Source organism: Streptomyces sp. ATexAB-D23, assembly GCF_000373645.1.
Taxonomy (GTDB): Bacteria; Actinomycetota; Actinomycetes; order Streptomycetales; family Streptomycetaceae; genus Streptomyces; species Streptomyces castrisilvae.
Window position 1 is genome coordinate 1 of the sequence record NZ_KB892027.1, and the last position, 57,671, is coordinate 57,671.

General features: G+C 73.7%; 42 protein-coding genes (1 of these 42 running past the window's edge). 19 read left to right on the top strand and 23 right to left on the bottom strand.

Annotated elements, in window-relative coordinates; genetic code table 11:
- Nucleotides 1–24: 24 nt before the first annotated feature.
- The gene (locus tag B082_RS0123695; RefSeq protein ID WP_158688896.1) at nucleotides 25–8,688 is read left to right on the top strand and encodes a type I polyketide synthase; all 8,664 of its coding nucleotides are present in this window, start codon (nucleotides 25–27) and stop codon (nucleotides 8,686–8,688) included.
- Nucleotides 8,689–8,766: 78 nt separating this feature from the next.
- Here the strand turns inward: B082_RS0123695 and B082_RS0123700 are convergent, their stop codons facing one another.
- From B082_RS0123700 to B082_RS0123715, 4 genes are all read right to left on the bottom strand, one after another.
- Nucleotides 8,767–10,098: an activator-dependent family glycosyltransferase gene (locus B082_RS0123700; RefSeq protein WP_018554289.1), complete on the bottom strand. Its 1,332-nt coding sequence runs from the start codon at nucleotides 10,096–10,098 to the stop codon at nucleotides 8,767–8,769.
- 125 nt (nucleotides 10,099–10,223) lie between these two features.
- Nucleotides 10,224–11,213, bottom strand: a complete 990-nt coding sequence (locus B082_RS0123705) for a UDP-glucuronic acid decarboxylase family protein (RefSeq protein WP_051094668.1) — start codon at nucleotides 11,211–11,213, stop codon at nucleotides 10,224–10,226.
- An 84-nt stretch (nucleotides 11,214–11,297) separates the two neighbouring features.
- A complete protein-coding gene (locus B082_RS0123710; protein ID WP_106435529.1) occupies nucleotides 11,298–12,476 on the bottom strand; it encodes a macrolide family glycosyltransferase in 1,179 nt (392 codons plus the stop codon).
- A 193-nt stretch (nucleotides 12,477–12,669) separates the two neighbouring features.
- Nucleotides 12,670–13,887 (bottom strand): alpha/beta hydrolase, encoded by a 1,218-nt coding sequence (locus tag B082_RS0123715; protein WP_106435531.1) that lies wholly within the window; start codon nucleotides 13,885–13,887, stop codon nucleotides 12,670–12,672.
- Between the two features lie 83 nt (nucleotides 13,888–13,970).
- Between B082_RS0123715 and B082_RS0123720 the strand changes: the two genes are divergently transcribed.
- Nucleotides 13,971–14,933: an ACP S-malonyltransferase gene (locus tag B082_RS0123720; RefSeq protein ID WP_037710758.1), complete on the top strand. Its 963-nt coding sequence runs from the start codon at nucleotides 13,971–13,973 to the stop codon at nucleotides 14,931–14,933.
- A gap of 84 nt (nucleotides 14,934–15,017) precedes the next feature.
- On the opposite strand, the gene B082_RS0123725 is transcribed toward B082_RS0123720, so the two are convergent.
- Nucleotides 15,018–15,716 (bottom strand): hypothetical protein, encoded by a 699-nt coding sequence (locus B082_RS0123725; RefSeq protein ID WP_018554294.1) that lies wholly within the window; start codon nucleotides 15,714–15,716, stop codon nucleotides 15,018–15,020.
- 218 nt (nucleotides 15,717–15,934) lie between these two features.
- Nucleotides 15,935–16,093, bottom strand: coding sequence for an Arc family DNA-binding protein (locus tag B082_RS38205; protein ID WP_018554295.1), 159 nt, complete (start codon nucleotides 16,091–16,093; stop codon nucleotides 15,935–15,937).
- A 50-nt stretch (nucleotides 16,094–16,143) separates the two neighbouring features.
- Here B082_RS38205 and B082_RS0123735 point away from each other — a divergent pair, with 50 nt between their 5' ends.
- Both B082_RS0123735 and B082_RS0123740 read left to right on the top strand, forming a co-directional pair.
- Nucleotides 16,144–17,388, top strand: a complete 1,245-nt coding sequence (locus tag B082_RS0123735; RefSeq protein ID WP_026250127.1) for an RNA-guided endonuclease InsQ/TnpB family protein — start codon at nucleotides 16,144–16,146, stop codon at nucleotides 17,386–17,388.
- Between the two features lie 374 nt (nucleotides 17,389–17,762).
- Nucleotides 17,763–18,899 carry a hypothetical protein gene (locus B082_RS0123740; RefSeq protein WP_018554297.1) on the top strand — a complete coding sequence of 379 codons (1,137 nt, stop codon included), beginning with the start codon at nucleotides 17,763–17,765 and terminating at the stop codon, nucleotides 18,897–18,899.
- Nucleotides 18,900–18,949: 50 nt separating this feature from the next.
- On the opposite strand, the gene B082_RS0123745 is transcribed toward B082_RS0123740, so the two are convergent.
- Entirely contained in the window at nucleotides 18,950–26,968 is an 8,019-nt protein-coding gene (locus B082_RS0123745) for a type I polyketide synthase (RefSeq protein ID WP_234018215.1), read from the bottom strand.
- A gap of 14 nt (nucleotides 26,969–26,982) precedes the next feature.
- Nucleotides 26,983–28,068, bottom strand: coding sequence for an arylcarboxylate reductase (locus tag B082_RS0123750; RefSeq protein WP_199783843.1), 1,086 nt, complete (start codon nucleotides 28,066–28,068; stop codon nucleotides 26,983–26,985).
- A gap of 130 nt (nucleotides 28,069–28,198) precedes the next feature.
- Here B082_RS0123750 and B082_RS0123755 point away from each other — a divergent pair, with 130 nt between their 5' ends.
- The 3 genes from B082_RS0123755 to B082_RS36470 all read left to right on the top strand — a co-directional run bounded on the left by B082_RS0123755 (nucleotide 28,199) and on the right by B082_RS36470 (nucleotide 32,486).
- Entirely contained in the window at nucleotides 28,199–29,749 is a 1,551-nt protein-coding gene (locus B082_RS0123755) for an FAD-dependent monooxygenase (protein ID WP_026250129.1), read from the top strand.
- 105 nt (nucleotides 29,750–29,854) lie between these two features.
- Nucleotides 29,855–30,796 (top strand): hypothetical protein, encoded by a 942-nt coding sequence (locus B082_RS0123760; protein ID WP_018554301.1) that lies wholly within the window; start codon nucleotides 29,855–29,857, stop codon nucleotides 30,794–30,796.
- 121 nt (nucleotides 30,797–30,917) lie between these two features.
- Nucleotides 30,918–32,486 (top strand): bifunctional 3-(3-hydroxy-phenyl)propionate/3-hydroxycinnamic acid hydroxylase, encoded by a 1,569-nt coding sequence (locus tag B082_RS36470; RefSeq protein ID WP_037710752.1) that lies wholly within the window; start codon nucleotides 30,918–30,920, stop codon nucleotides 32,484–32,486.
- A 6-nt stretch (nucleotides 32,487–32,492) separates the two neighbouring features.
- Here B082_RS36470 and trpS read toward each other — a convergent pair whose 3' ends face one another.
- The 3 genes from trpS to B082_RS0123780 form a co-directional block, all read right to left on the bottom strand.
- Nucleotides 32,493–33,605 carry a tryptophan--tRNA ligase gene (trpS, locus tag B082_RS0123770; protein ID WP_018554303.1) on the bottom strand — a complete coding sequence of 371 codons (1,113 nt, stop codon included), beginning with the start codon at nucleotides 33,603–33,605 and terminating at the stop codon, nucleotides 32,493–32,495.
- A 200-nt stretch (nucleotides 33,606–33,805) separates the two neighbouring features.
- Nucleotides 33,806–34,426, bottom strand: a complete 621-nt coding sequence (locus tag B082_RS0123775) for a LysE family translocator (protein ID WP_018554304.1) — start codon at nucleotides 34,424–34,426, stop codon at nucleotides 33,806–33,808.
- 31 nt (nucleotides 34,427–34,457) lie between these two features.
- Nucleotides 34,458–35,201: a metallophosphoesterase gene (locus B082_RS0123780; protein ID WP_018554305.1), complete on the bottom strand. Its 744-nt coding sequence runs from the start codon at nucleotides 35,199–35,201 to the stop codon at nucleotides 34,458–34,460.
- 170 nt (nucleotides 35,202–35,371) lie between these two features.
- Here B082_RS0123780 and B082_RS0123785 point away from each other — a divergent pair, with 170 nt between their 5' ends.
- From B082_RS0123785 to B082_RS0123795, 3 genes are all read left to right on the top strand, one after another.
- The gene (locus B082_RS0123785; RefSeq protein ID WP_018554306.1) at nucleotides 35,372–35,989 is read left to right on the top strand and encodes a CGNR zinc finger domain-containing protein; all 618 of its coding nucleotides are present in this window, start codon (nucleotides 35,372–35,374) and stop codon (nucleotides 35,987–35,989) included.
- Between the two features lie 63 nt (nucleotides 35,990–36,052).
- Nucleotides 36,053–37,111 (top strand): phosphotransferase family protein, encoded by a 1,059-nt coding sequence (locus tag B082_RS0123790; RefSeq protein WP_018554307.1) that lies wholly within the window; start codon nucleotides 36,053–36,055, stop codon nucleotides 37,109–37,111.
- 33 nt (nucleotides 37,112–37,144) lie between these two features.
- On the top strand, nucleotides 37,145–37,567 hold the full coding sequence (locus tag B082_RS0123795; RefSeq protein WP_051094674.1) for a GNAT family N-acetyltransferase: 423 nt from the start codon (nucleotides 37,145–37,147) through the stop codon (nucleotides 37,565–37,567).
- 43 nt (nucleotides 37,568–37,610) lie between these two features.
- On the opposite strand, the gene B082_RS40005 is transcribed toward B082_RS0123795, so the two are convergent.
- Nucleotides 37,611–38,060 (bottom strand): hypothetical protein, encoded by a 450-nt coding sequence (locus B082_RS40005; protein ID WP_026250131.1) that lies wholly within the window; start codon nucleotides 38,058–38,060, stop codon nucleotides 37,611–37,613.
- A gap of 28 nt (nucleotides 38,061–38,088) precedes the next feature.
- Nucleotides 38,089–39,054, bottom strand: coding sequence for an alpha/beta hydrolase (locus B082_RS0123805; RefSeq protein WP_018554310.1), 966 nt, complete (start codon nucleotides 39,052–39,054; stop codon nucleotides 38,089–38,091).
- 166 nt (nucleotides 39,055–39,220) lie between these two features.
- Between B082_RS0123805 and B082_RS0123810 the strand changes: the two genes are divergently transcribed.
- Entirely contained in the window at nucleotides 39,221–39,874 is a 654-nt protein-coding gene (locus B082_RS0123810) for a TetR/AcrR family transcriptional regulator (protein ID WP_018554311.1), read from the top strand.
- 70 nt (nucleotides 39,875–39,944) lie between these two features.
- Here the strand turns inward: B082_RS0123810 and B082_RS0123815 are convergent, their stop codons facing one another.
- On the bottom strand, nucleotides 39,945–41,192 hold the full coding sequence (locus B082_RS0123815) for an MFS transporter (protein WP_026250132.1): 1,248 nt from the start codon (nucleotides 41,190–41,192) through the stop codon (nucleotides 39,945–39,947).
- 119 nt (nucleotides 41,193–41,311) lie between these two features.
- On the opposite strand from B082_RS0123815, the gene B082_RS0123820 reads away from it, so the two are divergent.
- Together B082_RS0123820 and B082_RS0123825 are read left to right on the top strand one after the other, a co-directional pair.
- Nucleotides 41,312–42,247 carry a LysR family transcriptional regulator gene (locus tag B082_RS0123820; protein WP_018554313.1) on the top strand — a complete coding sequence of 312 codons (936 nt, stop codon included), beginning with the start codon at nucleotides 41,312–41,314 and terminating at the stop codon, nucleotides 42,245–42,247.
- Nucleotides 42,248–42,402: 155 nt separating this feature from the next.
- Nucleotides 42,403–42,975 (top strand): GNAT family N-acetyltransferase, encoded by a 573-nt coding sequence (locus B082_RS0123825; RefSeq protein ID WP_018554314.1) that lies wholly within the window; start codon nucleotides 42,403–42,405, stop codon nucleotides 42,973–42,975.
- Between the two features lie 36 nt (nucleotides 42,976–43,011).
- Here B082_RS0123825 and B082_RS0123830 read toward each other — a convergent pair whose 3' ends face one another.
- Nucleotides 43,012–43,464, bottom strand: a complete 453-nt coding sequence (locus B082_RS0123830) for a MarR family winged helix-turn-helix transcriptional regulator (RefSeq protein WP_026250133.1) — start codon at nucleotides 43,462–43,464, stop codon at nucleotides 43,012–43,014.
- 90 nt (nucleotides 43,465–43,554) lie between these two features.
- Here B082_RS0123830 and B082_RS0123835 point away from each other — a divergent pair, with 90 nt between their 5' ends.
- A complete protein-coding gene (locus tag B082_RS0123835; RefSeq protein ID WP_018554316.1) occupies nucleotides 43,555–44,484 on the top strand; it encodes a quinone oxidoreductase family protein in 930 nt (309 codons plus the stop codon).
- A gap of 5 nt (nucleotides 44,485–44,489) precedes the next feature.
- Here B082_RS0123835 and B082_RS0123840 read toward each other — a convergent pair whose 3' ends face one another.
- The 4 genes from B082_RS0123840 to B082_RS0123855 form a co-directional block, all read right to left on the bottom strand.
- On the bottom strand, nucleotides 44,490–45,329 hold the full coding sequence (locus B082_RS0123840; RefSeq protein WP_018554317.1) for a class I SAM-dependent methyltransferase: 840 nt from the start codon (nucleotides 45,327–45,329) through the stop codon (nucleotides 44,490–44,492).
- A 160-nt stretch (nucleotides 45,330–45,489) separates the two neighbouring features.
- Nucleotides 45,490–46,083, bottom strand: coding sequence for a GNAT family N-acetyltransferase (locus tag B082_RS0123845; RefSeq protein ID WP_026250134.1), 594 nt, complete (start codon nucleotides 46,081–46,083; stop codon nucleotides 45,490–45,492).
- A 119-nt stretch (nucleotides 46,084–46,202) separates the two neighbouring features.
- Complete coding sequence (locus B082_RS0123850; RefSeq protein WP_020573036.1) at nucleotides 46,203–49,610, bottom strand: AMP-binding protein; 3,408 nt, start codon at nucleotides 49,608–49,610, stop codon at nucleotides 46,203–46,205.
- A 411-nt stretch (nucleotides 49,611–50,021) separates the two neighbouring features.
- Entirely contained in the window at nucleotides 50,022–50,849 is an 828-nt protein-coding gene (locus B082_RS0123855; protein ID WP_026250135.1) for an alpha/beta fold hydrolase, read from the bottom strand.
- Between the two features lie 87 nt (nucleotides 50,850–50,936).
- On the opposite strand from B082_RS0123855, the gene B082_RS0123860 reads away from it, so the two are divergent.
- Nucleotides 50,937–51,776, top strand: a complete 840-nt coding sequence (locus tag B082_RS0123860) for an AraC family transcriptional regulator (protein ID WP_018554320.1) — start codon at nucleotides 50,937–50,939, stop codon at nucleotides 51,774–51,776.
- Nucleotides 51,777–51,858: 82 nt separating this feature from the next.
- On the top strand, nucleotides 51,859–52,515 hold the full coding sequence (locus tag B082_RS0123865; protein ID WP_018554321.1) for a maleylpyruvate isomerase N-terminal domain-containing protein: 657 nt from the start codon (nucleotides 51,859–51,861) through the stop codon (nucleotides 52,513–52,515).
- Nucleotides 52,516–52,529: 14 nt separating this feature from the next.
- Here the strand turns inward: B082_RS0123865 and B082_RS0123870 are convergent, their stop codons facing one another.
- Nucleotides 52,530–53,126 (bottom strand): TetR/AcrR family transcriptional regulator, encoded by a 597-nt coding sequence (locus B082_RS0123870; RefSeq protein ID WP_018554322.1) that lies wholly within the window; start codon nucleotides 53,124–53,126, stop codon nucleotides 52,530–52,532.
- Between the two features lie 150 nt (nucleotides 53,127–53,276).
- Here B082_RS0123870 and B082_RS0123875 point away from each other — a divergent pair, with 150 nt between their 5' ends.
- Nucleotides 53,277–53,858 (top strand): hypothetical protein, encoded by a 582-nt coding sequence (locus B082_RS0123875; RefSeq protein WP_018554323.1) that lies wholly within the window; start codon nucleotides 53,277–53,279, stop codon nucleotides 53,856–53,858.
- Between the two features lie 25 nt (nucleotides 53,859–53,883).
- On the opposite strand, the gene B082_RS0123880 is transcribed toward B082_RS0123875, so the two are convergent.
- Nucleotides 53,884–55,101 carry a protein kinase domain-containing protein gene (locus tag B082_RS0123880; RefSeq protein ID WP_037710771.1) on the bottom strand — a complete coding sequence of 406 codons (1,218 nt, stop codon included), beginning with the start codon at nucleotides 55,099–55,101 and terminating at the stop codon, nucleotides 53,884–53,886.
- Nucleotides 55,102–55,304: 203 nt separating this feature from the next.
- On the opposite strand from B082_RS0123880, the gene B082_RS36485 reads away from it, so the two are divergent.
- Nucleotides 55,305–55,988, top strand: coding sequence for an alpha/beta fold hydrolase (locus tag B082_RS36485; protein ID WP_037710754.1), 684 nt, complete (start codon nucleotides 55,305–55,307; stop codon nucleotides 55,986–55,988).
- A gap of 61 nt (nucleotides 55,989–56,049) precedes the next feature.
- Here the strand turns inward: B082_RS36485 and B082_RS0123890 are convergent, their stop codons facing one another.
- Together B082_RS0123890 and B082_RS39535 are read right to left on the bottom strand one after the other, a co-directional pair.
- A complete protein-coding gene (locus B082_RS0123890; RefSeq protein WP_018554325.1) occupies nucleotides 56,050–57,063 on the bottom strand; it encodes an aldo/keto reductase in 1,014 nt (337 codons plus the stop codon).
- 49 nt (nucleotides 57,064–57,112) lie between these two features.
- Nucleotides 57,113–57,586, bottom strand: a complete 474-nt coding sequence (locus tag B082_RS39535; RefSeq protein WP_199783844.1) for a TetR/AcrR family transcriptional regulator — start codon at nucleotides 57,584–57,586, stop codon at nucleotides 57,113–57,115.
- On the opposite strand from B082_RS39535, the gene B082_RS0123900 reads away from it, so the two are divergent.
- Nucleotides 57,548–57,671, top strand: the 5' end (the start) of a protein-coding gene (locus tag B082_RS0123900; RefSeq protein ID WP_018554327.1) for an MFS transporter. It continues 1,256 nt past the right edge of the window; the window shows 124 of its 1,380 coding nt (coding positions 1–124); the start codon lies at nucleotides 57,548–57,550; its stop codon lies off the right edge, out of view. The genes B082_RS39535 and B082_RS0123900 overlap by 39 nt on opposite strands.

A 57,671-nucleotide genomic window follows, 5' to 3' on the forward strand; every position in this document is an offset into this window, starting at 1 on the left:
GATCCGGTGTCGGTGGGGTGGTCGTTGGCGACGACGCGTGCGCGGTTCGAGCACCGGGCCGTGGTGCTGGGTTCGTACGCGGCCGGGCTCGGCGCGCTGGCGGCGGACCAGCCGTCGGCCGGTGTGGTGTCCGGGGTGACCGGGCCCGTGGGCCGGCCGGTGTTCGTGTTCCCCGGCCAGGGGGCGCAGTGGGTGTCGATGGGCGCCCGGATGCTGGAGGAGTCCCCGGTGTTCGCGGGCGTGGTCGCCGAGTGCGAGACCGCGATGGCGGGGCTCGTCGACTGGTCGGTCACCGAGGTCCTGCGCGGCGGCGCGGACGCGCCGTCCCTGGAACGCGTCGACGTCGTCCAGCCCGCTTCGTTCGTCGTGATGGTGGGCCTGGCGGCCGTGTGGCGGTCGTTCGGCGTGGTGCCGTCCGCCGTGGTGGGGCACTCGCAGGGCGAGATCGCCGCCGCCCACGTGGCGGGCGTGCTGTCCCTCAAGGACGCGCTGCGCGTCGCCTGCCTGCGCAGCCGCGCGATCGCGGAACTGGCCAGCGGTGCGGGCACGATGGCCTCCGTCGGAGCCGGTGTGGCCCGGGTCGAGGAGATCCTCGCCCCGTGGGGCGACCGGGTGTCGGTCGCGGCGGTCAACGGCCCCTCGCAGGTGGTCGTCTCCGGTGAGGTCGACGGGGTGGAGGAAGTGGTCGCGGCCTGCCGTGAGCTGGGGCTGCGGGCGCGGCGGATCGCGGTGGACTACGCCTCCCACTCGGCGTCCATGGATGTGCTGCGGTCCGAACTGGCCGATGCCCTCGCGGGCATCGCCCCCCGGACCGGTGAGATCCCGTTGCTGTCGACGGTGACCGGTGAGTTCATCGACGGCCCGGTCATGGACGGCGGTTACTGGTTCACGAACCTGCGTTCCCGGGTGCGGTTCGCCGAAGCGGTCGAGAAGTTGGCGGCCGAGGGGTACGGGGTGTTCGTGGAGGTCTCCTCGCACCCGGTGCTGTCCGCCGCGGTCGAGGAACTGGCCGACGAGAGCGTGGTCACCGGTTCGCTGCGACGCGACGACGGCGGCCTGGACCGGTTCCTGGCCAGTGCGGCCGAGCTGTGGGTCCGTGGGGTGGACGTCGACTGGACGGCCGCCTTCCCCGACTCGCCCCCGGCGCCGGTCGACCTGCCGACGTACGCGTTCCAGGGCGACCACTACTGGTTGCAGGACCTGGAGCGGACCGGCCCCGGCGAGAGCGCGCAGGACCCGGCCGACGCCGAGTTCTGGGCGGCCGTCGAGAACGAGGACCCGCACGCCGTCGCCGGAACACTCGGAGTCGAGGACCCCGCCGCGCTGGAACAGGTGCTCCCCGCCCTCGCCGGCTGGCGCCGCCGGCGCCGCCAGGACTCCGCACTCGACACCTGGCGCTACGACGTCGAGTGGCAGCCCCTGGCCCAAGGCGTGACGCCGAGGATCGACGGCTCCCGCTGGCTGCTGCTCACCCCGTCCGGCGGCCACGCCTGGCAGGAGCGGGCCCGGCAGGCGCTCACCGCGCACGGCGCCGACGTCACCGTGCTCGACATCGCCGAGGGCGACGACCGGGCCGCACTGGCCGCGCGGCTGCGTGGGAACGCGGCGGAGGCCACCGGCATCCTGTCCCTGCTCGCCCTACGCGACCGCACGGACCACGAGGACGCGGGCCACGGACAGCACGACCTGGACCGGGCGGTGCTGCTCGTCCAGGCACTCGGCGACGCCGGAATCGCGGCGCCGCTGTGGATCGCCACCCGGGGCGCGGTCGGCGTCGGGCGCTCCGACCGGGCGCCCGTACCGGAGCAGGCCCTGCTGTGGGGCCTGGGCCGGATCGCGGCCCTGGAGTACCCGCAGCGGTTCGGCGGGCTGATCGACCTGCCGGCCGACGCGGACGAGCGGGCCGGCGAACGGCTGGTGCGCGGTCTCGGCGCCCCCGACGGCGAGGACCAGCTCGCGATACGGACCGGCGGGCTCTACGTGCGCCGGCTCGCGCGCAAGAAGCTGGCCGGCCACACCCCCGTACGCGACTGGCGCCCCTCCGGAACCGTCCTGGTCACCGGCGGCACCGGCGGCATCGGCGCCGAGGTCGCGGCCTGGCTCGCGGCGAACGGCGCCCAGCACCTGCTGCTGACCAGCAGGCGCGGCGAACAGGCCCCCGGAGCCGCCGAGCTGACGCGGCGCCTGACCGGGCTCGGCGCCCGCGTCACCGTAGCGGCCTGCGACGTCACCGACCGTACGGCGCTGCGGGAACTGCTCGACGGCATCGCCCCCGAACACCCGCTGACCGCCGTCGTCCACGCGGCGGCCGTCCTCGACGACTGCCTGCTCGACGCGCTCGACCCGGAGCGGGCCGCAGCGGTGCTGCGCCCCAAGACGGTGGCCGCACACCACCTGCACGAACTGACCAAGGGCCTCGGCCTCGACGCGTTCGTCCTGTTCTCCTCGCTGGCCGGAACGCTCGGCCTGCCCGGACAGGGCAGCTACGCCGCGGCCAACGCCTACCTGGACGCACTGGCATCGGCCCGCCGCGCCGAAGGGCTCCCGGCCACATCGGTGGCCTGGGGCGCCTGGGACCGGGTCGGGCTCGCCTCCGGCGACATCGGCGCCTCGCTGCGCCGCGACGGAGTGACCGGGATGGCGCCGGAGACGGCGATCTCCGGACTGCAACAGGCACTCGACCACGACCTCGGCTACCTCGCCGTCGCCGACGTCGACTGGCGGGTGTTCGGGCCGTCGTGCACGGCGGGCCGCACCGGACGGATACTCGAACAGTTCCCGGAGGCCCGCCGGGCAGCGCCGTCGCGGCCCGACGAGTCCCAGGACGACACCGGCCTCCTGGCAGGACTCGCCGGACTCTCCCCGGCCGAGCGCGAGCAGGCGCTCCTGGACCTGGTGCGCGCCCACGCGGCAGCGGTACTCGGCCTGCCGGACGCGGACGGCGTCGATGCCGACCGGGCCCTGCGCGACATGGGCTTCGACTCACTGACCGCCGTCGAGCTGCGCAACCGGCTCAACAAGGTCACCGGTCTGCGGCTGCCGGTCACCGTCGTCTTCGACCACAACACCGCCCACCAGCTGTCCCGGCACCTGCTCTCCGAACTGTTCGGCACGGACGGCGAGACCTCCGCGTCCCCGCAGCAGCCCGCGCCCGCCGTGGCCGCCGGGCGGGGCGGGGAGGTGGACGACGACCCGGTGGCGATCGTCTCGATGAGCTGCCGCTTCCCGGGCGGTGTGAGCACGCCGGAGGAGTTCTGGCAGCTGCTGTCCGAGGGGCGTGACGCGGTCACCGGTCTGCCCGACGACCGCGGCTGGGACTTGGAGGGCAGCTACCACCCGGACCCGGACCACCCCGGCACGCACTACACGCGCGGCGGCGGATTCCTCGACGACATCGGCGCGTTCGACCCCATGTTCTTCGGGATCTCACCGCGCCAGACCCCGGCCATCGACCCGCAGCACCGGCTGCTCCTGGAAACCTCCTGGGAGGCGTTCGAGCGGGCCGGGATCGACCCGGCGACGCTGAAGGGCAGCCCGGTCGCGGTGTTCGTCGGGGCGAACCAGACGGACTACGGGCCCCGGGCCGCCGCGTCGGCGGGCGAGTTCGAGGGACAGCTCGCCACCGGCAGCGCGGCCAGCGTGGCATCGGGCCGGGTCGCCTACACCTTCGGGCTCGAAGGCCCCGCCGTCACCGTGGACACCGCCTGCTCGTCCTCGCTGGTCGCCCTGCACCTGGCCGCCCGGTCCGTGCGCTCCGGCGAGAGCACGATGGCGCTCGCCGGCGGCGTGACCCTGCTCTCGACGCTGTACACCTTCATCGAGTTCAGCCGGCAGGGCGCCCTCTCCGAGGACGGCCGGTGCAAGGCGTTCTCCGCGGAGGCCGACGGCGCGGGCTGGGCCGAGGGCGTCGGCATGGTCCTCGTGGAACGGCTCTCCGAGGCCCGCCGCAACGGCCACCGCGTGCTCGCCGTCGTCCGCGGCAGCGCCATGAACCAGGACGGGGCGTCCAACGGACTCACCGCGCCCAACGGCCTCGCCCAGCAGCGGGTCATCCGCCAGGCACTGGCCGACGCGGGGCTCGAAGCCGCCGATGTCGACCTGGCGGAGGCGCACGGCACCGGCACAGCGCTCGGCGACCCCATCGAGGCGGAGGCGCTGCTCGCCACCTACGGACAGGACCGGCCCGCCGACCGGCCGCTGTGGCTGGGCTCGGTGAAGTCGAACATCGGCCATACCCAGGCCGCCTCCGGAATCGCCGGGGTCATCAAGGCCGTACTCGCCATGCGGCACGGCGCGATGCCGCGCACCCTGCACGTCGACCGGCCCACCCCGCACATCGACTGGTCCGCCGGAACCGTACGGCTCCTGACCGACGAACGGGCCTGGCCGGACGACCACGGGCCGCGCCGCGCCGCCGTCTCCTCGTTCGGGATCAGCGGCACGAACGTGCACGTCATCGTGGAGGAGGGCCCGCAGACCGCACCCGCACTCCCGGCGGTGGCCGACGGGGCCGCCCCGCGTCCCCTGCCGTGGGCCCTGTCCGCCCGCACCCCCGCCGCGCTCACCGACCAGGTCCGCAACCTGCTCGGCGCCCTCGACACGGAGCCCGGCCACGACGCGGCGGCGATCGGCCGCGGCCTCGCGGCCCGCTCCCGCTTCGAACACCGCCTGGTGTGCTGGGGCACCGACCGCGACGCCCTCCGCGACCGGCTCGGGGACTGGCTGGACGGCCGGACCGACGCACCCTCGGCCGCCGGCACCGCGAGCGGCGGCCGCACCGCGTTCCTGTTCTCCGGGCAGGGCGCCCAGCGCCCCGGCATGGGCCGCGAGCTGTACGAGACGTACCCGGTGTACGCCGACGCCTTCGACGAGGTCTGCGCCCAGGTGGACCTGCACCTGCCCAGGCCGCTGCGCGACCTCGTGTTCGCCGCGCCGGGCAGCCCGGAGGCGGAGCTGCTGGACAGCACCGAATACACCCAGCCCGCCCTGTTCGCTGTCGAGGTCGCGCTGTTCCGCCTCTACGCCTCCTGGGGCGTGGTGCCCGACCACCTGATCGGGCACTCCATCGGCGAACTGACCGCCGCCCACCTCGCCGGTGTCTTCACCCTGGCCGACGCGTGCCGCCTGGTCGTGGCCCGCGGCCGGCTGATGGGACAGGTGCCGGCCGGTGGCGCGATGGCCGCCCTGGCGGTCACCGAGGACGAGGTGCGCCCGCTGCTCGCCGACCGTACGGACCGGATCGCCGTGGCGGCGGTCAACGGGCCGCGCGCGACCGTCGTCTCCGGGGACACCGCCGAAGTCGACCGGGTGGTCGCGCACTTCAAGGGCCTCGGCCACAAGACCACGCGCCTGCGGGTCAGCCACGCGTTCCACTCGCCCCACATGGACGGGATGCTGGAGGAGTTCGCCGCGGTCCTCCGGGACATCCCGATGGCGCCGCCGGCCATTCCCCTGGTGTCCGACGTCACGGGTGTCATGGCCACGGCCGAGCAGCTGTGCACCGCCGAGTACTGGGTGACGCAGCTGCGCGAGGCCGTCCGGTTCGCCGACGGAATCCGCACCCTTGAGGCGGCGGGCGTGACCCGGTTCCTCGAAATCGGGCCGGACGCCGTGCTCGCCGCGATGGCCGCCGACAGCCGCATGGGCGACACCCCCGGCGTGGTGGCGGCGGCCCTGCGGCGCGACCGCGACGAAACCGCGACCGCCCTCGGCGCGCTCACCGAACTCCATGTGCACGGCGCCGCCTGCGACTGGACGGCCCTGCTGCCGGACGGCGACGCGCTTGTCGACCTGCCCACCTACCCCTTCCAGCGGCAGACCTACTGGCTCGACGCCCCGGCCCCCGCTGCGGACGTACGCGCGGCCGGTCTGGACGCCCCCGGGCACCCGATGCTCGGCGGAGCCGTCCAGCTCGCCGACGGCGGCGGCGCGGTCCTGACCGCGCTGCTCTCCACACGTCGGCTGCCCTGGCTGGCCGACCACGTCATCGACGGCACGGTGGTGCTGCCCGGCACCGCGTACCTCGAACTCGCCGTCCGGGCGGGCGACCAGGTCGGCTGCGGCCGGGTCGGCGAACTCACCCTGCACGCACCGCTCGCGCTGCCCGAGGACGCGGCGGCCCAGGTGCAGATACGGGTCGGAGCCGCCGACACCGCCGGAGCCCGCACCCTCGACGTGTACGCACGGCCGGACAGCGCCGACGACGCGGCCGAGTGGCACAAGCACGCGACGGGCACCCTGCTCCCCGACACCGCGCCCCCCGCGGACGCCCCCGCCGTCTGGCCGCCCGAGGGCGCCGAACCGATCGGCCTCGACGGCCTCTACCCGCGCCTCTCGGCGAACGGCAGCGACTACGGCCCGGTGTTCCAGGGCCTCACCGCCGCCTGGCGGCGCGGCCCCGAGGTCTACGCCGAGGTGACGCTGCCCGACACCGCCGACACCGCCGGCTTCGGACTGCATCCGGCACTGCTCGACGCGGCGCTCCAGGCGGTGTCCGTGGGCACGATCGGCGACGCGGGCGTGATGCCGTTCTCCTGGCAGAACGTCGTCCTGCACACCGCGGGCGCCCGTCAGCTGCGCGTCAGGCTCGAAGACCTGGCCGAGCACACGGTCTCCGTACAGGTCTGGGACCCGGCCGGCACCCCGGTCGCGCACGCCGAGTCGCTGGCGTTCCGCCCGAGGACCGCGGCCCAGGCACCCCGCCCGCGCACCGAGTCGCTGATGCGCACCGAGTGGACGCCCGTCCCGGCCGGAACGGCACCCCGCAACGCCACCTGGGCGACGGTCGGCGCCGAAGCCGCACCCGGGACACCCGCCGCGCTCCTGGATGCCGTCACCCTCCACGACCACCCGACCCTGCACGCCCTGGCCGAATCCGGGGCGCCCGTCCCCGAGCGCGTCCTCGCCTTCGCACCCGCCTTCGCGGGAGAACCGGCCGAGGCCGCGAGGGCCGCCGCCCACTGGGCCCTCGCCCTGGTCCAGGGCTGGCTCGCCGACGAGCGGTTCGCCGGATCGCGGCTGGTCCTGGTGACCCGGGGCGCGGTGGCGGCCGACACCCACGAGGGACCGGCCGACCTGCCCGCCGCCACCGTCCACGGACTGGTCAGGGCAGCCATCACCGAGAACCCGGGACGGTTCGCGCTCCTGGACCTCGACCCCGGGAACGGAACCGGCGCGCACGACCCGGCGACGGGCGGCGCACTGGCCGCGGCGCTCGCCGGGGACGAACCCCAGCTGGTGCTGCGCGGCGGCGGGGTGCGCCTCGCCCGGCTCGCCCGCGTACCCGCCGGGGGCACGCCCGCGGGCTGGGACCCGGCCGGCACCACACTCATCACCGGAGGCACCGGCACACTCGGCCGGCTCCTCGCCCGGCACCTGGTCACCGAGCACGGCGTACGGCACCTGCTGCTGATCAGCCGCAGCGGACCGGACGCCGCGGGGGCCGACGAGCTGCGCGCCGAACTCATCGCCCTGGGCGCCGAGGTGACGATCGAGGCCTGCGACGCCGCGGACCGCGCCGCCCTTCAGAAGCTGCTCGACAGCATCCCCGCCGGGCACCCGCTCACCGGGGTCGCGCACGTCGCGGGCGTCGTCGACGACGGGGTGGTCACCGCGCTCACCCCGCACCAGGTCGACCGGGTGCTCGCACCCAAGGTCGACGCCGCGCTGAACCTGCACGAACTGACGGCGGACGCCGGGCTCTCCGGCTTCGTCCTGTTCTCCTCACTGGCCTCGACACTCGGCGGGGCCGGCCAGGCCGCCTACGCGGCGGGGAACGCCTTCCTCGACGCCCTCGCGGCGCACCGCAGGGCCCGGGGACTGCCCGGGGTCTCGCTGTGCTGGGGGCCGTGGGCCGAACTGAGCACCATGACCGGCAAGCTGAGCGACGCCGACTTCGCGCGGTTCGCCCGCAGCGGCCTCGTACCGATGTCCACCGCCGAGGCGCTCGCCCTGTTCGACGCGGCCCGGGGCCACGCCGACGCGGTGCTCGTACCGGCCAGGACGGCCCTCGGCGTCTTCGAGGACGGGCAGCCGGACCAGGTGCCCGCGATGCTGCGCGGCCTGGTGCGCGGCCGGGTCCGCCCGACCGTCGCCGCCGCCCCCGGGGCACCGGGAGCCGGGCCGGGCGCCGGGTCCGGGGCGGCGGAAGCCGCGCCGGGAGACCGGTTCGGCGCGCTGACGGGCCCCGCGCGCAAGCGGGCCCTGCTCGACCTGGTGCGCCGGGAGGCGGCCGTGGTGCTGGCCTACCCGGACGCCGAACTGGTCGACGTGGAGGCGGGCTTCCTCGGCATGGGCTTCGACTCGCTCAGCGCCGTAGAACTGCGCAACCGGCTCAGCGAGGAGACCGGTCTGCGGCTGCCGGCGACCGTGCTCTTCGACTACCCGGCCCCGGTCTCGCTCGCCGCGCACCTCGACGAGATCCTGCCGTCCGACGCGGAACGCACCCTCGCCCCGCTCCTGAGCGGGCTCGAACAGCTGGCCGAGACCCTTCCCGGCCTGGCGGGCGACGACCCGCTGCGCGAGCGGCTGGAGACCCGGCTGCGGGCGGCGCTGGGCCGGCTGACCGGAACGGTCATCCCCCCGGCCCAGGCGCCCGCCGCGCCCAAGGAGGACGACGCCGCCATCGCCGACTTCGACGGGGCGAGCGACGACGAGATCTTCCGGTTCCTGGACGACCTGGACGCCTGACCGGGCCAGTGGGGCGCCCGTCGCGGCGCCCCCCTGGACCCGTTAGGGCCTGTCCCGCGAAGATCCGCCGGACAGGCCCTAGCCCCGGGGCTCCACCACGAGCGCGGTGAACATGTCGTCCAGCCGCGAGACGGCCGTGCCCTCGAACTGCCAGGGTTCCTGGCGCCGTTCACGGGTGAGCCTTTCGAGTACGGGCACCACCTCGGCCGGCGAGGGCAGGGCCTCGGCCTCCTCGCGCAGCCGGGTGGCGTTCCGCTGGAAGGAGGCGTCCGCCAGGATGCGCGCGGCCCGCTCGTACACCGCATCGGGCGTCGCCCGGTCCGTGCCGAGCAGCAGCCCCGCCCCCTGCTCCTCGATTCCGGCGCCCCGGTAGAGCTGATCGGCCAGCGGGGTGGTGACGGTGAGCTGCGGGACGCCGTACATGAGCGCGTTGGCGTAGCTGCCGAAGCCTCCGTGGTGGATCAGCAGGGAGCAGCTGGGCAGCAGGGCGTGCAGCGGTACGGAGGAGACGGCGCGCACATTGTCCGGCAGCGTGCCCAGCTCCTGGATCTGCGACGGCAGCAGCGCGGCCACCACCTCGGCGTCCAGCTCGGCGAGCTGCCCGAGGATGTCGCCCTTGGACACGTAGTCACCGCCGTGGCGCTCGGTGTTGGAGGCGCCGAGCGTCATACAGACCCGGGTCCGCTCGGGCGGGGTGGTCAGCCAGTCGGGCACGACCGCCGGGCCGTTGTACGGCACGAACCGGATGGGGGTGCGCGGGGCGCCGGTGTCGATGCCCAGGCTGCCGGGCAGCGGGTCCAGGGTGAGCTGCCCGGTCGTCAGCTCCTCGCCGAAGGCGCCCCCGAACTCCTCGGCGCGGTCGCCCAGCCACTCGGCGAGCGGGTCCTTCCGCTCGTCGGCCGGCACCCCGAGGGCCAGCTCCCGCAGGATCTCGCGCTTCTTCACCCACACGTCCGCGAAGCAGAGCGAGCGCACATGCGCGGCGCCGACGACGCCCGCGACGATGGGACCGGCGTACGTCAGCGAGTCCCACACCACGAGGTCGGGCCGCCAGACCCGGGCGAACTCCACCATGTCGGGGATCATCGTCTCGTTGAACATGGCGCACGCGTACGCGACCACCTGGGCGCGGTAGGCCTCGGCCTCGTAGGTCAGCTTCGCCGGATCCAGCTCGTTCCAGCTGATCAGCTCCGCCATCTCCTGCGCGTCGCGGTTGGCGTGCATCGACGCGTTGATGCCGTCGTTGGTGCCGGTCGCCACGGCCGTCATTCCGGTGGCGGCGACGACGTCGGCCAGCTCCTTGCAGCTGGCGACCCGGACCTCGTGGCCGGCGGCGCGCATGGCCCACGCCAGTGGCGTCATGCAGAACAGATGGGATTTCTCGGGGATGGTTGCGAACAGCACGCGCACGGTGAACTCCTGGGAGAGTCAAAGGATCCGGAGTTCGTCCAGGTTCGGCCCGCGCCGGGGACCGGGGACGGCCGCCCCCCGAGCATCGGGGGAAACTCCCAGAGTTTCGCGGGTCCGCGTGCGGGTCACACGGCCGACAGGTCACCGGCCGGGGTGAACGAGGCGATGGTCTCCTTCAGCCCGTCGAACAGCCGCACCTCGGGCTCCCAGCCCAGCACCCGGCGCGCCCTGCCGATGTCGGGCCGCCTGCGCTGCGGGTCGTCCGGGTGCGCCTCGACGTAGCGGACGGGGGAGGCGCTGCCGGTCAGCGTGATCACGTACTCGGCCAGCTCCCGCATGGTGATCTCGTGCGGATTGCCGATGTTGACCGGCGAGGTCTCGTAGCTGCCGGCCAGGGCGAGGATGGCGCGCACGGTGTCGGTGACGTAGCACAGCGACCGGGTCTGCGAACCGTCGCCCATGACGGTCAGCGGCTTGCCGGCCAGGGCCTGCTTGATGAACGTGGGCACGACCCGGCCGTCGCCGTCGCGCATGTCGGGGCCGTAGGAGTTGAAGAGCCGGGCGATCCCGGTATCGACGCCGTACTCGTCGCGGAAGGCCACCGTCAGCGCCTCCGAGAACCGCTTCGACTCGTCGTAACAGGCCCGCGGCCCCACCGGGTTGACGTTGCCCCAGTAGTCCTCGCGCTGCGGATGGACGAGTGGATCGCCGTACACCTCGGACGTGGAGGTCACGACGAACCTCGCGCCCTTGTCGCGCGCCAGGGACAGCGCGTTGTACGTCCCGTGCCCGCCGGCCCGCAGCGTTGCCACCGGCATCCGGAAGTAGTCCACGGGCGAGGCCGGGCACGCCAGGTGCAGGACGAGATCGACCCGGCCGGATATCGCGAACGGCTCGACGACGTCCGCGTCGAGGAACGTGAAGCGGGGGTTGTCCAGCAGGTCGCCGATGTTCCGCAGCCGCCCGGTGCTCAGGTTGTCGAGGCAGACGACGCTGTCCCCGGCGGCGAGGAGCGCACGGCACAGATGGGAGCCGACGAAACCGGCGCCGCCGGTCACCACCGTCCGCCTCCCCGTGTGCTCCGGCAGACCCTGGGTTCGAGCGGTGTGGCTCATGTCCAACTCCTCACAGTGATGCGGTGACAGGTAAGGGGAACGCGTCCGGTCCGGCGGCCGGGCCCCGGTGGCGGGAGTCGGGTCTCACTCCAGCATCGCCTCGATGATGTCGGCGGCCCGCGCCGCACCGCCCTCGGACCGCACCTCGGCGCGCAGCGCCGCCAGCCGGCCCCTCACCAGCGGGTCGCCCACCAGCGAGGTCACGGCCTCGCGCAACGCCTCGGGAGTGGCGTCCTCGGTGTCGATACGCCGGGCCACTCCCCGCTCGACCAGCAGTTCGGCGGTGCTGATCTGGTCGGAGCCCTGCGGCACCACCACCATGGGCAGTCCGTGGAACAGGGCCTCCCCGCAGCTCCCCGCGCCGCCGTGCGTCAGGAACGCGTCCGCCTGCGCCAGCACCGACAGCTGCGGCGCCCAGGCGTGTACTTCGACGTTCTCCGGCACGGTACCGAGCTCGGCGGGGTCCACGTCCGGGCCGATGCCGAGAACGACGTGCCAGCCCGGCAGGCCGCCGAACGCCGCGAGACACCGCCGGTAGAACTCCGGCTGCCGCGTGAACGACGATCCCAGCGAGATCAGCAGCACCCGCTCGGCCCGCTCCGGACGCTTCCAGCCGCCTTCCTGGCTCTCACGCCTGAGGAAACACGGGCCGGTGAACGTGACCTCGTCCGGGTCCAGCCGCTCGGCGTGCGGCTGGAGCACCTTCGAGATCAGCGCGAGGGTCCGGCGCCGCCCGGTGAACTCGTCCACGTCCGTCGTCGCGGCCCCGCTCCGCACGAGCCAGTCGGTGAAGCGCGCCTCGTAGGCCTCGGCCCCGGGCAGCTCGGCGGTCTCCGCCTCCGTCGTCACCTCGTTGTCCAGATTCAGGGCGACCACGCACGGCGTCACCAGCGCACTGGGCCGCCCCTGCGCCTCGGCCAGCGCCCGGCCGACGTAGGCGCCCGTGTCGTACAGGTACAGGTCGGCGGGGTCCTCGTCGTACACGTCGCACAGTTGCGGCAACGTCTGCATGTTGCAGTCCAGGAGCACGTTCAGCGTGGAGACCGGGTCCTGTACCCATGCCCCGCCGTCGTCCGGAAAGCGCCGTACGACCGGGACGAACTCGGCACCGGTCCCGCTCAGCCGCCCCGCCACGGCCTCCTCGTTGGCGGCGGTCACCCGGTGCCCGCGCGCCACCAGTTCGGCCAGCACCTCGGAGGACGGGATCACATGACCGAGGAACGGCGTACCGATCATCGCGATGTGGGCGCGGCGAGGCGTCAAGGCGGGATCACCAATCGGGACATCGGGGCGGTGGTGGCCGCCCTCTCCTGTTACGGGCGCAGATCAGCATGTACGCCCCGACGCGCGGAGTGATCCCACGGGCCGGCCTTCTGAGTGAACGCCTAGTAGCAGCCTCGCTCGACCGGTGGAGGGAGGGTTCGGCGTTTCGGCTGTGGGGGTGTGAACGGAGGGATTACGACGACAGGCCCTCATGCGCGGGCGGTGCCTCGGGTTCCTGACGGGGCGCCGGATCGGCAGCGTCGTGCGACGTGGCCAGCACCCAGGAGGTGAACCCTTCGACACCGTCCACGACGGCCTCGGTGCGCGCCGAGTGGAACAGGTCGAACGAGTGCTGTGCGCCGGGCAGTTCCGCGTACACCACCGGGCTGCTGGTGACGTCGCGCAGCCGGCCGACGAAGTACCGGGCGCCCTCGACGGACGCCAGGGCGTCCTTGGTTCCGTGCGTGATGAAGAACGGCGGCGCCGCGGGGCCGAGGTAGGCGTACGGCTGGTTCGCGGAGGGCGGTACGTCGGGTTCCGTGCCGAAGAAGTGGCCGTAGTAGCCGTAGAGGCAGATCGCCGCGGTGACCGAGGTGTCGGCCGACTCGAATCCGGGCTGGTACTCCGGGTCGTTCGGCGTGAGCGCGCACATGGCCGCCATGTTGGAGCCGGCGGAGCTGCCCGCCAGGAACAGCTTCGAAGCGTCGGCGCCGTACTCGCAGGCGTGCTCGCGGGCCCAGGCGATGGCCTTCTTCGCGTCGATCTGGTGGCCGGGGAAGTCGGTCTCGGGCCGCAGCCGGTAGTTGGCGCTGATGCACACCCAGCCCTGCTGGGCCAGGCGGTAGAGCAGGGGCCGCGCCTCACGGCTCTTGCCCCCGCTGGTGAACCCGCCGCCGTGGAAGTAGATCAGGACCGGCCCGTTCGGCGGGGTGTCGCGGCGGTGGTAGACGTCCAGCAGATTGCGGCGGCCCGCGTCCCCGTAGCTGAGGTTGGCGACCCGCTTCACGTCGAGGTGCCGCGTCCAGCGGCGCAGCAGCAGAAGGCGCGGCCAGGGGCGGCGCTGCGGTGCGGACACGTGGCTTCGCCAGCCGGCCCCCAGCCCCTCGTCGACGGCGCGCATGACCACCCCGCCCGCCCGCAGGCCACGCCAGGCGGCCACCGCCATGAACGGGATGGTGGCGAGGGCGATCACGGCCGTCACCCTGCTGCCCGTGGAGTCCAGATCGCCCTGGGCCCCGGCCAGCGCCGTGGAGGCCAGCACGGCGAGAATGCCGATGACGGGCACCTCGTTGAGGACCATGCCGAACCAGAAGCTCAGGGTGGCCAGCAACCGGGGCCGCCGCGGCGCCACAACGGCGAAGAAGGTGCACCAGGTCAAGAGTGCGGTGGACGCCACGTATCCCATAGGCATGCCCGCGATCATATCCGCCTCAACTCTGGAAAGAATCCTGGTACTTCCTCCCCTAGCGTTGCCACGTCATGGAGGTGACACACGTGGCTCTGGCATCCATTTTCGGTACGAATCAGTTCCGCTACGAACCCGGCGGGGTCATCGAGTTCTACGACCGGTACGCGGCAGTGCGCGAGTCCTTCGCCCAGGCCGCGGCGTGGACCGGGCTCGATGTCGAGGGCCTGGTGCGGCAGAACGGGGAGTACGACGACGAGATCCGGCGGATCGCGGTGCCCGTCGGGCTGGCCGCCGCCCAGCTCGGCATCCAGGACGTGCTCGTCGAGAAGGGGCTGCGCCCGCACCTGGCCGGCGGCATGAGCCTGGGCGGGATGACCGCCTCCTGCGTCGCCGGAGCCTGCGACCGCCGCGAACTCATGGGCCTGCTGATGCGTGGCGAGCTCCGGCCGGGGACGGAGACGGCGTCGCCGGAGCCGCAGCGGGAGGAGGCCCTCGCCTCCGCCTACCTGGGCCCGGACGACGACCCGGCGCACCTGTGCGAGGGCCGTGAGGGCGTCTATCTGAGCTGCGACTTCGGCTGGGACAAGGACCGCAGGGTGCGGGTCGCCATGCTCAGCGGCTACCGGGACGCGCTGGAGAAGCTCAGCGCCGACACCGGCGGCCTGGTCAGCGTCACCGAGGGCACCGACGTGGCGGAGCACAGCCCGCTGCGCGAGCGGTCCCAGGAGGCCACCCGCGAGCACATCGCGACGATGCCCTTCACCGACCCCGAACTGCCGCTCTGCTCGGCGCTGGAGGAGAAGGTCCTCACCCGCGCCGAGGAGGTGCGCGAGATGTTCACCGAGAACGCCGTCTCGCCCATCAGCCTGGTGCACCTGACCCAGGAGATGAAGCGTCAGGGCGCCCGGCTGGGACTGATCATGGGACCCTCGCCCAGCCTGGACGCGATGTACTTCCCCTTCCCCGTGGTCTGCGTCGACCACCCGGACGCGGTCCCGAGGGCGGTCGCCGCGGTCTTCGAGCACGGCGTGCCCCTGCGCCGCCGGTAGAGCGGGGGGCGCTTGGCGAGGGCTGTCCCTGTCACGAACCGTGCGCTCACGAGGGCCGCCGGCCGGGGCATCCACATCACCTCGTCAGCCGCCCCTCACTCTTGCGCCTGGCTTTCCGGCGGAGCTCTCTGCGGATCGATCGCGGCGGGCGTCGCAAACCGAAGAGAGGAAGAATCCCAAGGGACTTGCCCCGACGCTGACGGCGACGGCAATCGCGGGGTGGAGCCCGGGGAGAAAGTCGGCGAGCACTCTCTGACCGGCAAGCGAGCCGAAGATCAGATCACACAGCAGGAACGGGGTGAGCATGACCCCGGCGCACCCGATGACGAAGCAAAAGCCCGAGAGGATGTTCCAGATGCGCGCACGGACCGCTCCCGGGCCCTTGTACCGGATGGGCTTCAGTGCTTCCTGGACTTCCAGCGGCCATCGCGTCACGAAGATGTCATTGCTGTAGTCCGGGTCGTAGGTGGTGTGGCGGAACTCGATGCTGTTTCCGACGAGTTTGTGGCCGCTGCCGGCCCCCAGCGGGCGGGGGACATGCCGGTGGATGAAGCCGTGACCCTGGATGTCGGCGCTGATGACGAGGGTCTCGGGGCCGGGTGCGTCGTGACCGGGGTCCTCGGTGGCGGCATAGATGATTCCGACCGCGTGGTGCCCCTCGGCGAACTCCTTCTCACTGGGAGTCGGGCGCGGTTCCGGCGGCGGAGTGAACTCGTTGAGGGCCTTCCGGATACGTCGGAGCAGAGAAGGTTTCACCTGCCCGGTGGTCTCCTCAGCGCTCATGTCTCGAACCTCCACTTCGAGTCTCGGGGTGGGGCGCATCGCGGAAACGGTCGAGGCGGGGCGGCGTCATCGACGAAGGTACGCAGCGTCCCTTCTGCCTGGCGCATTCTCCCATGCCCTGTGATCCCGATCACCAGGAACCTCCGAGGATGCCCCGGCCTTCGGGCCGGGGAGGAATCGGACCCCTGCGGAGCAGGGCGGGAATAGCCGAATCGCCGTCAGGGTGATTCGGCGTCTGCCACGGCGGCGTCGCGCTCGACCTCCAGCCGGTAGACGATCTCGGAGTTGAGGGATCTGCGGGCGGACTTGGCCTGAGTGACCAGCCACGAGTGCAGGTCTGCGGGCAGACGGAGGGTGATGCGCTTCTCTTCATCCATGACCCCAGGGTAATGGTCATCGAGTGGCTGGGTAGTAGTAGAGTGACACCATGACGACACGACGTGAGAGTTCGGAGGGTGCCGGGAACGCCCGGTACACCTACCGGCTTCGGGTGTCGTCGACCGCCTGCGCGGGCCTGATGGCCGAGTGGGCGCGCTGCCGGTGGGTGTGGAACGAGTGCGTGGCCATGTCCCGGAAGGTCCATGCCGCGAACCGCGACGCCGCCGAGAAGACGACGTGTGGTCCGGCGCAGCTCGACAAGATGCTGACCGAGGCCCGCACTGCCATGTCGTGGCTGCGCGAGGGTGCCTCGGTGCCGCAGCAGCAGACCATCCGCGACTTCGCCAAGTCCCGCGCCAAGGCGCTCAGGGACATCAAGGCCGAACTGCCGCTCCGGCAGCGCGCCGGGATGCCCCGCGTCAAGCGGAAGCGGAACGCGCTGCCCACGCTGAACTACACCCAGCGCGGGTTCCGGCTGAAGGACAGCCGCCTCCACGTCGCGGGCGGGATCGTCCTGACAGTCGTCTGGTCCCGCGACCTTCCTGCCGCGCCCACCTCGGTGCGGGTCTACCAGGACAGCGTGGGCCACTGGTACGCGTCGTTCGTCGTCGCCACCGAGGCCCGGCCTCTCCCGATGACGGGCGCCCTGCTCGGCGTGGACTGGGGCGTCAAGGAAACCGCCACCACCACATCCGACGCCCACGACCTCCCCCACGCCCAGCGCGGCAAGCGCGCGGCGCGGCGGCTGGCCCGCTACCAGCGGATGATGGCCCGCCGCCGCCCCGCGCGGGGCCAGGCCGCATCCAAGGGCTACCGCAACGCCCAGCGGCAGGCCGCGAAGGTACACAAGAAGGTCGCCCGGCAACGCCAGGACAGCGCCCGCAAGTGGGCCAAGTCCGTAGTCCGAGACCACGACGTGATCGCCGTCGAGGACTTCCGGCCCAAGTTCCTCGCCAGGACAACCATGGCCCGCAAAGCCGCTGACGCGGCGATCGGCGCCACCAAGACGGCCCTGATCGAGATGGGCCGCAAGCACGGGCGGGACATCCGCCTCGTCAATCCCGCGCACACCACCATGGACTGCGCGTCGTGCGGAGCGAGAACCAAGCACGCACTACCTCTTTCGGAACGTACCTACACCTGCACCGCGTGCGGAGCCGTGTCCCCCAGGGACAAGAACTCCGCCCGCGTGATGCTGGTCCGGGCAGGTCTCAACCCGGCTGGTGCTGATCGTGTAAGAGCTGGCGGACCGCTGGTCCCCAGCCAACGTGAGCCAGGAATCCCCGTCCTTTAGGGCGGGGAGGATGTCAAAGAGCTGATACCGATCTGACGGCGGTGTCCGCCAGTTGGGCGTCTCCGCGACCTGATCACGCTCCGAACCTGGAACACGCCGCCCCGGCCGACGCTCGGGCTTCGACATTCGAGATTCGAGCTTCGAGATTCGAGCTGTGTTTTTTTATCCGGGCCCTTCATGCGGGGTGGATATAGAGAAATTTACCCCCCACCCCCCCTTCCCCACCCTAGCGACCAGCAAATATGACTAATAGTGAGTAAGTTGCAGCGGAGAGTCATGACTGCCTACGGTGCACAACGAAACGACCCCGACGCGGCGTTGAAGCACCGGCCGGGGCCTGACCCAAGATCGACACCCAAAGAAAGACCGATCTCATGGCTGCCAAGCACTCTAGCCCCGCCCCCTCCTCGCCCGCAGCCCACCGCCCGTTCCGCACGGCCCACTCCGGCTACGGCAAGCGGTCCCTCCCCGGCCGGGAGCCCGCCCGCCCCGACGCCTTCGACTGCCTGCCCGAGCGTGAGCGGTACGTCGCGGCTTACGTCGACCGCCTGCCCGACGGTGCCGCCATGGACATCAAGTCGCTGGCCAAGGACCTGCCCCTGTACGGCCAGATGGCCATCGGCACCGCCCTGCGCGCGCTCGCCGTGGCCGGGCATCTGCGCCGCGTACGGTGCCGGGTCGAAGCAGAAGGCACGTGCCGCTGGGTGACGTACACCTACTGGTCCCGCACCGCCCACGACAACGAGTGGTGGACCGCCGCACTCAGGGGTGAGGCCACCGCCGCCCCGGCACCGGTACCCGCCCCGGCACCGGTACCCGCCCCGGCACCGGTACCCGCCCCCGCCCCCTCCGCCGAGCCGGCCGACGTACCCCCACAGCGCACCGCGCGGCGATCCGCCCCGAAGCCGCCCGCGCTCCCGGAACCGCCCGCGCCCCCGGAACCGCCCGCGCCCCCGAAGCCGCCCGCGCCCCCGAAGCCGGGACACCGGCCGGACGCGGGCGCCGCCCCCGTCCCCGAGCCCGAGCCCGAGCCCGTCCCGACGTACTCCGCCGCCTACCTCGCACTCGCCGAACTCGGCCGCCGCGAACCCCGCCTGGCGCTCTCCGCCGCCGACTGCGCCGCCCTGGAACCGCTCGCCGCCGCCTGGCTCGCACGAGGTGTCGGTGCCGACCACCTGACATCGGCGCTCACCTCCGGGCTTCCCGAGCGCGTCGCCTTTCCCCTGGGCCTGGCGCGCCGCCGCCTCATCGACAAGATGCCGCCCCGCCTGCCCGACGCCCCGGCACACCACGGCACGTCCGTACGCGGCCTCCAGGTCGAGTGCGCCGAGTGCGGCCACCCCGGCCCAGCCGAAGCCCTCCCGGACGGCCTCTGCCGCCCCTGCCGCACCGCGCACCAGCCACCGGAATCCGCAGCGCCCGTGACTCCGGACGGGGCCGACGGCGTCCCGGCCCGCGTCGCCGGTCTCCGCACGCTACTGCGCACCCCGCGCACCCCGCGCACGCCCTGAGCCGCCGACGCCCCGACGTGTGGAGGACGTCCCCGCGTCCGCCCGCCGCCCTACCCCGCCACCGCCTCCAGCCATTCCCGTACCGCACCGGCCGTGCTCTCCGCGTGGTTCTCCATCAGGGTGAAGTGGCTGCCCGCCACGTCCAGGGTGGTGTGCGCCGTCTTCCACACCGTCCGCCAGTCCTCCCCTTCGAGCGAGGGGGCGAGCGGCTCCGACGCCCGTACCAGCAGCACCGGGACACCCAGCGGCTCCGCGCTCCACCCCGCGAACAGCTCCCCGTACCAGCTCATCGCCGTCAGCCGGGTGAAGTCGAGCCGCGCGAACGGGCTCTGCCGCTCGTGGAGCCCCCCGACCAGCGCGTCGCGGAACGCGTCCGCCGCGGGCGAGGAGTTCAGGGCGGCGGGAGCGTAGCTGTCCAGCAGGACGACCGCGGCCGGGGGAGTGCCGGCCGCCTCCAGCAGACCGGCCACCGCGTGGGCGATCACCCCGCCGGACGAGGACCCGGCCAGGACGAACGGCTTCCCGTCCGCGCACTTCAGTACGTGCTCCGCCTGGGCCTCGATCAGCGCCTGCCTGGTCGGCGGCAGCGGAGCGGACGGGTCGAATCCGGGGTTGGGCACGGCCCATACGGGGTGCTGCCCACGGAACGACGCGGCGATGCGGGCGTATTCGTGCGCACCGCCCAGCGCCACATGGGAGCTCATGCACACCAGCGCGGGCCCGGAACCTCCCGAGCCGAGCCGCACCGGCTCGACCGGGGCGATGCCCCGGGGCCGGAGCAGGGCGGCGCCGTGGAGGAAGGCGAAGGCCTCGTCGCCGCGGCCGTCCGCGCAGGCCTGCTGGAACAGCGCACCGAAGACGTCCGGCCCGGTGTCCGCCCCGTCCGTGGCGGCCCCGCCGTCGCCGCCGTCCGCGATCCGCCCGGCCAGGTGGGCGGCGAGTGCGGTGGCCGTGGGGTGGTCGAAGACCAGGGTGGTGGGCAGCCGCAGCGCGGTGGCCTCACCCAGCCGGTTGCGCAGCTCCACGGCGGTCAGGGAGTCGAATCCGGCCTCGGCCAGCGACTGGGAGGGGGTGACCGATCCGGGTCCGGCGAACCCCAGCACGGAGGCGACCTCCTGGCGCACCAACTCCACCAGGACCTCGTGCTGTTCGGCCGGCGGCCGGCCCGCCAGGCGCCGCCGCAGCGACGCCCGGTCCGTCCCGGCCGAGGCGGCGCGCCGCGCGGGACCGCGCGCCAGCCCCCGCAGCAGCGTGGCCGGGGTGTCGCGCAGGCGGCCCCGGTCGAAGCGCGCGGCCACGAGCACGGCGTCGTCGTGCGCCCCGGCCAGGCCGAGAGCCGCGTCGAACAACGCCGCGCCCTGCTCCGGGGAGAGCGGGCGCACGGCGCCCGCGGCGAGCCTGCGGCGGTCGGCCGTGGCCAGACCGGCCGCGAGCCCCTGGCCGGCGTCCGGCTGCTCCCACAGCCCCCAGGCCACCGAGACCCCCGGCAGGCCCTGGCCGCGCCGCTGCTGCATCAGGGCGTCCAGGAAGGCGTTGGCCGCCGCGTAGTTGCCCTGCCCGGAGCCGCCGAGGACCCCGGCCAGGGAGGAGAACGTGACGAACGCGGCAAGCTCGTCGCCCCGTTCGCGGACCAGGTCGGCCAGGTGCGCCACGGCGTCGGCCTTGGGCCGCAGCGTCGCCGCGAGCCGTTCGGGAGTGAGCGACGTGATCACGCCGTCGTCCAGGACGCCGGCGGCGTGGATCACCGCGGTCAGGGGACGGTCCAGCTCCTTCAGCAGCGTGGCCAGGGACGCGCGGTCGGCCACGTCACAGGCGACGGCCCGTACCTCGGCGCCCCGGGCGGCGAGTTCCTCCGGCAGGCCGCCCGCGTCACCGCGGCGGCCGGCCAGCACCACGTGCCGGACGCCGTGTTCGGTGACCAGATGCCGGGCGACGACCCGGCCGATCATCCCGGTGCCGCCGGTGATCAGGACCACGCCGTCCGGGTCGAGCGGGGGCGGCGGCGGGACGGGGGCCCCGGCAGCCGCCCGGACCAGGCGGGGCGTCAGCACGGCGCCCGCGCGCAGCGCGAACTGCTCCTCACCGGGCGCCGACGCCATGGCCGCCGCCAGCATCCGCCAGTCCTCCTGCGAGGAGGCGAGGTCGAAGTCGGCGAGCACGATCCGCCCCGGGTGCTCCGACTGGGCCGAACGGGCGAGACCCCACACGGCGGCGTGCACCGGGTCGGTCACCTTCCCGACCCCGGTACCGACCACCGCGCCCCGGGTGGCGAGCACCAGCCGCGACGAGGACAGGCTCTCCTCGGCCAGCCACTCCTGGATCAGCCGCAGCGCCTCGCCGGTCGCCCTGCGCACCGCCTCGGCCGGCGGGAGGCGCGGGGCCTGCGTGCACGGCGCCAGGACGTAGTCCGGCATGGCGTCGCCCCCGGCCACCGCGGCGGCCAGCGCCGCCACGTCCGGGTAGGTCCCGGCGGACACCCCGCGCCCCACCACGGCCCAGCGGCGGCCGTCCGCGTTCCGGTCCGGGGCGGGCAGACGGTTCCACTCGACCCGCAGCAGGGCGTCGCGCGCGATGCCGGACTGCGCGATCCGGGGCTGCGCCGGCCGGGTCCTGAGCGCTCCGACCGTCACCACGGGGGTGCCGGACTCGTCGGTCGCGGTGAGGGTCACGTCGCCGTCGGCGCCCCGGCGCAGCCGCACCCGCAGGACGGTGGCCCCGGCCAGGTGCAGCCGTACCCCGGTCCAGGCGAACGGGAGCCGCAGCTGCCCGCCGCTCGCGGCGATGACGTCCGGGTGCAGACTGGCGTCCAGCAGCGCCGGGTGGATTCCGAAGCCCTTGTCGCGGCCCGCCTCGGCCGGCAGCGCGATCTCGGCGTACACCTCGTCCTCGCGCCGCCACATGGCGCGCAGCCCCTGGAACGCGGGGCCGTAACCGAGGCCGTCGTCCGTCAGCCGCTCGTAGATTCCGTCCAGTTCGACGCGTTCGGCGCCGGCGGGCGGCCAGGCCGGCTCGTCCTCGTGGCCTGCGGTCGCGGTGTCGCCCGCCGGGCCCGTGGTGAGGAAGCCGGTGGCGTGCCTGGTCCACAACGGGTCGTCGCCGTCGTCCGCGTCGCCGGCCCCGGCCACGCAGGCGTGGACACCGAGCGGCCGGCGCCCGGTCCCGTCCGGTTCCCCGACGCGTACCTGGACCCGCACCTCGCCGTTCTCGGACTCCGGCAGCACGAGCGGCGCCTCGATGACGAGGTCGTCCAGGACGTCCATGCCGACCTCGTCGCCCGCGCGCAGCGCCAGCTCCACGAACCCGGTGCCCGGGAAGAGGACGGACCCGCCCACCACGTGGTCGGCGAGCCAGGTCTGTGACCGGGGCGAGAGCACACCGGTCAGGACGACACCGTCGCCGTCCGCGAGAGGCACGACGGCCCCGAGCAGGGGGTGGGCGGCCGAACGCTGGCCCCACGCGGCGGGATCGCCGGACGAGGCAGGGGCCTGGAGCCAGTGCCGTTGCCGCTGGAAGGGATACGTCGGCAGGTCGACGGTCCGGGGGCGCAGGCCGTCGAAGGCGGCCGTCCACTTCACGCCCACGCCCCGCACCCACGCTTCGCCGACGCTCGTCAGGAAGCGGTCCCACCCACCGTCGTCCCGCCGCAGCGAACCCGTCACCACGGCCGCGTCCTCGGCCACGTCGGCGACAGCGGCCGTCAGCACCGGGTGCGAGGAGACCTCGACGAACGCGGTGTGCCCCTGCCCGGCCAGGGTCCGCGCGGCGTCGGCGAACCGCACCGGCCGGCACAGGTTCCGCAGCCAGTAACCGGCGTCCATCGTCAGCGGCTCGGCCGGTTCCCCGGTCACCGTGGACACCATCGGTATCCGGCCCGCCCGTGGCTCGATGCCGGCGAGGTCGGCCGTCAGCCGCTCGGCCAGTACCTCCATCGCGGGGGAGTGCGAGGCGTAGTCGACGGCGATCCGCCGGGCCCGTACGCCCTCCTGGTCGCACCGCGCCAGCAGCGCCTGAACGGCGGGCACCTCGCCCGAGACCACCACCTGCGAGGGGCCGTTGACCGCCGCCACCGACACGCCCCCGGTCAGCAGTCCCGTCACCCGCTCCACCGGCGCCGTCACCAGCGCCATGGCTCCGGGCCCGGCCAGCTCCGCTATCGCCTTGCTGCGCAGGCACACCACCCGGGCGGCGTCCCGCAAGGACAGCACCCCGGCGACGCAGGCGGCGGCGATCTCCCCCTGGGAGTGGCCCACCACCGCGGCCGGCTCCACCCCGAAGGAGCCCCAGAGCCCGGCCAGCGACACCATCACGGCGAACGAGGCGGGCTGCACGACGTCGACCCGCTCCAGCGGCGGCGCACCGTCCGCCCCGCGCAGCACATCGGCCAGCGACCAGTCCACGAACTCCGACAGCGCGCTCTCGCACTCGGCCAGCCGCGCCGCGAACACCGGGGACGCGTCGGCCAGCGCCGTGCCCATGCCCGCCCACTGCGCGCCCTGCCCGGGGAAGACGAACACCGGCCTGCCGCCGCCCGCCGTGTCCGCCACCGCGGCGGTGACCACGTGGTCCGCCCGTTCGCCCGCGGCCAGCGCCTCAAGTCCCGCGGCGAAGTCCCCGACCACCACGGCCCGGTGCTCGAACCGCGCCCGGCCGGCCGTCAGCGACCAGCCCACATCCACCGCGTCGGCCCCGCCGGCACCGGCTCGCGCCGCGAGGGCGGCCGCCTGCGCGCGCAGTGCCGGTTCGGTCCGCGCCGACAGCACCCACGGGACCACGCCCGGACCGGCCACCCGGCCGGCCGGATCGTCCTCAAGGGGCTCCTCGGGCGCCTGTTCCAGGATCAGGTGCGCGTTGGTGCCGCTCGCGCCGAACGCCGACACACCGGCCCGCCGGGGCCGTTCGTCCGTCGCGGGCCACGGCCGGGCCTCCGTCAGCAGCTCGACCGTACCCGCCGACCAGTCCACGAGCGGCGAGGCCTCGTCCACGTGCAGCGTCCTCGGCAGTACCCGGTGGCGCATGGCCATCACCATCTTGATGACGCCCGCGACCCCGGCCGCGGCCTGGGCGTGCCCGATGTTCGACTTGACCGTGCCCAGCCACAGGGGCTCGTGCCCCGGGCGTTCCTCCCCGTACGTGGCGATGATCGCCTGCGCCTCGATCGGGTCGCCGAGCGTGGTGCCCGTACCGTGCGCCTCGACCACGTCGACATCCGCCGCCGAGAGCCGGGCGTCGGCCAGTGCCTGGCGGATCACCCGCTGCTGCGCCGGACCGCTCGGCGCGGTCAGCCCGTTGGAGGCGCCGTCCTGGTTCACGGCGGAGCCCCTCAGCACGGCCCAGACCCGGTGGCCGCCCCGCCGCGCGTCCGACAGCCGTTCCAGCAGCAGCAGCCCCACGCCCTCGCCGAACGTCGTCCCGTCGGCGTCGGCCGAGAACGGGTGGCACCGGCCGCTGACCGACAGCGCCTGCTGGCGGCCGAACTCGATGAACGGCGAGGGGGTGGACATCACCGTCACCCCGCCGGCCAGGGCCATCGAGCACTCGCCCGCCCGCAGCGAACGCGCGGCGAGATGGAGCGCGACCAGCGACGACGAGCACGCCGTGTCCACCGTCATCGCGGGCCCTTCGAGCCCCAGCGTGTACGCGAGCCGGCCCGACGCGACGCTGCCCGCGCTGCCGTTGCCGAGATAGCCCTCCAGGCCCTCGGGGGCGGGGCGGCCCAGCAGCCGCGCCCCGTATTCGCCGGCCATCGCCCCGGCGAAGACGCCGGTGCGGGTGCCCTTCAGCGAGGTCGGGGCGATGCCCGCGCGTTCGCACGCCTCCCAGGCGCACTCCAGCAGCAGCCGCTGCTGCGGGTCCATGGCCAGGGCCTCGCGGGGGCTGATGCCGAAGAAGGCGGGGTCGAAGCGGTCGGCGCCGTCCAGGAACCCCCCGGTGCGGGCGTAGCCGGGGCCGCTGTCCGTGTCCCCTTCGAGGGGGCGGGTCAGGTCCCAGCCCCGGTCGCCGGGGTAGGGACCGACGGCGTCCCCCTCCTCGGCCACCAGCCGCCACAGCTCCTCCGGCGAGGTGACCCCGCCCGGGAAGCGGCAGGCGATCCCGACGACGGCGATCGCGGTGTCCGCCGGGTCCCCGCCCGTGGCCGCCGTGTCCCGCGCGTCCGACGGGCCGGTGCCGCCGGCGAGCCTCGCACCGAGATGGGCGGCGACGGCCGCCGGTGTCGGGTAGTCGTAGACCAGCGTCGCCGGGAGGCGCAGACCGCAGGCGGCGGCCAGCCGGTCGCGCAGCCGCACGGCCAGCACCGAGTCGACCCCCAGCTCCCGGAAGGCGACATCCGCCGAAGCGGCCGCCGTCCGCCCGAGCACGGCGCCGGCCTCGTCCCGGACCAGACCGAGCAGCACCTCGTCGCGCCGGTCCTCCGGCGTCTCCGTGAGCCGGCGCACCCACCGGCCGGCCTCTCCTCCCGCCTCCCGCGGACCGCTCTCCTCCTCCGGGCGCGCCAGCACCAGCCGCCCCGGCGCCTTGGCCAGGGCGGGCCGCATGACCTTGCCCAGCGCGGTGCGCGGGAGCCGGTCCACCTCCCACACCTCGTGCGGGACCTTGTAGTAGGACAGCTGCGCACGGCAGGCGTCGATGAGCTCCTCGGCGTCGAAACCCCCGGGACCCGCCACCACGTACGCGGCCGGGACCTCGCCCAGCAGCGGGTGCGGCCTGCCCGCCACGGCCACCTCGGCGACCCCGGGCAGCGGGGAGATGGCCGCCTCCACCTCGCCCGGGTGGATGTTCTCCCCGCCGCGGATGATCAGTTCCTTGACCCGGCCGGTGATGGTCAGGAAGCCCTCCCCGTCGATGCGGGCCAGGTCGCCGGTGCGGTACCGGCCGTCGCGCAGCACCTCGGCGGTGGCCTCGGGGTGGCCGTGGTAGCCGAGCATCACGGCCGGGCTCTCGACCCACACCTCGCCCTCGGCGCCGGGCGCCACCACCCGGCCGGTGGTCGGTTCGAGCAGATGGAGGGTGAGGCCGGGGACGGGCAGCCCGCAGGAGCCGGGGACCCGGGGCCCGGCGGGGGAGTTGGACGCGATGGGGCCGCCCGTCTCGGTGCTGCCGTAACTGTCCAGGAGCCGTATCCCGAAGGCCTCTTCGAACTCCTCGTGCAGCCCGGCCGGGCAGGCGGCGCCGGCGACCATGCCCACGCGCAGCTGCGAAACGCCCAGGCCGGTCCCCCGGGCCGCGCCCAGCAACTGCTGGTAGACCGTGGGTACGGCACAGAAGAAGGTCGTCCGGTCCTCGCGCAGAGCGGTGACGATGTCGTCGGCCGCCAGACCGTCCACGATGTGCGCGGTGGCGCCGACGGCGAGCACCCCGAGCACGCACAGATTGTGGGCCACCGTGTGCGCCAGCGGCAGCGGCCACAGGACCCGGTCCGCCTCCTCCAGGCCGAGCACGGGCGCGTAGCAGGCGGCCACGCCCCACAGGGCCATCCGATGGGTGGAGAGCACCCCCTTGGGCTTGCCGGTGGTGCCGGAGGTGTACAGCATCCAGGCGACGTCGTCCAGGCCGGCGTCGTCCCGGGCCGGGACCGGCGGTTCGCCGCCGGCCAGGGCGTCGAACCGCTCGACGCCCGGCGGCGCCGCCCCGTCCCCGGTCACCACGATCCGCAGCCGCGGATACCCGTCCCGCAGCCGCAGCACCTGCTCCAGGTGCGTGGGGTCGGTGATCAGCAGCACGGCCCCGCTGTCGCTCAGCAGATGCCCGAGCTCGTCGTCGGTGGCGTGCGGGTTGAACGGCGCGCCCACGGCGGCGGCCCGTGCGACGGCGAGGTAACTCTCCACCATCTCCAGGCAGTTGCCGAGCAGGAGCGCGACGGTCTGCCCACGGCCCAGACCCAGGTGGGCCAGATGGCCGGCGAGACGGCGGGTGCGCAGGTCGAGTTCCGCGTAGCTGACGTCCCGCCGCGCGTCACGGAACGCGACCTTGGAGCCGAGGCGTTCGGCGTGGGCCGCCAGCAGCTCGTGGACGGGCTTGATGAGCTCGGCGCGCAGCATCTGCTGGTCAGCCTCTCCGGGTCGCTGTTCCATGGTCGGACGGCTGCTCAGTACAGGCCCTCGGGCGTCTGGGAGCTGATCTGGAGCGGCTGTACGTTGGCCACGCCGTCGCACGGCCACTCCCCGGAGGTCCGGAAGCGGACCGCCTGGTCCCGTTCGAGGATGTTGGGCAGGAACAGGTCCTCGTGCAGCACGGTCAGCCGCACCCGGCCCACCTCGCCGTACTCCACGACCCGGCCCGGCTCCGTCTTGTCGACCACGGCCATGGTGATCTGCGGGAAGTTCGGCACGTACGGGAGGGTGGCGCCCCCGTCCGGCGACTCGACGCCGTTGGCGCAGCCCAGGGTGTTGCCGTACGTGGTGGCGATGATGCCGCCGGGCATGGCCTCGGCGAACCTGCGGTAGGCGTCGGCGGTGAACTGGGTGCCGCCGAGATAGACCCCCGAGAGGCCGGACATCAGGTCCGGGCGGCGGTTGATCAGGGCGTGCACGGTCGCCGGGGTGGAGCGCAGGTAGTCGACGTGGGTGCTTTCGAGGATGTCCGTGATCTGCTCGACGACGTGATCGACGTACTCCTCCATCTCGATCAGCCGCCCGTTGCGGATGAGGTGCTTGATCCACCGGGTGTCGAGGTCGATGGAGTACACCGTGGCCGCGCACATGTCGGCGAGGTAGTCCGCCTCCTCACCGACGATGTGCGGCCCGGAGGGGCAGGCGTCGATCCAGGTGGCGCCGGTACGGAACCCCGCCGTCCGTGAGCCGTGGAGACGCCAGGCGGCCCAGTGCGCCTCCATGGCGTCGGTGTACAGGATCCGCGAGGGCCTGCCGGTGGTGCCGCCGGACTCCCAGACCCGGCCCGCCAGTGGACGGGCCACGGCACCGGGGACGAGGTCGGCCGGGTCCAGGTCCCGCAGGACGGCGAGTTCGAAGTGGCCGAACGCGGCCAGGTCGTCGTAGCCGGTGAGCGCGAGCGGATCGAAGTCCAGCTCCGCACGGCGTTTGAGCCAGTAGGGGGAGCCGTGTTCGGGGTCGAAATGGCGCCGCAGCACGCGCCGCGTCCACTCGTCCAGATCCTGGGCCAACCAGCCATCGGTCAGCGACCGCGACTCTTCCGTACTCATTGTCACCGACATGACGGCAGTATCGGCGGGGACCTGATAGGGGATTCCCTAGTGCGGCCGCGCAGCGTGACCAGGCCTTCGGCGGGGTGCCTAGTGTGCCCTTGTGCGTGCCCCTGGAGCACCCCCTTCGAGGAGAGCGATGATGGCTGCCGAGACCGAGACCGCCGATGTCGTCATCGTCGGCGGCGGCCCCGTGGGACTGCTGCTGGCGTGTGAGCTGGGCATGGCGGGGGTGCGGCCCGTCGTCCTGGAGCGGCTGCCCGAACCCAGCCCGGAGATCAAAGCCAACGGCCTGATCGGCCAGGTGGTCCGGTTCCTCGACCACCGCGGCCTGTACGAGCGGTTCGACGGCGTCGCCGACGCGCCCCAGCCGGTCCCGGGCTACCTCTTCGGGGCCATCCCGCTGAACCTGGCCGCGCTGGAGACCAACCCGATGACGGTCCTGCCGGCGACCCAGCAGCGCATCGAGCAGGTCCTGCGCGCACGCGCCCACGAACTCGGCGTGGAGATCCGGGCCGGCCACGAACTCACCGACCTGCGGCAGGACGAGGAGCGGGTGACCGCCCAGGTCCGCCACGCGGACGGCACCTACGAGCTGCACGCCCGCCATCTCGTCGGCTGCGACGGCGGCCGGAGCACCGTCCGCAAACGGTCCGGCATCGACTTCGTCGGCGAGATCGGCCACGACCTGGTCTCCCGCGCCGCGTACGCCACCCTGCCCGCGTCGATGCTGGACCCGGAGACCGGCGAGCTGGAGGTGCCGGGACACGGCCGGCTGAGCCCGGTGTTCACCTTCAACCGCACCCCGCACGGCATCTTCGCCTTCGCCGCCCTCCCGGACGGCAACCACCGCCTGCTCACCCTCGAATGGGGCGCCCCGCCGGAGGGCGACGAACAGCCGCTGACGATCGAGGACATGCGGGACAGCGTGCGCCGCGTCCTCGGCACCGACGTGCCCCTGACCGCGCCGTCCGGGTCCGGCCCGCACATGCTGCGCCGCCTCGTCGGCCGCAACACCCGGCTGGCGGAGCGCTACCGCAGTGGCCGGGTGTTCGTCGCCGGGGACGCCGCGCACGTCCACTCCGCCGTCGGCGGCCCCGGGCTGAACCTCGGCCTCCAGGACGCCGCCAACCTCGGCTGGAAGCTGGCCGCACACCTCCAGGGCTGGGCGCCGCCCGGCCTGCTCGACAGCTACCACACCGAGCGGCACGCGGCCGGCCTCCGCGTCTTCATGCACACCCAGGCACAGACGGCGCTCATGACCCCGGGGCCCGAAGTCACCGCGCTTCGCGACCTGTTCGGCGAACTCCTGTACTCCACGGACAACATCCGGCGCATCGCCGACCTGCTGTCCGGCGACGACCTCCGCTACCCGACGACCTCGGCGCACCCGCTCGCGGGCCACTTCGCCCCGGACCTCGCCCTGGAGACCGGTGGCGGCCCCGCACGCCTCGCCGAACTCATGCGGACCGGCCGGCCGGTCCTGCTCGACCTCGGCGGCGAACCGTACCCGGCCCAGGCGGCGGACTGGAAGGACCGGGTCGACATCGTCGCCGCCACCTGCCCCGAGCCGCCCGCGACCGCGCTGCTCGTCCGCCCCGACGGCTACGTCGCCTGGGCGGCCGACCCCGACGAGACCTCCGACGAGGCCCGGGACGGCCTGCGCCGCGCGCTGGCGGGCTGGTTCGGCTGAGCCGGTCCGCCCCCGGCAGGCGCTCACCCCGGCGCACCACCCCCGACGTGCCGGACCATGGGCCCGTACGTGTGACGGGACCATGGACCGACGAGGGGCAGTGACGTGCGCGCACGCGGCATCAACTACGACACCGGGTTCCTTCCCGGAGAGCAGTTCACCCGGAAGACCTTCCACCCGGAGGCGGTCCGGCGCGAGATGGCGGTGATCGCCGGCGAACTGCACTGCGACGTCGTACGCGTCTCGGGCCGCGAACCCGGACGGCTGAGCACGGCCGCCCGGTACGCCGCCGAGGCCGGCCTGGAGGTCTGGTTCGCGCCCTTCCCGGTCGACCTGCCCGCCGAGCGGCTGCTGCCGTACTTCGCGGACTGCGCCCGCCGCGCCGAAGCCGTACGGCGCGGCGGTGCCGAGGTGGTGTTCGTGACCGGGTGCGAGATCAGCGTCTTCTGCGGCGGCTTCTTCCCCGGCGACACCTTCGGCCACCGCATCCACACCCTGGGCACCGACCCGGGCTGGTGGTCCACGCTCGACCGGGTCTCGGCGCGTCTCAACGAACTCCTCGCCGAAGCCGTCGCCACCGTCCGCGCCCACTTCGGCGGCCCGGTCACCTACGCCTCCGGCCCCTGGGAGTCGGTCGACTGGACCCCCTTCGACCTCGTCGCCACCGACGCCTACCGCGCCGCCGACAACGCGGACACCTTCCGCGCCCGTCTGCGCGAGTCCTTCCGCCACGGCAAGCCCGTCGCCGTCACCGAGTACGGCACCTGCGCCTACCGGGGCGCGGGCGACCTCGGGGGCATGGCCTGGGCCCCGCCGCCGGGCGGTCTCGTACCGGACGAGGACGAGCAGGTCCGCTACCTCACCGAGCTGCTGACGGTCTTCGAGGAGGAGGGGGTGGACACCGCGCTGTGGTTCTCGTTCGCCGGCTACGACAAGCCCGGGGAGCTGGACATCACCTCCTACGGCGTGGTCCGCATGCTCGACGACGTCCGCTGGGAACCCAAGAAGGTCTTCCACACGATGGCCGGCCGCTACCAACGACCCTGACGCCCCGGCACCGGGAGCACCCGCCCCGCTCCCGTCAACCCGCAGCCGCGCATTCTGGTGCTTGCCCCTGTCCCGGGCGGAGCCCCGCCTGCCGCGCCCCGCGCCGGCTTACGGTCGGGCCGTGACTGAAGATGCAGCGGACTCGGATGTCCTTGTAGTCGGATACGGCCCCGTGGGGCAGGTCCTGTCGATCCTGCTGGCCCAGCACGGCTGGCGGGTCACCGTCGTGGAGAAGTACCTGGAGCCCTACAACCTGCCCCGGGCGGTCTCCTTCGACCGTCACGCCGGCCGCATACTCGGCACGATCGGCGTGGCCGACGCGCTCTTCCCGGTCAGCGAGCCGACCAAGGACTACGTCGTGGTCAACGGCGAGGGCCAGACGCTGATGCACTTCGAGCTGAACCAGGACGAGCGCTACCGCTGGCCGGAGGCGACCTCGTTCTACCAGCCGGGCCTGGAGTCCGCCCTTGTCGGGCGCGGCGACCAGCTGAGCGACCTGCGCGTGCTGCGCGGCTACGAGGCCGTCGACCTGACCGAGAAGGACGACTCCGTCCACCTGACGGTCCGGGGGGAGGCCGGTGAGCAGGTCCTGACCGCCCGCTGGCTGGTCGGCTGCGACGGCGCCAACAGCTTCGTACGCAACCACCTGGGCGTCCCGGTCTCGGCCTCCGACTACGCGGCCGACTGGATGGCCTGCGACGTCATGCCGCACGACCCCGAGGAATTCCCCTCGCAGAACATCCAGGTCGCCGACCCGGCGCAGCCCCGCGTCGACCTCTCGGCCGGACCCTCGCACAGCCGCTGGGAGTTCATCCGGCTGCCCGGCCAGTCCTTCGAGGACTTCGACACGGTCGAGAACGCCTGGCGCCTGCTGACCCACTTCGGGGTCAGCCGGGACAACGCGACGCTGCAACGCTATGTCGCCTACACCTGCCTGGCCCGCAACGCCGACCAGTGGCGCTCCGGGGGACCCGGCCGGGTCTTCCTCGCGGGCGACGCCGCCCATGTGATGCCCCCGCACGCCGGCCAGGGCATGTGCACCGGCATCCGGGACGTGGCGAACCTGGCGTGGAAGCTCCACCTGGTCCTCGCCGGTTCGGCCGGTGAGACCCTGCTCGACTCGTACGAGGCGGAGCGCCGCCCCGACGCCCAGCGGACCATCGACATGTCGGTGAACCTCGCTCAGCTGATCGGCATGGTCGACCCCTCCGTCGCCGGCTACCGCGACAGCGCCCTGCTCGCCGTGCGCGGCTCGGACGACGCCCCGTCCCGCGACCCGGAGGCGTTCGCCCGCCCCGGGGACGACGCGCTGAAGAACGGCCTGTTCCACGCGGGCGCGGACGGCCTCTTCACCGGAGCGGACAGCCGGATCGTCCCCCAGGCCCGCACCAACCGTCCGCAGGCCGGCGAACTGTGCGGCGACACCCTCGTGCTGCTCAGCACCGAGGACCCGGGGACCCTGGTGGACCCGGCGCTGGCGGACCGTCTGACCGCACTGGGCGGCTCGATCGTCCACCTGACCCCCGAGGTCGACATCGACGGCACGTACACCGCCTGGCTGACCGAGGAGGTCCGGGCACCCGCCGCCCTGATCCGCCCCGACTTCCACGTCTACGGCGCCGCCCGCACCCGGACCGAGATGACGGACATGCTGGACACGCTGCTCACGGGGGTGTCGGGGCGGAGCTGAGCCGGGTCAGTAGTCGCTGTTCATCGCGGCACGCACCTCGCCGAGCGTGCGGTCGGCAACGGCGTTGGCCCGCTCATTGCCCTCGCGCAGAATCGCGCGGAGGTGGGCGCGGTCGGCCGCGTACGCCTTCCGGCGGGAGCGGATGGGCGCCAGATACTCGTTGACCGCCTCGGTCACGGTCCTCTTGAGCGCGGCGGACCCGGCGGAGCCGATGCCGGCGGCGACCTCCTCGGGCGTCCGGTCCTGGCACAGGGCCGCCAGGAGGAGCAGGGAGGACACCTCCGGGCGGCCGGCCGGATCGTAGGAGACATGGCGCTCGGAGTCGGTCCTGGCCCCCTTGATCAGGCGGGCGGTCTCGTCGGCACCGGCGGCCAGCGTGATGGCGTTGCCGCGGCTCTTGCCCATCTTGGCGCCGTCCGTGCCGAGCAGGAGAGGCGCGTTCGACAGCAGGGCATCGGGCCGGGGGAGGACGACGGAGCCGGAGCCGTAACGGTCGTTGAAACGGCGGGCGATGGTCCGGGTGAGTTCCAGGTGCGGGAGCTGGTCCCTGCCGACCGGCACCAGGTTGGCCTTGCAGAAGAGGATGTCGGCGGCCTGGTGAGCCGGGTAGGTGAACATCAGGCCGCTCACGGAGGACTGCCGCGAGTGGGCGATCTCGTCCTTCACGGTGGGATTGCGTTCGAGCTCGGCGACGGAGACCAGGCTGAGGAAGGGCAGCAGCAGTTGGTTGAGTGCCGGGACGGCGCTGTGCGTGAAGATCGTGCTGCGTGCCGGGTCCACGCCGATGGCCAGGTAGTCCAGGACCAGATCCTCGACGTGCTCGCTCAGGTTGTCCGCGACGTCGCGGTCGGTCAGCACCTGGTAGTCGGCGATGATCACATACATCTCCACGCCGAGGTTCTGGAGCCGTACCCGGTTGTGCAGCGTGCCGAAGTAGTGGCCGAGATGCAGGCGCCCGGTCGGGCGGTCTCCGGTCAGCACCCGGAATCGCCCGGGGTCCCTGGCGATCTGCTCTTCGAGCAGCGCACCGCGGTCCTGAGCCGCGGACACCCCGAGCGGGTCGGCGCATGCGGCGGTGTGGTCCTCGGTGGCTGCGGTCCGGTGGGCGGTGGTGTTCATCGGTGTCTCCTGGCGGGTCGAATGTCGCCGTCACGACGGCACGGCCCTGATCCAGGGGACACAGAAAACGGGCCGTCCGTCCGAACGGCCCGTCTGCGTGCGTGAGTGGTGGCCGCTCCTACGAGGAGCGCCACCAGCTCAGACACGACGAAAGATGCATGCCGGCACTCTACCGGGCTCCTCCGGGACCCGCAGGCCCATTACGTCACGGCGCTCCGGATGCCCACGGTGATGAGGACCGCCGCCGTGGCCCTGGCGGCGGTTCGCTTGAAGCGGGGCCGGCGCAGTGCGTGCGAGGCGCGCAGGATCAGAAAGGTCCAGGCGGTGAGCCAGAGCGCGATCAGCAGGGCGTGGGCGGTGGCCAGGGTGAGGATCTGGCCGCCGAACGGCTGGTGGGGCGCGATGAACTGGGGGACCAGGGTCAGGTAGATGGCCGCCGCCTTCGGGTTGAGGACGTTGGCGAGCAGCGCCTGGGTGAAGACGGAGTCCGCTCCCTTCGGCAGGCGTCGCCGGGCGGGGGCGGGAGCGTTCGCTCCGGCACCACGCCACGTCCACAGGCCCAGACCGATGAGGTAGACGGCGCCGACGACCTTGACGGCGGTGAAGGCCACGCTGGACCGCATGACCAGGGCCGAGAGGCCGGCCACGGCCAGGGCGGCGTGGATGTACAGGCCGGTGACGGTGCCGAGGACGACGGGTAGCGCCTGGCGGCGGCCACTGTCGGTGACGTGCTGGACCAGCAGCGCCAGGCTGGCCCCGGGGGTGGCGATCAGGGGGAGGAGCGCCACCAGGAACCCGGCGACGGCGTAGGGATGGACCACGGTGCCTCCGGTTCGTACGCGCGGGAGGGATTCAGAGCACGACGCGGTAGTGGGTGGTCAGGCGCCGGTCGTCGTCCAGGACGTGGAAGGCGAGGCCGGGCGGCTGGTCGCGGTCCGCGGCCTCGTCGCCCTCCCAGGGCATGCGCAGGGTCCAGGTGGTGGCCGGTCCGACGATCAGGGGACGCCCGGCGAAGGTCGAGGCGGCAGCGGTGTGGGCGTGGCCCGTGAGGACGGCGGCGACCCGGGGGTGCGCGTCGAGCAGCCCGGCCAGCTGTCCGGGCTCTTCGAGCATGTACGAGTCGGGCAGCGGGTGATGGAGCGCGACCGGCGGCTGGTGAAAGGCGATCAGCGCCGGCCGGCCCTGCGGAAGTGCGGTGAGCGTGCTGTCGATCCAGGCGAGCGTCTCCGCGTCGAGGCGCCCCTCGTCACGCCCCGGGATGGTGGAGTCGCACATCAGGATGGTGGTGCCGCCGATGTCGTGGGCCCGGTTGACGGGGCCGGGTCCGGGGGCCTCCCCGAGCAGGGCCTTGCGGTAGGCCGGTCGCGCGTCGTGGTTCCCGGGGCACATGAGTACGGGGAAGTCGGCGGCCAGGATTCGAGCCGCCTCCTCGTACTCGGCCTCCTCGCCGTGGTCCGCGATGTCCCCGGTGACCAGGAGTGCGTCGACCGGGCGGGGGAGGGCTCGTACGTGGTCCATGACGCGGGTGGCGCGCAGGGTCGCCCGCTCGCTGCCGTCAAGGTGCAGGTCGCTGATGTGTGCCAGCAGCAGTGTCATTCCGAGGTCTCCTCCTGAGGCGGAGTCAGGCCGCCCCCCTGTGCCGGCCGGTGTCGCCACCGGGCCGACTTCTAACGGAAGTTTTTCGTTTACCGTTAGGGACCATAGGGTGTGCGAGAGATGTGATCAAGTGGTCGCCGACCTGACCGGGCGAGAAAGGGGACGACGCCGTGGAGCGATGGCTGGCACTGGAACTGGCGAGCACGATCCGCCATGACGGAGACGGCGGTGTCGCCGACGACCTCGCCACGGTCCGGGGGACGACGGACTGGATCAGGAAGCAGGGGCCTCTGCTGGCCGGACACGTTCCGGCCGGAGGGCTCACGGCGGACGAGGACCTCCGGCTCGGGATTATCGACCTCCGGCAGGCGGTCCGAGCGCTGTTCGCCCGCCTGGTCAGTCCCGCTCCCCCCAGCCCGGCGGACGCCCACCGGCTGATGCCCGCCGACCGGGCGATGGACCGCCTCAACACGGCTGCCGCGCGGGAACCGGTCGCCCCGCAGCTGTACTGGCCCGACGGCCGAGCCCCCGCCGCCCGCCTGCTGACCGCGGAAGAGGACCCGTACGTCCGGCTCGTCGCGGCCCTGGCCCGAGCGGCCATCGACTTCCTCAGCGGCCCGCAGAGCACGCGGCTGCGCTCCTGTACCGCGCCGCGCTGCGTGCGCTACTTCGTCAAGAGCCACGGTCGCCAGGAGTGGTGCAAGCCGTCCTGCGGCAACCGCGCCCGAGCGGCCCGCCACTACCGGCGCCGGCGCACGGCGGCCGACGACGGGCCCGCCCCGTCCTGACCGCCCGGAGAGCCCGAAAAAGGGGCGAGCGCTTCGACGAAGTCCGCGACTACGCTCCTCGGCATGCTGAACCACGTTCCGTTGAACGATGCCCTGCGCTCCGCCATAGGCACCCCCGACCAGGCCGAACTGCTCGACAGCAGCCCCCGGTCACGGGTGTGGTGGGTGCGGCCCGACGACCGCCCGGCGGTGATCGTCAAGCAGATCACCGACGACGGGGACGCGAGCGCCGACGCGGACACGCGCTTCGCACGCGAACTCGCCGGGCTGAGCCTGGCCGGCCGGGCCACCGGGCCCGCCGTGGCCCCCGCGCTGCTCGGCACGGACCCGTCCGCGCGGGTGATGGTCCTGGAATACGTGGAGGACCTCGGCGAAACGGCCGACTGGATGCCCGGATACGCCGAGTCGCTCGCCCGGCTGCACGCCCTGACCGGGCCCGCCGACGCGGGCGCGCTCCCGGCCGCGTCGGGGCCCACGGCCGCCGACGCGGAGTCCTTCCTCACCCTGGCAAGGGCGCTCGACGTGCCCGTACCGTCCACCGTTCCGGACGAACTCGCCGGTCTCCTGGAACGGTTGGACCCCAGCGGCCACCACGCGCTGCTGCACGGCGACCCCTGCCCCGGCAATGACCTGCGCACCCCGGACGGCGTCCGCTTCGTCGACTTCGAGCGAGCCTCGCTCGGCAACGGCCTGCTCGAACTCGCCTACTTCCGCATCGGCTTCCCCACCTGCTGGTGCGCCATGTCGGTCCCCGCGGTCCCGCTCGCCGAGGTCGAGGACATCTACCGGAGCACCTGGCGCGGCCTCACCGGCAAGGACGTACCGGGTGACCTCGCCGACGCGTGCGCGGGCTGGCTGATCCAGGGCGACGCTCTGGTCGAGCGGGCCCACCGGGGGACGGCTGACCAGCTCGCCCGGGTGCCCACCGAGGACTTCGAGTGGGGCTACACGTCCGCCCGCGAGCGACTCGTCCACCGCCTGGGCGTGGTCGCCGGCCTGACCCGCGACCACGACCACCTCCACGCCACCGGCCGCCTCAGCTCCGCCCTCGCCGACCGCCTCCTCGAACGCTGGCCCGGACTGCGCCCCCTGCCGACGCCGGACGCCCGGCCCTGGTACTAGGCCGTGTCGCACGCGCGCATCGCACCGGCCGCCATGGCCGACTTCCACCAGGTTCTCGCCGACCACCACCGCTACTGGGGAGCCCGCGACCTGCGGTCGCTGCATCTCGCGGCGCTGGTGCGGGAGTTCGGTGACACCTGCCTCGTCGCCCGGGGCGAGGACGGCATTCACGGGTACGTCATCGGGTTCGTGACCCCGGCCGGCACCGGGTACGTTCACCTGATCGCCACCCGGGACGACGTCCGGGGCACCGGCCTCGGACGTCGCCTGTACGAGGCGTTCGCCGATGCCGCGCACCGCCACGGCGCACTGCGGCTGAAGGCGATCACGTCGGTCGGGAACGCGGGCTCCCTCGCGTTCCACCGGAGCCTGGGTTTCGAGGCGACGGTGGTCGACGACTACGACGGTCCCGGGCGGGCCATGGTCGTCTTCCACCGCGATCTGCCGCTGGGCTGAGCCGCACCGCCGGCCCCGCGGTTCGGCCCGAGCGGGGCCGGCGTCACGCCGGGCGCGCTCTCCTCCACAGCAGCGTGACCGCGACAGCGCCCGCCAGGCACGGGATCAGCCCGGCCCAGCCCAGCTCCGGCGGAAGGCCGGTCGCGCCGGAGGTGTCCTTGATCAGCAGCCCGGTCAGTCCGGTCGCGGCGCCGGTCACGAAGACCGCGGTCGCGACGGCGGGGGCCCACCGTTTGCCCGCCTTGACGGTCCAGGCCGTCGTGAGCCAGGCCAGGATGCCGAGCACCCCGATGACGGTCGAGACGACCAGGTAGGTGGTGACGGCCGAGTCGACCTGTGCCTGGGAGTAGTCGGGGTAGCCCGCGCGGATGTGATCGGCCAGCAGGTGGGTGGTGCCGCGGTCGGCGTACGGGGCGATCGTCGCGAGGACGGTGAGGGCGAGGCCCGCGTACATCGCTGCGAGCGGCCCTCGTGCGGGGAGTGGACGGGTCATCAGGGTGCCTCTCTCGTGGGTTCCCGAGTCACTGCGCCAGCGTCATACGGAGGAAGGCGAGGATCTCCGCCTGAGCGGCGTGCGCCTGCGGTTCGACGCCGGGCAGGGTGAGGAACGCGTGCTGCGCTCCGGAGTATTCGGAGAGCCGCACCGAGGTCCCCGCCTCGTGCAGCCGCTCGGCGTAGCGGCGGCCGTGGTCGGCCGCCGCGTCCAGGGTCGGCACCACCACGAGCGCCGGGGCGAGCCCGCTCAGGTCGTCGGCGTACAGCGGCGAGACCGCGCGGGCGTCGGCCCCGGGCGGGACGGCGAGCCGCTGGAACAGCTCCAGCTGCGGCAGAACCGGCGTCGGGCTGTACGCGTACTCGGCGACCGAGGGGTAGTCGAACATCGTCCCGGTCACATCGACGGCCGGGTTGACCAGCACCTGTGCCCTGAGCTCCAGCCCCGCCTCCCGGGCCCGGACGGCCGTCAGCGCGCTGATCAGCGCGCCGCAGCTCTCGCCGAACACGGCCACGCGTGCGGGGTCGACGCCCCACTCCTGCGCGTGCGCCACCACGTGCCGGAGCACGTCCCAGCCGTCGTCGGCGGCGTCCGACAGCGGGGTGCCGGGAGCGAGGAGGCGGTGCTCGACGGAGACGACGAGGGCGGGCAGCCGGGCGGCGAGGTGGCTGTTGGTCCAGTCGCACTGCACCGCCGTGCCCACGAAGCTGCCTCCGTGGACATGGACCACGAGCGGCAGCGGGCCGGTTCGGGCCTCGGTGCCGTCGTCTCCCGCCGGGGCCGGGCGGTGGACCCGGACGGGCAGGTCGCGGCCCGGCAGTTCGACCGTCTGCCAGGAGATCTCGGCGCCGGCGTCCGGCTCTCCCAGGAACGCCCGCGCCCCGCTGGAGGCCCGGAAGCGGTTCTCCGCGTCGCGGTAGGCGAGCAGTTCCTCGGTCGTGATCGCCGAGAAGTCCGGCTCGGGCGGCCGCGCCGCGGCGGTGGTCTCGCTCATGTGTTCTTCTCCCCTCCCGGCGGCATGCCGGGTGTGTCGTATGACCGGACAGCGCAATGCCCTCATTATGCACGCACCGCGTGCAACGGCAAGTGCATGAATGAGTGCATGGCTGAGTGCAACACCGAGTGCATGAGTTAGGGTGAGTCCGGACGAGAGGGGCGCGATGACTGGCCGACGGCGATGGTCGACCGAGGAGATCCTGGACACGGCGGAGGAGCTGCTGCGCACGGGCGACGCCGAGTCGTTCAGCGTGCGCAGGCTCGCCGCGGCGCTCGGGACCGACTCGTCCAGCCTCTACCGGCACTTCCGCAACAAGACCGAACTGCTGCGCGCGGTCGCCGACCGCGTCCTGCTGGCCGCCATGGACGGCTACCGCCCCGAGGGCGACTGGCGGCAGCGCGTCATGGCCCTGGCCCTGCGCCTGCGCGAGGCGTTCGGCGAGCAGCCCCAGCTCGCCGCCGTGTGGGGGCGCTACGCCTCCGGCGGCACCGGGGCCCGGCTGGTCATGGAGGAGGTGTTGCAGGCATTGCGCGCGTCCGGCCTGCCCGACGAGGAGATCCCGGCGCGCTACCACCGCCTCGTGATCCTCCTCGCCGCGCTGCTCGCCTCCGAGGGCGGCATCGGCACCATCACCCCCACGGAGTACGAACAGGGCCAGGAGCAGTTCCGCGTCGCGGTGCTCGGCGCCGACCCCGAACGCTTCCCCGCCCTGGCCCACTTCGCCCGCGACGTCCGCCCTCTCGGAGCGGACCGCGGCGCCGCGTTCGAGGAGATCCTCGCCGCCCACCTGGACCACATCGAGGCCCGGATCGCCTGACGGGCGCCACGCCCGCCCCGTACGGGCGGGGCCCGCCCCCCCCCACCGAGCCGGGGCCGGGCACGCCCCGTCATGAGGGGCTGGGCGACACCTCCTCCGGCTCGCGCCGCGAGGCCCGGTCCTGCCGGGGGAGCAGGAGCGGAGTGGCCAGGATGAGCAGGCCCGCGGCCATGAGCGCGGTGCGCGGGCCGGTGGCGCCGGCGAGCAGTCCGGCCAGCGCGGTGAGGACGGCGACGGACGCCTGCTGCCCGATCGACCAGGCCGTCAGGGTGCGGGCGACGAGAGGCCCGGGAGTCTGTTCGAGGCGGTACGTGGCGAGCACCGGGCTGTACAGGCTCATGCTGACGATGATGGCCAGTTCGACGGCCATCACGGTGACGAGGCCGACGACGCCGGGGCGGACGAAGGCCAGACCGATCAGCCAGACGGCGCGCAGCGTGCCGACGGTCCGGAAGATCCGGTCCCGGCCGTAGCGGGCGACGACACGGCGGGCCAGCCGGGAGCCGATGAGTCCGCCGAGGCAGGGGGCGGCGAAGGCGAGCCCGTACTGCCAGGGCGGGAAGCCGAGTTGGCGGAGCAGGAGCACGGCGAGCAGCGGTTCGGTGGCCATGATCAGACCCGCGACGAGGATCTGGTTGAGGTAGAGGGACCGTAGGCCGGGATGGCTCATGATGTGCCGCCAGCCGTCGAGCAGCGCGCCCGCCCGGCCCGGACTCCGGCCGGCCCGCTCCGGCGCTTCCTCCTCGCCGCGGATCGCGGTGACGCCCAGCGCGGACAGGAGGTAGCCGAGGGCGTCGGCCACGACGGTGGTGACCGGCCCGAACACACCGATCGCCGCCCCGCCCAGCGGCGGCCCCACCGCGATGGAACTCCAGTTCGTGGACTCGAACCGCGCGTTGGCGACGAGCAGGTCCTCCGGCCGGACCAGGGCCTTGAGGTACGCGCCACTGGCCGCGCCGAACGCGATCTTCGCCGCGGCGACCACGGCCGAGATCACCAGCAGCTGGACGAAGCCGAGCCGGCCGAAGGCATAGGCCACCGGGATCGACGCCATGGCCGCGAACCGGACCAGGTCCATCCCGATCATGACCGGGCGCTTGCGCCGGAACTCCACCCACGGCGCGAGCGGCACCGCGATCAGCGCCCCCACCGCCGGGCCCACCGCGGACAGCGCGGACACCTCGGCGGGCCCGGCGTGCAAAACCATGACGGCGATCAGCGGCAGGGCCCCGAACCCCAGCCCGGACCCGTACGCGCTCGCCGCGTACGCCGCCCACAGCCAGCCGAACTCCCGGCCCAACGCTCTTGCGCCCACCACACCTCACCCGGACAACCGGAAATTGACCCGAGCGAGCTAATCGCTCAGAAGAACACCAGGTCAAACAACCAAAGAGGCCGCTGCCCACAACCAGGGGTTGTTCACTAAGCTCGCTCTCCGTGGACCTCCAAGCAGTACGAACCTTCGTCGCCGTCACGGAAGCGGGCGGGTTCCACAAAGCCGCCGCCGACCTGTCGGTCACCCAGCAGGCCGTCTCCAAGCGGATCGCCGCGCTGGAGCAGACCCTCGGCGTCCGGCTGTTCACCCGCGCCCCGCGCGGCGCCGCGCTCACCATCGACGGCCGGGCGTTCCTGCCCCACGCCCGCGAACTGCTGCGCGCGGCCGAGCGCGCGAGCGCGTCCGTATCCCCGGGCCGCCGCCCGCTGCGCGTCGATGTGATCGCCTCGCGCACCGCGCAGTCGAGCCTGATGCGCGGATTCCACGGCGCGCATCCCGAGATCGTCCTCGACGTGATGATGCTGGTCAGTATGGACACGGCCGTCGCCGCTCTCCTCTCCGGCGAACTCGACGCGACGTTCCGCGCGGTCGCGGCCCCCGGCCGCCCCCTGCCCGACGGCATCGAGTCCGTACGGGTCCTGGACGAACCCCTCCAACTCCTCACCGGCCCCGCCCATGCCCTGGCGGACGCCCCCTCGGTCACCCTCGCCGGCCTCGTCGGCCACCGCGTCTGGATGCCCGGCATCGCCCCCGGCACCGAGTGGGGCGCCTACTACGACGACCTCGTCGCCGAGTTCGGCCTCACCATCGAGGCGACCGGCCCGAACTTCGGCTCCGACGCGCTCCTGGACACCATCGCGGACACCCCTGCCCTGGCCACCTTCATGGGCGAGCACTCCCGCCTCATCTGGCCCGCCGGCCACGGCCTGCGTCGCATCCCGGTGACCGGCCCGGCACCGGTCTACCCGCACTCGCTCCTCTGGCACCGCGACAACCCCCACCCCGCGCTGGCCGCCCTGCGTACCCACCTCGCCGCGACGACGGCCGACCACGACGCGGCAGGGACCTGGGTCCCGGACTGGGTGCCCCCGCGCTGAACGGCCCCTCCTGCCGGACCTGTTCGGACGCATCGGCCTGCCGCGAAAGGGCATGCGCACAATTGTCCGAGCGATAGGTTCTGTGCCATGCACGCGCTCGCCGAACCGGCCACCGCCGTCCCGCGCCCCGCCGTCGACCCCGGGAGGCCCGCCGTATGAGCGGCGCGGTGATACGCCGCCTGACCGGCGCCGAACTCCTCGCCCGGCCGCGGGACGTGCGCCGGGTGTACGCGGAGGCGTTCGCGGGCCCGCCCTGGTTCGAGGACGCCTCGGCGGCCGACGGGTTCATCCGCCGGCTGACCGGCGACGTCACCCGGGACGGCTTCACGGCGGCCGGTGCGTTCCGGGGCGACAGCCTGGTCGGACTGGCCACCGCCTGGACCACGCCCGCGCCGTTCCCCGCCGACCGCTCCTACGCGCAGGTCGCGGCGGCCTTCGGGGCCGACCGTACGGCGCGGTGGCTGTGCGGGAGCCTCGAAGTCGACGAGCTCGCCCTCGCCACGGCGGCGCGCGGGCAGGGAGTGGGCGCGGCCCTTCTGGACGCGGTGGTCGCCGGCGCCCCCGGGGGCAGGTGCTGGCTGCTGACCTCCGGCCGGGCCCGTGACGCGATCGGCTTCTACCGGCGTGCGGGCTGGGTCCAGGCCGTTCACCCCGCCGGCGACGGCACCGGCATCGTGGTCTTCCTCGGCCCCCGGCACCCGGCCCGTACCGCCGCCGGCTCCCTCTGACGCGGCAGCCGCGCCAGGCGCCGCGGCCCCGTCCGCTCAGTGGGCGAGGCGACGGGGCGCGAGCGGCAGGGGCGGGGTGAGGACGGGCTCCAGGAGCTGCGCGAGCTGCCGGCGTTGATGCGGTTCGAGCCGGTCGGTGGCCGGGGCCATGGCGTCCCGGGCCTCCGCGTACAGCCGCTCGGTGAGTTCGCGTCCCGCGTCGGTGATCAGGACGATCACGGCGCGCTTGTCCTCGGGGCTGGCACCGCGGGCCAGCAGGCCCCGGCGTTCGGCGCGGGCGATGAGGCCGGACAGGGTCGACTTGTCCAGGCCGAGAAAGGTCGCCAGGTCGCTCATGCGGGGCTGCCGGTCGCGCAGGATGCCGAGCACGCGCAGCTGGGTGAGGGAGAGGTCGTGCTCGGCGCCGATCCGCGTGAGCACCCCCATGATCTGAAAGGCGCTGCGGCCCAGGGCGTCCAGCAGGGCGTCTGTGGAGTCATCGGGAGCCATGGCGACCACCCTACTTGACATTGTTGGCATTACAAACAACTCTGGTATTGATTGGTAATGCAAACCAACCGTCCGACCAGGGAGTTTCTCATGCACGCAGCAGTCATCACGGCGTACGGCACCCCGCCCGCCTACCGCGAGCACCCCGAACCCGTGGCCCGGGGCGAGCACGAGATGGTCGTGGACGTCCTCGCGGCGGGCCTGCACCACCTCACCCGCTCCAAGGCCAACGGCACCCACTACTCGGCCTCCGGCGTCTTCCCGATCGTGCCCGGCGCCGACGGCGTCGTACGCGACCCCTCGGGGCGCCTGCGCTACGCGGCCCTGGACGACACGGACCTGGGCACCTTCGCCGAACGCACCGTGATCGACGTACGCCGCAGCGTCGTCCTGCCCGACAACGCGGACCCGGTGCGGATCGCCGCCGCGATGAACCCGGGCATGTCCTCCTGGGTCGCCCTGCGCCGCCGCATCGTCTTCGAGAAGGGGCAGCGCGTCCTCATCCTCGGCGCCACCGGCAGCGCCGGACGCATGGCCATCCAGATCGCCAAGCGGTTCGGCGCGGCGGAGGTCTTCGCCGCCGGGCGGGACGCCGCCAGGCTGGAGCCGCTGACCGGCCTCGGCGCGGACCGCGTCCTCACCTTCGACTCGATCGCCGCAGCCGCCGACGCCGACGTCGTCCTCGACTTCGTGTGGGGCGAGCCCGCGGCGGACGCCATGATCCCCCTCCTCACCGCCCGCGCCGACCGCTCGGTGCCGCTGACCTGGGTGCAGATCGGCTCCATGGCGGGCGCGTCGGCCCCGGTGCCCTCGGCGGCGCTGCGTGCGGCCCGGCTCCAGATCGTGGGCAGCGGCATCGGATCACTCTCCCCCCGCGACATCCTCGCCGAACTCCCGGAGCTGGCCGAGGCGGTGACCGAGGGCGCCCTCGACGTCCGGGCCCGTCCCGTGTCCCCGTCCGGTATCGCCGAGGCGTGGAACGACCACCGGACCGACGAACGCCTCGTCTTCGTCCCGTAGGCCCTTCACCGTCTGCGGGAGACTCCCAGCTCGATGAGGTAGCGCTTGGTCACCCGGCCGCCGTAACTCCCGTCGATCAGGCCGGCGATGGACGCCAGCAGTCCGTGCCGGGCGGCTTCCGGCAGGGCCCGGTGGCCCGAGTAGGTCCGCAGCACGTCCAGATACTCCGAGGTGGTGTACGTGAGGTCCTGCTCGTAGCGGCGGAAGACCGTGGGCGCGAAGCGGCCGCTTCGCGCCACCTCCCGGGCATGGTCCGCGTTGTCGACATCGGCGGTGGCGGGCGGCCGCGTCCCGGGCTTCGTGCCCGGGTCGAAGCGTTCGTAGCAGCGCTGGACCTCGACGAAGAACTCCTCGGTGCCGCCCCTCACATGCTGGGTACGCACCACGGCGAGCGCCCCGCCGGGACGCAGGGCGTCGGCGGCCTTGGGCACGCGTGTCGCCGGGTCGATCCAGTGGAACGCCGTCGCCGCGAGAACCGTGTCGAACGGCTCCGCCGGCAGCGGCCAGCTCTCGAACTCGGCCGCCACCACCTCCACGGCCGAAGCTCCCGCCAGGTTGCGCCGGGCGACCGCGGCCATGCTCGCTCCCGCCTCGACCGCCGTGATCCGGCAGCCCCGGCCGGCCAGGGGAACCGTGGCCTGGCCGGTCCCGCAGCCCAACTCCAGTACGCGGCTGCCGGGACGGGCCCCGGCGAGTTCCACGAGGTCGTCGTAGAGCGACGGCGGGTACCCGGGCCTGGCCCGGTCGTACAGCTCCGCGTCCTCGTCGAACGTCTGTCGCAGGCGCTCCCGCAGGGAGTCCTCCGGGCTGTCGTCGCGAGGCGCGGGCGTGGTGGTTTCGGGCATGCGGAGCAGATTAGAGGACGCCCGCGCGTGTCAGACGGTGCTCGTGGGCTGCCCGGCCGGTCGGCCCGCTTCGCCGGAACGGTCTGCCGGCGCCCGCGCAGGGCGTCGCGCTTCCCGGGACGGTGAGCCAAAGAAGGACCGCAGGCGGCCATCGGAGGGGCTACGGACGTCCGCCGTGCCGGAACCACTCCGGCGCCAGGACCGACATCACCGTCGCGTCCACCCGCTCGCCCTCCCAGAGCAGCGCGTCACGCAGCACCCCCTCGGCGACGAACCCCGCCTTCTCGTAGGCGCGGCGGGCCCGCGGATTGAACGCGTAGACCTCCAGCGAGATGCGGTGCAGCCCCAGCGACTCGAAGCCGTACCCGAGGATCAGACGGGTCGCCTCCGTCCCCAGACCGCGTCCGTAGCTGCCGGGCACCAGGAAGATGCGGAAGTTGCAGCTCTCGTTACCCGGGTCCCAGCCGTTCAGGACCACCTCGCCGACAACGTTGCCCGTCACCCGCTCGACCACCGCGAGGTCCAGCCGGTCGTCCTGCTCCGCGCGGCTGCCGTACCAGGCACGCAACCGCCCCTCGTCGAGCACGCCGTCGGGATGGCTGCCGGTCAACCGTGACGCCTCCGCGTCCAGGAACATCGGCATCAGCGCGGCCACGTCATCCACCGTGACGGGCCGGAGCAGCACCTGTTCCCCGCTCAGCGACGGCTTCTCGCGGAAGTCCGGGCGGGGAGCATGTCGAACGTGATCGGCCATTTCCGCATTGTGTCCGACCGGTCCGCCCGGTGTCCTCCCGATATCCGGGGCGCCTCGCCTCCGTGCCCTCGCTGTTCTCCGGGGCGGGGCCGCGGCCCGCCTCTGCCGCGCCCCCGCCCTCACGGCAACTCGTCCAGCCGGTCCACGCACAACTCGTACCCGCTCTCCGCGTGGACCTTCGACCAGCCCGCCGGCACCGGGGCCGCCGCCGGCCACAGGGCGCGGCGGCCCGAGGGGTCGCAGAGGACGACGAACGTGACCGGGGCACCGGCGAACGGGTCGTCGGGGGCCGGGCCTTCGAGGACCATGAGGCTGCCGTCCGCGTCCAGCCGGGCCGCCCGGCCCGTGCGCCACATGCGGGCGCCGGCCCGGGACGGGCCGGCGAACGGGTCGGGCAGGAAGCGTTCACCGGTCGCGGCCGGGGAGCCGGCGTAGCCGAGGGCCACGCCCGCCCCCGCCACGTACAGCGCACCGACCGTGCCCGGGGCCACCGGCCGCAGCCGGGCGTCCAGGACATAGGCCCGGTAGCCCGGGGCGGGCCTGGCCGCTCCCGTACCCCGGTGCTCGACCACCAGGTGGCCCTCGGCCCAGCCGCCGCTGATGATCAGCGACATCCGCTCCTCGCGGGCGAGCGCGACCAGCGCCACCAGCACCTCGTCACTGCCGCCGAGCAGCATCCGGGCGTCGCGCTCGCGCAGCCAGCGCAGTAACTCCTGCGGTACGGCGTGCCGCAGGGAACGGTCCGGGACGTGCACCCGGGCACCCCGCACCAGCGCGCCCAGCAGGCCGATCGTGGCGTCGGCGTCCGGGTAGCCGCGTACCAGCCAGGCGGCGTCGACCGGCTCGGCCAGCGTCGCCGCGACGACCGGTCCGCCGCCCACCACCGTCGCACCGCCCCCGCCCGGCGACCCCGCCGCACCGACCGCCCACAGCACCGGGTCGGCCGTGCTCAGCGGGCGGGTACGGTCCGTGTCCAGCAGCGGCCACCTCCCGTCGGCGGGCAGCAGATCGGCGGCCTCGTCACGCACCAGGCGGGCCGCACCCGGTGTCCGGTCCAGCAGCAGGTCGGCGGTCTCGTCCAGCAGCACCGCCACCGGCCGCACCGAACCGGGCAGCCGCTGCGCGGGATCGACCGGCACGCACGCCGCCCCGGTCTTCGCGATGGCGAGCACGGCCACCGCGAACCCGGTCGGCGAGGACAGCGCGGTCACGACCGTGGCCCCGGGGCCCGCGCCATGGGCGACCAGGGCGTGCGCCAGCAGGTCGGAGCGCGAGTCCAGCTCCGCGTAGTCCATGACCGGGACGGCCGGCCCGCCCGGATCACCGGACCCGTCGCAACCGAGCGGGGCACCGTCCGTGTCATCCGCGCCGCTCACCCCGCCCGACCCGATCGCACCCGACAGCGCCACGGCCTTCGGCGCGCACCGCACCCGCTCCGCGAACAACTCGGGCACCGTCGTCGCGGGCAGCTCGTGGCGGCCCGCCTCCCACACCCCGCCCCGGTCCGCCGGCCGCCGGGCCGGCACCAGCGCGCTCAGCACCGCGTCCGGACGGTCCAGGGCCGCCGCGAGCAGCGAGACCAGCCGGCCCGTCAGCGTGGCGGCCACCGTCTCGCCGACCGCCTTGCGCCGGTACGTGGTCGTCAGGGTGATGCCCGCCGGCGCGCCCTCAACGCTCTGCCGCTCCGTCAGGGTGAAGCCGACATCGGTGGCCGGCAGGGCGAGACCGGCGCGTTCCGGCTGCACCGTGAGCGGACCCGAGGCGAACCGGCCGGCCGTCGTGTCCTGGAGGACGGCGAGAGCGACGCCCCCCACGCCCGCGAGAGGAGCGTCGGCGCTGCGGTAGGCCGCCAGGTCCCGCTTGCGCACCCGGCGCACCAGCTCGCTGAACGCCGGATCGCCCGAGGCGTCCACGGTCAGCGCCAGCACCCGCCCGTACGCGCCGACCGCGCCCCGCAGTGTGACGTTGTCGCGGGCCGGGACCGGGGCGGCGACGGTGATCTCACCGGTCGTGCCCAGCTGGTGCAGTACGGCGGTGAGCGCGGCGTGCACCACCATGAAGACCGTGGCCCCCCGCGCGGCAGCGAACCGGGTGAGCCGCGCGTGCAGGGCCTCGTCCAGGTCGAGGTCCAGGCGGCCGGGGGCCGTGTCGAAGCCCGCGGAGCCGCTGCCGGGCAGCTGGGTCGGTGCCCGGTCGCCATGCGGGGCACGAGGCGCGTACCGCACGATGTCCCGGACCGGCGAGGGGGTGCCTCCGGCGGCCAACTCCTGGTAGACGCAGGCCAGATCGGCCGCGAGCGGCAACTGCGACCACAGATCCACATCGGCGGCGGGCAGCGCCAGCTCCAGCCGGTGGTCGTCCGGTCCCAGGGACCTCAGTCTGGTCCCGGCGTTCCCGGTACGGGAGTTGCGCAGCGCCCCGTACCGCCGGCCCAGGACGGTCAGCGCCCTGTCCAGCGTCCGTACGTCCAGCGGTCCGCGCAGCCGGAACACCAGCTCGACGCTTTCCGTACCGGACGCGCCCGTTTCCGACTCCGACGCGGACGGGTCCGGTCCGATCGCGGTGGCGGGGGCCTCGCCCAGCAGCGCGGACAGCGCGGCCGGGGTCGGCGCGGCGTGGAGCGCGGCCGGATCGGCCGGGCCGCTGCCCAGGGTCTCGCGCACCCGGTCCAGCAGCCGGGCCGCCGCCGGCGTGTGCCCGCCCATGCCGAAGAAGTCGCAGTCGGCGCCGATCAGCCCGCGCGGCAGCCCCAGCACCTCGGCGAACAGGTCCCGCACGATCTCCTGGACGGGTGTGCCCGGAGGCGTCCCGCGCGAAGCGCCCGCCGCCGGCCCCGGCGCGGGCAGGGCGGCGCGGGCGGCCGGGGGCGGGACGGTCAGGCGGGCGCCCGCGGCCAGCGCCGGCCAGATCTCGGCCGCGCTCGCGGCGGACGCGGGGCTCGCGGCCTGCGCGACGACCTCGTCCCGGCCGGGCCGCAACGCCGCCCCGGGCCGCAGCAGTTCGTCCAGCGCCCGATGCGGTACGACGACCCCGGCCGCCGGGCCGTCACCGGGCCCGGAGGCGTAACAGACGTACGCAGGGTCGTCGCCGGAGCACGGGACGCCCCCGCCTCCGGCCGGCGCACCGCTGTCGGAGCCCGCCGGGCGCGGGCCGAGAACGGCGGCCGGCAGCCCCGCGTAGTCGGAGGCGTCCGCGGCCTCGGCCAGCACGGCACGGGCCGCGCTGTCGCGTACGACGAACCGGCGGTGCGCGAGCGGATCGGCCGGGTCGAGCGCCACGTACGCCGCCCCGGACCGCAGGACGGCCAGCAGCGCCGTCACGAGCCGGGGGCCGGGCCGCAGACTCGTCGCCACCCGGTCGCCCCGGCCGATGCCCCGCGCCACGAGGGTCCGGGCCAGCCGGTCGGCCGCCCGGCTCAGCTCACGGTAGGTCAGGGAGACCTGGTCACCCGGGTGTCCGGGGGCGTGAACGGCGATCGCGTCGGGGCGTGCGGCGACCTGCTGTTCGATGAGACAGGAGAGGGACATCGTTGGCGCGCTCCTTCGACAGCGGCTTCCGTCTTGGCAAGACATTGCCAAGACGTTGGCAGAAAGCGCTCGAAGGATTCTCCGGACCGGCTTGAGTCTCGCCTTAGTCGCAGGTCGGAGTGAGTGCGAAAAGGTCGTGCGGGCCCGCCGATGTTGCCAGGACGCCGGATGGAGGCGAAGGCGGGAGCGGTCCCCGCGCCGCCGCTCCACCCGCGCTCCGGCGGCTCTGTGGCGATGCTCATGCCGACGTACGGCATCCTCGGACCCACGACACACGGGTCACGACGACCGGGGGTCCCCCTCCGCAGCCCGCCCGGTCCTGCCCGAGCGGGCTGCGCCGTGCGGATCTGTCGCACCCCCCGCGCCGTACGAGGTCCCCTCCGCGACCGCCCGCGGCCGGCTCGACGCCTTTCAGCCGGCCCGTACGCCGTGGCGCGCGGCGAAGGCGAGCAGGGGCGCGGCGACCCGCGGCGGGTCCTCAAGGATGGGGGAGTGCCCCAGCCCCGGCAGCAGCTCCACCTCCGCGCCCGGAACGACGCGGTAGTCGGCGGCGGACGAGGAACGCCATCGGCGGTCGTCCGCACCGAAGAGGACCAGCAACGGCACGCCGAGCACCGCCAGCCGGTCCGGCAACGCCCGCTGCTCCAGATACGCACGGGTGCCCGCCATCGTCGCCGTGAACGTATGGAAGGTCATGGCGCGCACCTCGTCCAGCAGCGCGTCCGGCACCCGGTACCCCGGCCGGCTGAAGCCCGTGCCCGCGAACTGCCGCAGCTGCTCGTCGCTCGGCGGCCACTGCGAGGGCCCGGCCGCGCCGGACCCCTGGGCGATGAACGCGCCCAGGCCGGGCCCGGTGTTGATCAGGACCAGGCCGGACACCAGCTCGGGCCGCTGCTCGGCGAGCGCGGTGGCGGCCACCCCGCCACTGGAATGCCCCACCACCACGGCCCGCCCGACACCGAGCCGGTCCAGCACCTCACCGGCCCGGCGCGCCTGGTCCGGGATCGTGTAACGGCCGTCGTCCGGTTTGGCCGACCGGCCGTGCCCGAGCAGATCGATCCGTACGACGTGATGGGCCCCGGCCAGCAACGGAACCAGTGCGTCCCACGAGCGCGCCGAGGACGCGGACCCGTGGATGAGCAGAAGCGCCGGGGCGTCACGCCGCCCGTCCTGGCACACATGGATGTCGCCGTCGCCGGGCGCCGGCGACGGGAAAACAGAGGTCTCGGAAGCAGTCATGGACCCACTGTCACCGCCGCCCGCGACGAGGTATTGGACGAATGTTCCCGGCGCCCGGCGCCCTCGTGGTTCTCGTAGCATGGAAACGTGCACACGTTCACGCACGGAACGGCCGAGTGGGACGTCGCCTGCCCGCGACGGCCCAGCCGGGTGGCGGGAGTCACCATGGCCGGGTTCCGCGTGCACGACCTGGACGCGCTGCGCATGGTCCCCCACCCGAACGTGACCCTGCTCCTCGAATTCGGCGCCGGTTCCCCGGTTTTGGACTCAGCCCCCGGGGCACAGCAGCGCGGAAGCCTCGTCGCGGGCCCCGGGCTCGGTTCCGGGGGCGCGGTCCGGGTGCGCGGAGAGAACGTCGAGTGCGTACAGGTGCGCCTCTCGCCGGTCATCGCCCGCGCGGTGCTCGGCGCCTCGCCCGCCGAACTCGACGGCGCCGTCGTACCGCTCGGCGACCTGTGGGGCCGCGAGGCGTCCCGGATATGCGAGCGAATCGGTGAACTCCCCGGCTGGCAGGCCCGCTTCGCGCTGGCGGACGCGCTGCTGACCCGCCGGTACGCGGCGGGGCCGGCGGTGGACCCGGAGGTCGCCTGGGCCTGGCACCGCACCCTCACCGGCCACGGCCTCGTCCGGGTCGAGGATCTCGCCGCCGAGGTCGGATGGAGCCGCAAGCGCCTGTGGTCCCGCTTCCGCTCGCAGCTGGGCCTGCCGCCCAAGAGCGCCGCGAAACTGGTCCGCTTCGACCACGCCGCACACCGCCTGGTCGCGGGCGAGGCCGCGGCCCGGGTGGCCGCCGACACCGGCTACGCCGACCAGTCCCACCTGCACCGCGACGTCATGGCGTTCACCGGATCCACCCCCGCCACCGTGGCCGGTGAACCGTTCCTCGCGGTGGACGACCTGGCCTGGCCCGGCCGCGCGGCCCGGTGAACGGGCCCGAGCCGGACCGGGGTCAGGGTGCGGGCCGGCCATATCCACGTCCGGACGGACCCTCGTCCCCTACCGTGAGGACGTGCATCCCTTCTCACGCTCCTGGGCGGCGCTGCTCGCCGCCGTCGCCGGTCTCCCGGACGAGGACTTCGCGCAGCCCTCGGGCTGTGCGGGCTGGCTCGTGCGGGATCTGGTGTGCCACCTGGTCATCGATGCCCAGGACGTCCTGATCACCCTGGTCACCCCGGCCGAAGCGGAACCCACGGCCGACGCGGCCGGCTACTGGGACCTCCTCGCCGAACCCCCGGCCGGTGACGACCCGCTCGACGCGCTGATCCCCCGGCTCGCAGCGGCGTACGGCGAGCCGCGGTGGCTCAAGTTCCACCTGGACGACGTCGGTTCGGCCGCGGGCCGGGCCGCCGCACTCGCGGACCCCGCCGCCCGGGTCTCCACCCAGGACAAGGTGCTCACCGCCGGCGACTACCTGTCGGCGTACGTCCTCGAGTGGACCCTGCACCACCTCGATCTCGTCGCGCATCTGCCGGCGGCCCCCGCGCCGCCCGCCGAGACCCTGGCGGTGGCGCGCACCGCGCTGGAGGATCTCGCCGGTGCCGCGTTCCCCGCGTCGTTCCCGGACGCCGACGCGCTGCGGATCGGCACGGGGCGGCGTACGCCGACCGCCGCGCAGACGGCGGAACTGGGCGCACTCGCGGCGAGGCTTCCGCTCATCCTCGGCTGACCGCGCCCGGCCCGTCAGCCCTGAGCCGGCCCCGTGCCGGCGTCCAGGATGCCGTCGACGCCGTGCAGGAACGTCTCGGAGACCAGCGCCGGGTCGGAGAGGCAGCCTGCGGCCATCGCGCCGTCCCGGAGCATGACGAAGTGGCGGCCCGCCGCGTCGGCCGGTGTGCGGCCGGCCTCGGCCATCAGTTCCGTGACGGTTTCCAGGAACCACTGCCGGTGGGCCAGGACCGCTCGGTGGACGGGGTGTTCCGGGTCGGGGTACTCGGCCGCCGCGTTGAGGAAGGCGCACCCGCGGAACCCGGAGGACCGGATGCCCTCCACGATGGACCGGCCGACGGCCCGGACGGTGTCGGCCGGTGCGAGGTCCTGGGCCCGGATGGCGGCGACCTGCCCGCGGATGCCCTGGTCGGCCTGCTGGAGGTAGCAGAGGATCAGCTCCTCCTTCCCCTTGAAATGCCGGTACAGGGTCGCGCGGGTGACCTGGGCCTCCGCGATGATCCGGTCGACGCCGACGGAGTGAATCCCCTCCGCGTAGAAAATCCTGGTCGCTGTGTCGAGCAGCCGGGACCGAGCCTCCGACGTGCTCCCGGCCTGTGTGCGCGCGCTCATGGGGACACCGTAACAGCCGATGAGGGAGAACGTTCGGTCTTGACAGGGGGGTGCGGGCTCCCTTAGATGGAAAGGGAGAGAGACCGAACGTTCTCCCTCGCATCGATTCCAGCGCCCCTCGCGGCACCCGCTCCCGTCGAAAGGCCCGCCATGAGCACTCGTACGAACACCCCGGCCGCCACCCCCGCCCCGGTCGTCGCGAACATGTCCGGCACGCTGCGGCCCCTGTACTTCCTGCGCTTCGCGTTCGCCCTCGCCTGGGCCGCGCTGCTGTTCACCTCGGCGGACGGCCTGGGCGCCCTGAGCACCACGCTGCTGGTGGCCTACCCCCTGTTCGACGTCGGGTGCGCGGTCGTGGACATCAGGTCCGCCAAGGCCGGCCGGGGGCCGGTGCGGGGGCTCTACGCCAACGTCGCGCTGAGCACCCTCACCGCCGCAGGCCTGGTCGCCGCCGCCGGCCACGGCATCCCCGCCGTGCTGCGGGTCTGGGGCGCCTGGGCCATCACCGCGGGGCTCGTCCAGCTGATCGTCGGCATCCTGCGGCGCGGTATGGGAGGACAGTGGCCGATGATCGCCAGCGGCGCCATCTCCACCCTGGCCGGAACCTCGTTCATCGCCCAGGCGGGCAAGGGCGACGCCTCGCTGACGACCCTGGCCGGCTACGCGTTCCTCGGCGGCGTCTTCTTCCTCGTCTCCGCCATGCGCCTGGGCCGTACGAACAGCCCCGCGTGAACGGCGGCACGCCTCCCGCGCCCGGCTACCGGAAGCAGGCGATGACCAGCGGAAGGTCCTGCAGCCACGTGCGGAGCAAGGACGCCCTGCGGGCCCGGACCGCCTGCTGGTGGAAGGTGCCGTCGTGGAGGCGGACGGTCACCCAGAGGTACTTCTGGGGCGCCGCCCCGTATTCGACCGAGCTGATCCGGTCCCAGCCGAACTGGAAGTACCGCACGTCCGACTCGAAAGCGACACCATCGGCATCGATCAGGACCGCCGCGGTGGCGTCCGTCGCCGTGAAGACGACGTCGTCCACCGGTCCGGGCGCCGGGTCGGCCGCGGGATGGGCCGGGGGATAGGCCGGCGGGAACGGCGGCGGCGCGAGAGCGGTCGGCGGCAGGGACGGGGGGACCGCGTCCACCGGAGCCGGCGGCACGGCATCCACCGGGGACGGCGGCACGGCGTCCACCGGGGCGTACGTGCCCGGAATCGGCGCGAACAGGTCCAGCAGCGCTTCCGGGCCGGGCCGCTCGGCGGGGTCCTTGGCGAGGCACGCGAGGAGCGCGGGCCGCAGACCGGACGGCACCGAGGACAGATCGGCCGGCTCGTGCACCGCGCGATACATCAGCCCCATCGGCGTACCCCCGCCGAAGGCACTGCCCCCGGCGGCGGCGACCAGCACGGCCCCGAGCGCGAACACGTCGGCCGCCCCGGTGACCCCCTCGCCCATGGCCTGCTCGGGGGCCAGGAACCCCGGGGTCCCGAAGGCCATGCCGGTGGAGGTCAGGCGGGTCGACTCCATGGCCCGCGCGATGCCGAAGTCCAGGACCCTCGGGCCGTCGGCGGCCATGATGATGTTTCCGGGCTTGAGGTCCCGGTGCACCAGACCGCAGCCGTGGATCGCCGCGAGCGCCTCGGCCAGCGCCGCCCCCAGCTGCCGCAGCCGCTTCTCGTCCATCGGCCCTTCGGCGGCGAGGAGGGCGGACAGCGTGGGCCCGGGGATGTAGGCCGTGGCCAGCCAGGGGGACTCCGCCTCGGGATCGGCGTCCACCACCGGAGCCGTATGGAAACCGCCCACCCGGCGGGCGGCCACGACCTCCGCGCGGAAACGCGCCCGGAAATGCGGATCGGTCGCGAGCTCCGGCCGCGCCACCTTCACGGCCACCGGACGCCCGCCGCGCGAGCGGGCCAGATAGACCGTGCCCATACCGCCGGCCCCCAGCTCCCGCTCCACGGCATAAGCGCCAACGCGCTCCGGCACACCCACCCGTCCACCCCGTACGTCATGCGCCGCCTGCGGCCCGCCCTGTCCTATCGCGCATCAGTATGACCGGGCGCCCCGTCACCACCGCCACAGGGCGGCCCGCCGCGAGGACGGGGCGCGTATCCACCGCCCTCGGGACCGATCGTGACGTGCCGTCACGGGGCGGACGCGCGGGGTGGTGGTTCGCCTACGATGGGGCGGTGAAGTTCGTGATAGTGCCAGGTGGCTGGCAGGGTGGATGGGCGTTCGACGCGGTGGCGGCCGAGCTGCGCCGCGACGGTCACCAGGTCGAGGCGGTGACCCTGGCGGGGCTGGAGCCGGACGGCCCGCTCGACGTGGACCGGCCGCCCAACCTCGACACCCACATCGACCAGGTGGCCGGGATCATCGACCGCGGCGGTGACACGCCCCTCGCGCTGTGCGGGCACAGCTACGGCGGAATGGTGATCGCCGGTGCCGCGGACCGGCTCGGCGACCGCATCGACCAGCTCGTCTTCATCGACGCCTACGTCCCCGAGGACGGCGACTCGTGCTGGTCCCTGACCAGCGACCGGTTCCGGCACCTGTTCATGGCCGGGGCCCGCGAGGACGGCCGCTGGGTCGCGGTCCCCCAGGGAGCGGACCCGCGTGCGCGGCCCCACCCACTGGCGAGCTTCCTCCAGTCGTTCAGGCCGGGCAACGACCCCGCACACGCGGTCGGCCGCACCTTCGTCAGCGGCGGAGCCTGGCCGGGCAGCCCATTCGTGGACCTGACCGAACGGCTGCGCCACCGCGCGGGCTGGAAGGTCCACGACATCCCCGTCGGCCACAACATCGCACGTCACGACCCGGGGGGCCTCGCAGCGGTCCTCGGGGCGCTCCCGCCGGCCGGCCGGAGCGCATGACGCCGCGGCGGGGCCCCGGCCGGGGGCCGGAACCCCGCACGCCACCGACCGGGGCCGTCGGTCACTCGCGGGCCGCCGCCGTGCTGCTCATGTCCGCGTAACGGGCACCCGCCACCCGCGCCGCCAGCGGTTCGAGCGCGGTGAGTTCGGCCGCGGACAGGGTGAGGGCCGCCGCCGCGGCGTTCTCCCTCAGCCGGGCGGACCTGCGGGAGCCGGGGATGGGCAGGACGGTGAGGCCGTGGACGCCGGACTGCTGGTGCAGCCAGGCCAGCGCGACCTGTGCGGGGGTCGCCGCGTGAGCGGCGGCGATCTCACGGACGGTCCCCAGGAGCGCGTGATTGGCGCGAACGTGCTCGTCGGCGAACCGGGGCATCGTCAACCTGCCGTCCCCCGGGGCCAGTCCGTTCGGATCGGAGAACGCCCCGGTGAGCAGGCCGCGCCCGAGCGGCGAGTACGCAACGAACGCCACGCCGAGTTCCGCGGCCGTGGGGACCGCCGAGGCCTCGACATCGCGGCTGAACAGCGACCACTCGGACTGCAACGCGGCGATCGGGTGGACGGCGTGCGCCGCGCGCAGTTCGGCACCGGTGACCTCGGAGAGCCCCAGGTGGCGGACCTTGCCCTCCTGGACGAGCTCCGCCATCGCACCGACGGTCTCCTCCAAGGGGACCGACGGGTCGCGGCGGTGCGCGTAGTACAGGTCGATCGTGTCGATACCGAGCCGCTTCAGGCTCGCCTCGACGCACTGGCGTACATACGCGCGGTCGCCGCGGACCTGGTTCCAGGTGCGCCGGCCCGGCTCCCGCACGATGCCGAACTTCGTGGCGAGGAAGACCCGTTCGCGGTGGGTGCGGACGAACGGGCCGAGCAGCACCTCGTTCCCGCCGTCCCCGTACAGGTCCGCGGTGTCGAACATGGTGACGCCCACGTCGAGTGCGGCCCGCAGCGTTTCCCGCGTCCGGTCCGGTGCGACGGGCCCGTAGGCCTCGCTGAAGCCCATGCAGCCCAGGCCCTGGGCGCCGACCAACGGGCCCTTGGTGCCGAGGGGAACGACGGGGAGAGTAAGGGCAGACATGACAGGGGCTCTCCTTGTGTGGCGCCGAAGGCCGGGAAGGGGGCGGACATCATGTGTGAAGGGGAAGGGTGACGTCGATGATCTCCTGGACGCGGTCCATGAGGTCCTCGCGATTGTGCTGGATCCAGGAGATGTGCTGGCTGCCGAAGAACGCGGCGACAACGACCCGGGCCATGGAGGTGATGTTGGCGGTGGGCCGCAGAGTGCCCTCCTCCTGGGCCTGTGCCAGCAGCTCGGAGATCAGCTGGGTGAACTCGCTGAACGGCGTCGGCATATCGGCGTCGACGAGGTTCCGCTCGATCTGCAACCGGGCACCGGCCTGCATCACCGGATTGTCCCGAAGGGCCACCGCCGTCTGCAGGAGGAGTTCGGCGACCGCGTGGAGCGGCGGGAGACGCCTGGCCGTGACCGATTCGGCGATGGTGGGCAGGTGGGTGTAGAACTCCGCGGTGACCGCGACGGCCACCGCCTCCTTGTTGGTGAAGTGGAAGTAGACGGCACCCTCCCGGACATCGGCAGCCAACTCGGCTTCTCCGAACAGTCACTGCAATGGGTCGTCAGCGCCTACGCGGTCGCACTCGGCGGACTGCTCCTGTTCGGAGGCCGGG

Excerpts from the sequence above, each read along its gene's own strand:
- B082_RS0123875 (WP_018554323.1), top strand. The coding sequence starts at position 53,277 with ATGAGCACTCGTACGAACACCCCGGCCGCCACCCCCGCCCCGGTCGTC.
- B082_RS0123870 (WP_018554322.1), bottom strand. The coding sequence starts at position 53,126 with ATGAGCGCGCGCACACAGGCCGGGAGCACGTCGGAGGCTCGGTCCCGG.
- B082_RS0123845 (WP_026250134.1), bottom strand. The coding sequence starts at position 46,083 with ATGGCCGATCACGTTCGACATGCTCCCCGCCCGGACTTCCGCGAGAAG.
- B082_RS0123740 (WP_018554297.1), top strand. The coding sequence starts at position 17,763 with ATGGCTGCCAAGCACTCTAGCCCCGCCCCCTCCTCGCCCGCAGCCCAC.
- B082_RS0123830 (WP_026250133.1), bottom strand. The coding sequence starts at position 43,464 with ATGGCTCCCGATGACTCCACAGACGCCCTGCTGGACGCCCTGGGCCGC.
- B082_RS0123855 (WP_026250135.1), bottom strand. The coding sequence starts at position 50,849 with ATGACTGCTTCCGAGACCTCTGTTTTCCCGTCGCCGGCGCCCGGCGAC.
- B082_RS0123745 (WP_234018215.1), bottom strand. The coding sequence starts at position 26,968 with ATGGAACAGCGACCCGGAGAGGCTGACCAGCAGATGCTGCGCGCCGAG.
- B082_RS0123810 (WP_018554311.1), top strand. The coding sequence starts at position 39,221 with ATGACTGGCCGACGGCGATGGTCGACCGAGGAGATCCTGGACACGGCG.
- B082_RS0123725 (WP_018554294.1), bottom strand. The coding sequence starts at position 15,716 with ATGAGCGCTGAGGAGACCACCGGGCAGGTGAAACCTTCTCTGCTCCGA.
- B082_RS0123795 (WP_051094674.1), top strand. The coding sequence starts at position 37,145 with ATGGCCGACTTCCACCAGGTTCTCGCCGACCACCACCGCTACTGGGGA.
- B082_RS0123835 (WP_018554316.1), top strand. The coding sequence starts at position 43,555 with ATGCACGCAGCAGTCATCACGGCGTACGGCACCCCGCCCGCCTACCGC.
- B082_RS0123840 (WP_018554317.1), bottom strand. The coding sequence starts at position 45,329 with ATGCCCGAAACCACCACGCCCGCGCCTCGCGACGACAGCCCGGAGGAC.
- B082_RS0123755 (WP_026250129.1), top strand. The coding sequence starts at position 28,199 with ATGGCTGCCGAGACCGAGACCGCCGATGTCGTCATCGTCGGCGGCGGC.
- B082_RS0123825 (WP_018554314.1), top strand. The coding sequence starts at position 42,403 with ATGAGCGGCGCGGTGATACGCCGCCTGACCGGCGCCGAACTCCTCGCC.
- B082_RS0123780 (WP_018554305.1), bottom strand. The coding sequence starts at position 35,201 with ATGACACTGCTGCTGGCACACATCAGCGACCTGCACCTTGACGGCAGC.
- B082_RS0123890 (WP_018554325.1), bottom strand. The coding sequence starts at position 57,063 with ATGTCTGCCCTTACTCTCCCCGTCGTTCCCCTCGGCACCAAGGGCCCG.
- B082_RS0123750 (WP_199783843.1), bottom strand. The coding sequence starts at position 28,068 with ATGTCGGTGACAATGAGTACGGAAGAGTCGCGGTCGCTGACCGATGGC.
- B082_RS0123790 (WP_018554307.1), top strand. The coding sequence starts at position 36,053 with ATGCTGAACCACGTTCCGTTGAACGATGCCCTGCGCTCCGCCATAGGC.
- B082_RS0123735 (WP_026250127.1), top strand. The coding sequence starts at position 16,144 with ATGACGACACGACGTGAGAGTTCGGAGGGTGCCGGGAACGCCCGGTAC.
- B082_RS0123705 (WP_051094668.1), bottom strand. The coding sequence starts at position 11,213 with ATGAGCCACACCGCTCGAACCCAGGGTCTGCCGGAGCACACGGGGAGG.
- B082_RS0123850 (WP_020573036.1), bottom strand. The coding sequence starts at position 49,610 with ATGTCCCTCTCCTGTCTCATCGAACAGCAGGTCGCCGCACGCCCCGAC.
- trpS (WP_018554303.1), bottom strand. The coding sequence starts at position 33,605 with ATGAACACCACCGCCCACCGGACCGCAGCCACCGAGGACCACACCGCC.
- B082_RS40005 (WP_026250131.1), bottom strand. The coding sequence starts at position 38,060 with ATGACCCGTCCACTCCCCGCACGAGGGCCGCTCGCAGCGATGTACGCG.
- B082_RS0123715 (WP_106435531.1), bottom strand. The coding sequence starts at position 13,887 with ATGCCTATGGGATACGTGGCGTCCACCGCACTCTTGACCTGGTGCACC.
- B082_RS38205 (WP_018554295.1), bottom strand. The coding sequence starts at position 16,093 with ATGGATGAAGAGAAGCGCATCACCCTCCGTCTGCCCGCAGACCTGCAC.
- B082_RS0123805 (WP_018554310.1), bottom strand. The coding sequence starts at position 39,054 with ATGAGCGAGACCACCGCCGCGGCGCGGCCGCCCGAGCCGGACTTCTCG.